Annotated in this window: 48 protein-coding genes, 1 tRNA gene and 1 pseudogene (1 of these 50 running past the window's edge); 25 read left to right on the forward strand and 25 right to left on the reverse strand. The window is 72.8% G+C overall.

The genetic code is table 11. From position 1 onward, the window contains the following. The 3 genes from ACGFRB_RS06090 to ACGFRB_RS06100 all read right to left on the reverse strand — a co-directional run. Nucleotides 1–27, reverse strand: partial view of a PP2C family protein-serine/threonine phosphatase gene (locus ACGFRB_RS06090; RefSeq protein ID WP_393239670.1) — the 5' portion only. The gene continues 1,314 nt to the left of window position 1, outside the view; only the first 27 of its 1,341 coding nucleotides appear in the window; it begins with the start codon at nucleotides 25–27; the stop codon falls past the left edge of the window. A 133-nt stretch (nucleotides 28–160) separates the two neighbouring features. After that, complete coding sequence (locus tag ACGFRB_RS06095) at nucleotides 161–913, reverse strand: carbon-nitrogen hydrolase family protein (protein ID WP_393239673.1); 753 nt, start codon at nucleotides 911–913, stop codon at nucleotides 161–163. Nucleotides 914–2,242: 1,329 nt separating this feature from the next. Next, a complete protein-coding gene (locus ACGFRB_RS06100) occupies nucleotides 2,243–2,848 on the reverse strand; it encodes a TetR/AcrR family transcriptional regulator (RefSeq protein ID WP_393239676.1) in 606 nt (201 codons plus the stop codon). A 149-nt stretch (nucleotides 2,849–2,997) separates the two neighbouring features. Between ACGFRB_RS06100 and ACGFRB_RS06105 the strand changes: the two genes are divergently transcribed. Further along, a complete protein-coding gene (locus ACGFRB_RS06105) occupies nucleotides 2,998–5,556 on the forward strand; it encodes a glycoside hydrolase family 3 protein (RefSeq protein WP_393239679.1) in 2,559 nt (852 codons plus the stop codon). 82 nt (nucleotides 5,557–5,638) lie between these two features. Here the strand turns inward: ACGFRB_RS06105 and ACGFRB_RS06110 are convergent, their stop codons facing one another. After that, nucleotides 5,639–6,562, reverse strand: a complete 924-nt coding sequence (locus ACGFRB_RS06110) for an SGNH/GDSL hydrolase family protein (protein WP_393239682.1) — start codon at nucleotides 6,560–6,562, stop codon at nucleotides 5,639–5,641. 273 nt (nucleotides 6,563–6,835) lie between these two features. Here ACGFRB_RS06110 and ACGFRB_RS06115 point away from each other — a divergent pair, with 273 nt between their 5' ends. Then, nucleotides 6,836–7,330: a DUF3145 domain-containing protein gene (locus ACGFRB_RS06115; RefSeq protein WP_363005336.1), complete on the forward strand. Its 495-nt coding sequence runs from the start codon at nucleotides 6,836–6,838 to the stop codon at nucleotides 7,328–7,330. Between the two features lie 149 nt (nucleotides 7,331–7,479). On the opposite strand, the gene ACGFRB_RS06120 is transcribed toward ACGFRB_RS06115, so the two are convergent. The 6 genes from ACGFRB_RS06120 to ACGFRB_RS06145 all read right to left on the reverse strand — a co-directional run bounded on the left by ACGFRB_RS06120 (nucleotide 7,480) and on the right by ACGFRB_RS06145 (nucleotide 13,350). Continuing rightward, a complete protein-coding gene (locus ACGFRB_RS06120; protein WP_393239686.1) occupies nucleotides 7,480–7,992 on the reverse strand; it encodes a GNAT family N-acetyltransferase in 513 nt (170 codons plus the stop codon). 273 nt (nucleotides 7,993–8,265) lie between these two features. Continuing rightward, nucleotides 8,266–9,528, reverse strand: a complete 1,263-nt coding sequence (locus ACGFRB_RS06125) for a beta-ketoacyl-[acyl-carrier-protein] synthase family protein (protein ID WP_363005332.1) — start codon at nucleotides 9,526–9,528, stop codon at nucleotides 8,266–8,268. Between the two features lie 79 nt (nucleotides 9,529–9,607). Beyond that, complete coding sequence (locus ACGFRB_RS06130; protein WP_363005331.1) at nucleotides 9,608–9,856, reverse strand: acyl carrier protein; 249 nt, start codon at nucleotides 9,854–9,856, stop codon at nucleotides 9,608–9,610. 210 nt (nucleotides 9,857–10,066) lie between these two features. Continuing rightward, a complete protein-coding gene (locus ACGFRB_RS06135; protein ID WP_363005329.1) occupies nucleotides 10,067–11,098 on the reverse strand; it encodes a ketoacyl-ACP synthase III in 1,032 nt (343 codons plus the stop codon). An 18-nt stretch (nucleotides 11,099–11,116) separates the two neighbouring features. Beyond that, nucleotides 11,117–12,067, reverse strand: a complete 951-nt coding sequence (locus ACGFRB_RS06140) for an ACP S-malonyltransferase (protein WP_363005378.1) — start codon at nucleotides 12,065–12,067, stop codon at nucleotides 11,117–11,119. Between the two features lie 101 nt (nucleotides 12,068–12,168). Continuing rightward, the gene (locus tag ACGFRB_RS06145) at nucleotides 12,169–13,350 is read right to left on the reverse strand and encodes a helix-turn-helix domain-containing protein (protein ID WP_363005327.1); all 1,182 of its coding nucleotides are present in this window, start codon (nucleotides 13,348–13,350) and stop codon (nucleotides 12,169–12,171) included. Between the two features lie 81 nt (nucleotides 13,351–13,431). Between ACGFRB_RS06145 and ACGFRB_RS06150 the strand changes: the two genes are divergently transcribed. Beyond that, entirely contained in the window at nucleotides 13,432–14,154 is a 723-nt protein-coding gene (locus ACGFRB_RS06150) for a pirin family protein (RefSeq protein ID WP_393239691.1), read from the forward strand. A 102-nt stretch (nucleotides 14,155–14,256) separates the two neighbouring features. Here ACGFRB_RS06150 and ACGFRB_RS06155 read toward each other — a convergent pair whose 3' ends face one another. Continuing rightward, entirely contained in the window at nucleotides 14,257–15,450 is a 1,194-nt protein-coding gene (locus ACGFRB_RS06155; RefSeq protein ID WP_393239694.1) for an Ig-like domain-containing protein, read from the reverse strand. Nucleotides 15,451–15,875: 425 nt separating this feature from the next. Between ACGFRB_RS06155 and ACGFRB_RS06160 the strand changes: the two genes are divergently transcribed. The 5 genes from ACGFRB_RS06160 (at nucleotide 15,876) to ACGFRB_RS06180 (ending at nucleotide 21,932) form a co-directional block, all read left to right on the forward strand. Then, complete coding sequence (locus ACGFRB_RS06160) at nucleotides 15,876–17,003, forward strand: lipid II:glycine glycyltransferase FemX (protein ID WP_393239697.1); 1,128 nt, start codon at nucleotides 15,876–15,878, stop codon at nucleotides 17,001–17,003. Next, nucleotides 17,000–18,742 carry a murein biosynthesis integral membrane protein MurJ gene (gene murJ, locus ACGFRB_RS06165; RefSeq protein WP_393239700.1) on the forward strand — a complete coding sequence of 581 codons (1,743 nt, stop codon included), beginning with the start codon at nucleotides 17,000–17,002 and terminating at the stop codon, nucleotides 18,740–18,742. The genes ACGFRB_RS06160 and murJ overlap by 4 nt, the downstream gene beginning before the upstream one ends. 150 nt (nucleotides 18,743–18,892) lie before the next feature. Further along, nucleotides 18,893–19,579: a response regulator transcription factor gene (locus ACGFRB_RS06170; RefSeq protein WP_361231633.1), complete on the forward strand. Its 687-nt coding sequence runs from the start codon at nucleotides 18,893–18,895 to the stop codon at nucleotides 19,577–19,579. Between the two features lie 74 nt (nucleotides 19,580–19,653). Next, on the forward strand, nucleotides 19,654–21,312 hold the full coding sequence (locus tag ACGFRB_RS06175; RefSeq protein WP_393239703.1) for an ATP-binding protein: 1,659 nt from the start codon (nucleotides 19,654–19,656) through the stop codon (nucleotides 21,310–21,312). After that, the gene (locus ACGFRB_RS06180; protein ID WP_393239706.1) at nucleotides 21,309–21,932 is read left to right on the forward strand and encodes a hypothetical protein; all 624 of its coding nucleotides are present in this window, start codon (nucleotides 21,309–21,311) and stop codon (nucleotides 21,930–21,932) included. Before ACGFRB_RS06175 ends, ACGFRB_RS06180 begins: the two co-directional genes overlap by 4 nt. Before the next feature lie 32 nt (nucleotides 21,933–21,964). On the opposite strand, the gene ACGFRB_RS06185 is transcribed toward ACGFRB_RS06180, so the two are convergent. Beyond that, nucleotides 21,965–23,071, reverse strand: coding sequence for an LUD domain-containing protein (locus tag ACGFRB_RS06185; protein WP_393239708.1), 1,107 nt, complete (start codon nucleotides 23,069–23,071; stop codon nucleotides 21,965–21,967). Between the two features lie 218 nt (nucleotides 23,072–23,289). Here ACGFRB_RS06185 and sigJ point away from each other — a divergent pair, with 218 nt between their 5' ends. The 3 genes from sigJ (at nucleotide 23,290) to ACGFRB_RS06200 (ending at nucleotide 25,071) form a co-directional block, all read left to right on the forward strand. Next, entirely contained in the window at nucleotides 23,290–24,261 is a 972-nt protein-coding gene (gene sigJ, locus ACGFRB_RS06190; protein ID WP_393239711.1) for an RNA polymerase sigma factor SigJ, read from the forward strand. A 267-nt stretch (nucleotides 24,262–24,528) separates the two neighbouring features. Then, on the forward strand, nucleotides 24,529–24,807 hold the full coding sequence (locus tag ACGFRB_RS06195; RefSeq protein WP_363005315.1) for a hypothetical protein: 279 nt from the start codon (nucleotides 24,529–24,531) through the stop codon (nucleotides 24,805–24,807). Between the two features lie 30 nt (nucleotides 24,808–24,837). Continuing rightward, entirely contained in the window at nucleotides 24,838–25,071 is a 234-nt protein-coding gene (locus ACGFRB_RS06200; protein ID WP_393239714.1) for a hypothetical protein, read from the forward strand. Nucleotides 25,072–25,254: 183 nt separating this feature from the next. Here the strand turns inward: ACGFRB_RS06200 and ACGFRB_RS06205 are convergent, their stop codons facing one another. Continuing rightward, a complete protein-coding gene (locus ACGFRB_RS06205; protein ID WP_363005311.1) occupies nucleotides 25,255–26,070 on the reverse strand; it encodes a serine hydrolase domain-containing protein in 816 nt (271 codons plus the stop codon). Between the two features lie 208 nt (nucleotides 26,071–26,278). Between ACGFRB_RS06205 and ACGFRB_RS06210 the strand changes: the two genes are divergently transcribed. Both ACGFRB_RS06210 and ACGFRB_RS06215 read left to right on the forward strand, forming a co-directional pair. Then, entirely contained in the window at nucleotides 26,279–26,698 is a 420-nt protein-coding gene (locus tag ACGFRB_RS06210) for a MerR family transcriptional regulator (RefSeq protein ID WP_363005370.1), read from the forward strand. Beyond that, nucleotides 26,695–27,729 (forward strand): aldo/keto reductase, encoded by a 1,035-nt coding sequence (locus tag ACGFRB_RS06215; protein WP_363005309.1) that lies wholly within the window; start codon nucleotides 26,695–26,697, stop codon nucleotides 27,727–27,729. The genes ACGFRB_RS06210 and ACGFRB_RS06215 overlap by 4 nt, the downstream gene beginning before the upstream one ends. Nucleotides 27,730–27,867: 138 nt before the next feature. Here the strand turns inward: ACGFRB_RS06215 and ACGFRB_RS06220 are convergent. The 8 genes and pseudogenes from ACGFRB_RS06220 to ACGFRB_RS06255 all read right to left on the reverse strand — a co-directional run. Further along, nucleotides 27,868–28,710: pseudogene (locus ACGFRB_RS06220) on the reverse strand (MFS transporter); the annotation flags it as partial. Nucleotides 28,711–28,774: 64 nt separating this feature from the next. Then, the gene (locus ACGFRB_RS06225; RefSeq protein ID WP_393239717.1) at nucleotides 28,775–30,145 is read right to left on the reverse strand and encodes an acyltransferase; all 1,371 of its coding nucleotides are present in this window, start codon (nucleotides 30,143–30,145) and stop codon (nucleotides 28,775–28,777) included. After that, nucleotides 30,142–31,197: an alpha/beta hydrolase gene (locus ACGFRB_RS06230; protein ID WP_393239720.1), complete on the reverse strand. Its 1,056-nt coding sequence runs from the start codon at nucleotides 31,195–31,197 to the stop codon at nucleotides 30,142–30,144. Before ACGFRB_RS06230 ends, ACGFRB_RS06225 begins: the two co-directional genes overlap by 4 nt. Before the next feature lie 206 nt (nucleotides 31,198–31,403). Further along, the gene (locus ACGFRB_RS06235; RefSeq protein ID WP_393240550.1) at nucleotides 31,404–32,048 is read right to left on the reverse strand and encodes a response regulator; all 645 of its coding nucleotides are present in this window, start codon (nucleotides 32,046–32,048) and stop codon (nucleotides 31,404–31,406) included. A 79-nt stretch (nucleotides 32,049–32,127) separates the two neighbouring features. Continuing rightward, the gene (locus ACGFRB_RS06240; protein WP_393239723.1) at nucleotides 32,128–33,573 is read right to left on the reverse strand and encodes a sensor histidine kinase; all 1,446 of its coding nucleotides are present in this window, start codon (nucleotides 33,571–33,573) and stop codon (nucleotides 32,128–32,130) included. A 496-nt stretch (nucleotides 33,574–34,069) separates the two neighbouring features. Then, nucleotides 34,070–34,984, reverse strand: a complete 915-nt coding sequence (locus ACGFRB_RS06245) for a DUF4429 domain-containing protein (protein ID WP_393239726.1) — start codon at nucleotides 34,982–34,984, stop codon at nucleotides 34,070–34,072. Between the two features lie 67 nt (nucleotides 34,985–35,051). Then, nucleotides 35,052–36,272 (reverse strand): alpha/beta hydrolase, encoded by a 1,221-nt coding sequence (locus tag ACGFRB_RS06250; protein WP_393239729.1) that lies wholly within the window; start codon nucleotides 36,270–36,272, stop codon nucleotides 35,052–35,054. A 363-nt stretch (nucleotides 36,273–36,635) separates the two neighbouring features. Then, nucleotides 36,636–37,277 (reverse strand): TetR/AcrR family transcriptional regulator, encoded by a 642-nt coding sequence (locus ACGFRB_RS06255; RefSeq protein ID WP_393239732.1) that lies wholly within the window; start codon nucleotides 37,275–37,277, stop codon nucleotides 36,636–36,638. Nucleotides 37,278–37,490: 213 nt separating this feature from the next. Here ACGFRB_RS06255 and ACGFRB_RS06260 point away from each other — a divergent pair, with 213 nt between their 5' ends. Together ACGFRB_RS06260 and ACGFRB_RS06265 are read left to right on the forward strand one after the other, a co-directional pair. Beyond that, the gene (locus tag ACGFRB_RS06260; protein WP_393239735.1) at nucleotides 37,491–39,113 is read left to right on the forward strand and encodes an MFS transporter; all 1,623 of its coding nucleotides are present in this window, start codon (nucleotides 37,491–37,493) and stop codon (nucleotides 39,111–39,113) included. 443 nt (nucleotides 39,114–39,556) lie between these two features. Further along, on the forward strand, nucleotides 39,557–39,958 hold the full coding sequence (locus ACGFRB_RS06265; RefSeq protein WP_393240553.1) for a peptidase inhibitor family I36 protein: 402 nt from the start codon (nucleotides 39,557–39,559) through the stop codon (nucleotides 39,956–39,958). 706 nt (nucleotides 39,959–40,664) lie between these two features. Here the strand turns inward: ACGFRB_RS06265 and aceE are convergent. Continuing rightward, nucleotides 40,665–43,397: a pyruvate dehydrogenase (acetyl-transferring), homodimeric type gene (gene aceE / locus ACGFRB_RS06270; RefSeq protein ID WP_361234703.1), complete on the reverse strand. Its 2,733-nt coding sequence runs from the start codon at nucleotides 43,395–43,397 to the stop codon at nucleotides 40,665–40,667. A gap of 418 nt (nucleotides 43,398–43,815) precedes the next feature. Between aceE and ACGFRB_RS06275 the strand changes: the two genes are divergently transcribed. The 6 genes from ACGFRB_RS06275 (at nucleotide 43,816) to ACGFRB_RS06300 (ending at nucleotide 48,476) form a co-directional block, all read left to right on the forward strand. Continuing rightward, nucleotides 43,816–44,238, forward strand: a complete 423-nt coding sequence (locus tag ACGFRB_RS06275; protein WP_361234706.1) for a DUF3052 domain-containing protein — start codon at nucleotides 43,816–43,818, stop codon at nucleotides 44,236–44,238. 137 nt (nucleotides 44,239–44,375) lie between these two features. Further along, nucleotides 44,376–44,834 (forward strand): peroxiredoxin, encoded by a 459-nt coding sequence (locus tag ACGFRB_RS06280; RefSeq protein ID WP_363005290.1) that lies wholly within the window; start codon nucleotides 44,376–44,378, stop codon nucleotides 44,832–44,834. Between the two features lie 118 nt (nucleotides 44,835–44,952). Next, nucleotides 44,953–45,528, forward strand: coding sequence for a TerD family protein (locus ACGFRB_RS06285; protein WP_363005288.1), 576 nt, complete (start codon nucleotides 44,953–44,955; stop codon nucleotides 45,526–45,528). Between the two features lie 354 nt (nucleotides 45,529–45,882). Further along, nucleotides 45,883–46,458 carry a TerD family protein gene (locus ACGFRB_RS06290; protein ID WP_393239740.1) on the forward strand — a complete coding sequence of 192 codons (576 nt, stop codon included), beginning with the start codon at nucleotides 45,883–45,885 and terminating at the stop codon, nucleotides 46,456–46,458. 30 nt (nucleotides 46,459–46,488) lie between these two features. After that, the gene (locus ACGFRB_RS06295) at nucleotides 46,489–47,637 is read left to right on the forward strand and encodes a DUF475 domain-containing protein (protein WP_393240556.1); all 1,149 of its coding nucleotides are present in this window, start codon (nucleotides 46,489–46,491) and stop codon (nucleotides 47,635–47,637) included. 101 nt (nucleotides 47,638–47,738) lie between these two features. Further along, on the forward strand, nucleotides 47,739–48,476 hold the full coding sequence (locus tag ACGFRB_RS06300) for a Tellurium resistance (protein ID WP_363005282.1): 738 nt from the start codon (nucleotides 47,739–47,741) through the stop codon (nucleotides 48,474–48,476). Nucleotides 48,477–48,581: 105 nt separating this feature from the next. Here ACGFRB_RS06300 and ACGFRB_RS06305 read toward each other — a convergent pair whose 3' ends face one another. Continuing rightward, nucleotides 48,582–49,520: a TerD family protein gene (locus ACGFRB_RS06305; RefSeq protein ID WP_393239743.1), complete on the reverse strand. Its 939-nt coding sequence runs from the start codon at nucleotides 49,518–49,520 to the stop codon at nucleotides 48,582–48,584. Nucleotides 49,521–49,688: 168 nt separating this feature from the next. Here ACGFRB_RS06305 and ACGFRB_RS06310 point away from each other — a divergent pair, with 168 nt between their 5' ends. The 3 genes from ACGFRB_RS06310 (at nucleotide 49,689) to ACGFRB_RS06320 (ending at nucleotide 54,563) form a co-directional block, all read left to right on the forward strand. Next, nucleotides 49,689–50,900 carry an HpcH/HpaI aldolase/citrate lyase family protein gene (locus ACGFRB_RS06310; RefSeq protein ID WP_393239746.1) on the forward strand — a complete coding sequence of 404 codons (1,212 nt, stop codon included), beginning with the start codon at nucleotides 49,689–49,691 and terminating at the stop codon, nucleotides 50,898–50,900. Nucleotides 50,901–51,108: 208 nt separating this feature from the next. Next, a complete protein-coding gene (locus tag ACGFRB_RS06315; protein ID WP_393239749.1) occupies nucleotides 51,109–53,682 on the forward strand; it encodes a phosphoribosyltransferase in 2,574 nt (857 codons plus the stop codon). After that, on the forward strand, nucleotides 53,679–54,563 hold the full coding sequence (locus ACGFRB_RS06320) for an HAD family hydrolase (RefSeq protein WP_393239752.1): 885 nt from the start codon (nucleotides 53,679–53,681) through the stop codon (nucleotides 54,561–54,563). Before ACGFRB_RS06315 ends, ACGFRB_RS06320 begins: the two co-directional genes overlap by 4 nt. 105 nt (nucleotides 54,564–54,668) lie before the next feature. Here the strand turns inward: ACGFRB_RS06320 and ACGFRB_RS06325 are convergent, their stop codons facing one another. Beyond that, entirely contained in the window at nucleotides 54,669–54,884 is a 216-nt protein-coding gene (locus tag ACGFRB_RS06325) for a zinc ribbon domain-containing protein (protein ID WP_363005272.1), read from the reverse strand. Between the two features lie 28 nt (nucleotides 54,885–54,912). Next, nucleotides 54,913–56,232 (reverse strand): hypothetical protein, encoded by a 1,320-nt coding sequence (locus tag ACGFRB_RS06330; RefSeq protein ID WP_393239755.1) that lies wholly within the window; start codon nucleotides 56,230–56,232, stop codon nucleotides 54,913–54,915. A 233-nt stretch (nucleotides 56,233–56,465) separates the two neighbouring features. Here ACGFRB_RS06330 and ACGFRB_RS06335 point away from each other — a divergent pair. Continuing rightward, nucleotides 56,466–56,540 (forward strand) — tRNA-Val (locus ACGFRB_RS06335). Nucleotides 56,541–56,619: the final 79 nt, after the last annotated feature.

The raw sequence follows: 56,619 nt of genomic DNA on the forward strand, positions 1-56,619 counted from the left end.
CGCGTAGTCGATCGGCTTGTCGGTCATCCGTCCCTGCTCCGCCCGCCGCTGCCGGCCCCCGGTCACCGTCCCCGGCACCAGGGTGCGCCGGGGACGGCCGGTTCACATCCCGGCGGGGTGCGGGGGAGTTACGGGGCCGAGTTACGGGGCCGGGCTCCGCTCAGCGGTCCTCGGTGGCCTCCGGGCCTTCCGGGGTGCCTTCCGGGATGTCGACGAGTACGTAGCCCGCCGCGTCGGGCCCGGCGTCCGCGAGCCGCTCCCCGTCGGGGCCCCAGGCGCCGGCGAGGCCGGCACCGATACCGGCCTCGCTGGTGCCGAGGGCGTTGCCGAGCACGGCGTACAGGCCGAAGTCGCGGGACCGCGCCGGGTAGACGTTCTCGAAGGAGTCGTTGCCGATTTCGAGGACGGAGCTCGACAGATACACCCGGCAGCCGTCGGCGGCGGCGCGCTCGGCCAGGGCGGGGAAGCGGTTGTCGTAGCAGGTGGCGGTGGCGTACCGGACGCCGTCGAGCGTGAACCGGCCGTCGGCCGTGCCCGGGGCGAACACCTCGGCCTCGATGCCGTACAGATGCTGCTTGTCGTAGCGGGTGAGGAGGCCGCCGTCGGGTCCGATCACCAGGGTGGTGACCGCGACGCGGCCGTCGTCCGTCCGCACCGGCCCGCCGACGACGGCGGCGGCGGATACCGCGCGGCAGGCCTCCCGTATGGGGGCGAGACGCGGGTCGTCCTCGGTGAGGATCAGGGCGGGGGTGTCGCGGATCAGGGTCGGGACGTAGCCGGTCAGGCACAGCTCGGCGAAGACGACGACCCGGGCCCCCTCGGCCCCGGCGGAGCGGACGAGTCCGGCGACGGTACGGGCGTTGGCGGCGATGTCCCCGGCGACCGGGGCGAACTGGGTGGCTGCGACGATCATGAAGGGCATCCTCGCACTGGGGTGGGGGCGGGGGTGTTTGGGTGCGGAGGTGGGCGAGAGCAGGTTCTACGGGTGGGCGTGTCTGGTGGGTTCGGGTGGTGGCCCGCCCTCTTTTTCGAGTGTGGCCCCCTTCGCCGGGCCCTCAAGGGCGCTCCCTTCGGTCGCGTCGCTGCGCGATGGGCTGCGCCCACCCTTGACCGCCCGGCTGCGGGGACCTTTTTACACTCGGAGGGCGGGCCCGGGGAAAGGGTCCACGCGGCAGCTTCCTTTGTGCGGGCCGTCGTGGGCGAGTGGCGGGCCGGTGGCGGGGTGGGGCCCGGGTATCGCTCCGGTGGTTCCGTTGTCCGTCCGCCGGTGGGGTGGGGCCCGGCTTGCGGCCGGGGTGGGCGGGACGGTGCCCGCCGGCTCGGGGTGCGCAGCAGTGGAGTGGGGCGGCCCGGGCCGTCTCGGCGGCCGGCCGCCGTCGTGTGGCGGGGATTCATGCCCCGCTGGTCACCCCCGGTGGGTGGCGACGGGGGAAACCTCGCTCGCGCGGTGGCCGATCTTGCCTGGATCGCCTCTGGAGTCACAGGAGTTCACGCCCGCCCCCAGCGGGAGCGGAGTATCGCATTCCACCCCGGGTAGCGCGAGTAAGTGCGCTCGCGAGCGTCCGGGGGTGCCTCTGTCATCACAGGAGTTCACTCCGGTCCCATTTCCGGCGGGGATTTCGACTTACGTCGAGCGGGCGGCGAAGTGGGTAAAATCCGGGGTCTGTTGACGGGAAGCCGCAGGTCGGCTCCTGTGATCCCCGCGCACGCGGGGGTGGCCCCATGGTCGTGGTTTCCAGGAACCACGGCTCGGCGTGATCCCCGTGCATGCGGGGTAATGCCCGTGCGGGCGCTTGTCGGTTCTTCAGTCCACCGGCAGTGATCAGCGGGGCATGAATCCCAGCCCGCCGACGGCGGTCATTCGCTGAGCCGTGCCGGGCCGCCCCATTGCACTGCCGCGCACCCCGGGCCAGCGGGAACGGTCCCACCGGCCCGGGCCGCAAGCCGAGCCCCACCCCACCGGCGGACCGGCAACGGCGCCACCGGAGCGATACCCGGGCCCCACCCCGCCACCGGCCCGCCACCCGCCCACGGCGGCCAGCGGACAAGACAGCCCCGCGTGGACCTTTCCCCTGGGCCGCCCTCCGAGAGTGTTTTTCGCGCCTGGAAGCGCCGGGTCAAGGGCGGAGCGAAGCGGAGTCGCGCAAGCGACGCGACGAAGGAGCGCCCTTGACGCGGCGCTGGAAGGCGCGACTCTCGGAAGGAGGGCGGACACCACGTCACACCCCACCAGCACCTCGCGCTATGACACGCCCCGCCCACCCCCTGCGGGCCGCGCCCCCACTCTCCCCTCCCTCAGTAGCGCCACGAAGTCCCGGAACGCCATCGGCATGTCCACCGACTCCGGGTCGAGCAGCCACTGGTACTGCAACCCGTCCATCACCGCCGTGAGCAGCGGCGCCGCCCGCTCCGGCGTCAGTCCGCCCGGGAGTTCGTCGCCGAACTCGGCGCGCAGCACCGCGGCCATGGTGGCGCGCGCGTGCGCGTAGCGTTCCGTGAAGAAGGCGCGGGCCGGGTGGTCCTCCGTGACGCTCTCGCCCAACAGCGCGGAGAAGGTCTGCACGATCCCCGGCCGCATCGCGTTGTACTCGACCAGCGACTCCAGCAGATCGAGCCGCCACTGTTCCCTGCCCGGACCACCGCCCGTGTCCCAGCGGTCGCGCTCCTCCAGGACGGCGACGAGTAGCGTTTCCTTGGTCGGGAAGTAGTGCAGGAGACCCTGCTGCGTGAGGCCGACCCGTTCGGCGACGGCGCTCAGCGAGGCACCCCGGTAGCCGCGTTCGGCGATCACTTCGAGGGCGGCGCGGACGATCTCCGCCCGCCGTTCCTCGTTCCTGGCCCGGGTCATCGTCCCGCCCCCCGTCTCGCGTCTCACGCCGTATCAGAGACAGGACCGTACGTCATACGTAAGGTAACGAACAGGCAACGTCACCTACCGCCCTACAGGGCATGGGCTGATGGGCCGCACCAGCACACTTCGACGAGGAGGGGCACGGTATGCGGGAGACACGGGAGACGACGCGGAAGGCACAGGGGACTCCAGGGGTGCCGGAGGTGACGGAAACGGCGGCCGACCCCGACACCGCCCGCGAGCGCGCCGTCAACGCCGCCCTCGCCGCCCTCGATCTCGACGTCAAGACGCGGCTGCTCGCCGGCCGTGACATGTGGTCGCTGCCCGCGCTGCCCGAGATCGGCCTCGCCCCGCTCGTGATGTCCGACGGCCCCGTCGGCGTACGCGGAGTCCGCTGGACCGCCGACGATCCGTCCGTCGCCCTGCCGTCCCCCACCGCCCTCGCCGCCACCTGGGACCCCGCCCTCGCCCGCCGGGCCGGCCGGCTGCTCGCCCAGGAGGCCCGCCGCAAGGGCGTCCACGTCCTGCTCGCCCCCACCGTCAATCTGCACCGCTCCCCGCTGGGCGGCCGTCACTTCGAGGCGTACAGCGAGGACCCGTACCTCACCGGCGCCCTCGCCACCGGCTACGTCCAGGGCGTCCAGGACGGCGGCGTCGGCACCACCGTCAAGCACTTCGTCGCCAACGACGCCGAGACCGACCGCTTCACCGTCGACAACCGGGTCGCCGCCCGCCCGCTGCGCGAGCTCTACCTCGCCCCCTTCGAAGCCGTCGTCGAAAACGCCCACCCCTGGGGCATCATGACGGCCTACAACCAGGTCAACGGCACGACGATGACCGAACACCGCTACCTCGTCCAGGACGTCCTGCGCGGCGAATGGGGCTTCGACGGCGTCAACGTCTCCGACTGGATGGCCGCCCGCGCCACCAAGGCCGCCCTCGAAGGCGGACTCGACCTCGCCATGCCCGGCCCGCAGACCGTGTACGGCCCGGCGCTCGCCGCCGCCGTCCGGGCCGGCGAGGTCGCGGAGAGCGCCGTCGACGCCGCCGTACGCAACGTGCTCCGGCTCGCCGCCCGCGTCGGCGCCCTCGACGGCGCCCCGCCCGTCGTCACCACCCCGCCCGCGCCGATCGACGGCGACGCCCTCGCCCGCGAGATCGCCCACCGGGGCTTCGTCCTCCTCCGCAACGAGTCCCACGTCCTGCCCCTCGGCACCGGCCCCCTCCCCAGCACCGACAGCACCGACGGCACCGACGGCACCGACGGCAACACCACCCCCACCGTCGCGCTCTCCGGCGCCGCCGCCCGCGACGCCCGCGTCCTCGGCGGCGGCTCCGCGCAGGTCTTCCCCGACCACGTCGTCTCCCCGTACGACGGGCTCGCCGCCGCCCTCCCCGCCGGCGCGCTCTCCTTCTCCCTCGGCGCCGACCCCACCGAGGAACTCGCTCCCGCCCGCCAGGGCTTCACCCTGCGCGCGGTGTGCCGCGACGCCTCCGGCACCGTCCTCGGTACGGGCTCACTGCCCACCGGCCAGGTCCAGTGGATGGGCGCCGACCTCCCCGCCGGCGTCACCCACGACACCCTCGCCTCCGTCGAGATCACCGGCACCTTCACCCCGCGCGAGAGCGGCCCGCACGCCTTCGGCACCCGAGGTCTCGGCGGCTTCGTCCTCACCGTCGACGGACAGGTCCTCTTCGACGGCACCCAGGGCCCCGGCACCGAGACCGACCCCTTCGAGGCGTTCTTCGGCGCGCCCATCGAACGCGGCACCGCCGAACTGACCGCCGGACGGACCGTCGAGGTGTCGCTGCGGCACACCCCCGCCCCGGAGTTCGCGCCCCCGCTGCCCGCCGTCGTCTTCTCCCTCGTCCATCTCCCGCCGCGCCGCGACCCCGACGAACTGATCGCCGAGGCCGCCGAGGCCGCGCGCGGCGCGGGTGCAGCCGTCGTGGTCGTCGCCACCACCGAGCGCGTCGAGTCCGAGGGCTTCGACCGCACCGGCCTCGCCCTGCCCGGCCGCCAGGACGACCTCGTCCGCGCCGTCGCCGCCGCCAACCCGCGCACCGTGGTCGTCGTCAACGCCGGCTCCCCGGTCGAGATGCCCTGGCGCGACGAGGTCGCCGCGATCCTGCTGACCTGGTTCCCCGGCCAGGAGGGCGGCGCGGCCCTCGCCGACGTCCTCACCGGCGCCGCCGAACCCGGCGGCCGGCTCCCCACCACCTGGCCGGCCACCCTCGCCGACGCCCCCGTCACCGAGGTCACCCCCACCGACGGCACGCTCGACTACACCGAGGGCGTGTTCATCGGCTACCGCGCCTGGGACCGGGCCGGCGCCGTCCCCGCGTACCCCTTCGGACACGGCCTCGGCTACACCACCTGGTCGTACGACTCCCTCGTCGCCACCCCGGACTCCGCCCACGTGCGGCTCACCAACACCGGCACCCGGCCCGGCCGCGAGGTCGTCCAGATCTACCTCGTACCCGTCCACGACCCGGCCGAGCGCCCGGCGCGCTGGCTCGCCGGCTTCGCGAGCGTGACGGCGGACGTGGGCGAGAGCGTCGAGGTCACCGTCGAACTGCCGCGCCGCGCCTTCGAGATCTGGGACGAGAAGGAAGGCGGCTGGACCCGCGTCGACGGTACCTACCGGGTGGTGGCCGCGCACTCGCTCGACGACCCGCGCCTCGGCGCGACCCTGGACCTCTGACCGGCCCGCCGGCCTCGGCCCCCACCCCGCTCCGCGGCCCGAGCCCGGCGGTCCTGGTGCGACCCCGGGCAGTCACGGCCGGCTACGGCGCGGTGATCCGCCGGTACGCGAGTTCCGCGAGCCGCGCCTGGCCGTCCCGGCTGGGGTGGAAGAAGTCCCACGGGCTCAGCTGGGCCTGCTCGAAGGGGAACGCGAAGACGGCCCCGTCGTCGTACCGGCAGCGTTCGTCCTTCGCGCACACCTCCTTCAGTACGCGGTTGTACGCCACCACGCGCTCCCGCACCGCCGTCCGGCGCTCCTCGGCCGCCGCGCCCAGGTCCTGCGGGTCCTTCAGCATCGAGCCGCATATGCCAAGCTGCCACACCTGACGAGCCATCGGGCTGACCCGTCCGGTCGACCACAGCCGCTTCAGATCCGGCACGCTCGCCACGTACACCTGGGACTTCGGCGCCTTGGCCCGCAGCCGGCCGAGGGCGGTCGTGAAGGAGGTACGGAAGTCGTCGACCGGGGTCATCTGCTCCACCCGGTCCCGGCAGGCGTCGTTCGCGCCCATCATGACGGTCACCAGCTCCGGCCGTTCGGCCGCCGCCGTGTCCATCTGCTCCGGAAGCTCGGCCATCAGCGCCCCGGTGCGGGCCAGGTTCCAGCTGTGGCCGGCCACCCGCTCGGGGCCGAGGAGCCGCAGGGCGAGCGAGTTCACGTCCGCCTCGCCGCCGGTAGCCCACGACACGTCGGGGCAGTCCGCCAGGACCGAGCAGGCGTCGAAGGCACGGGTGACGGAGTCGCCGACGGCGGCGACCGAGCCGGGGGAGGTGTTCCATACGGGCTTCGCCGGCGCGGCCGGACGGCCCGCTCCGGCCCCCGCCCCGCCCCCTGAGCGCGCCCCGCCTCCGCTTCCGTCACCGTCACCGGAGCCGGCCGCCGAGCAGCCGGCCGCGGTCCCCGCGCAGAGCAGGGCCGCCGCCGTGGCGGCGACAGCCGTGCGGAAACGATGTCGCCCGCGCATCCGCGAACCTCCTTCGCGGTCCATCCGCGTCCTGGCGAGTGAAAGCTTCGTGTCCACCCGTCCCCGCCCGACCGTACGCCCTCCCCTGGCGGGCCGGGCACGGTAGCTTGGGCCCGTCGAACCAGGGGAACCCGCCACCGATTCGGTTCCGGTAAATTACATCACGTCACATGCTGTCCCCTTTTTGGGGGTTTGCGGATACCCATTCTCGTGATGATGTGTACTGAGGCCGCTGGCAAAGGCCGCCCCCTTGTCCCCACACTGGAGGTCCCGGTGACGACACGTGGAGTCCTGTACGTTCATTCCGCACCGCGCGCGCTCTGCCCGCACGTCGAATGGGCGGTCGCGGGCGTCCTCGGTGCGAGGGTCCAGCTGGACTGGGTCCGCCAGCCCGCGTCACCAGGGATGTGGCGAGCCGAATTCTCCTGGCAGGGCCAGACCGGCACCGCCTCCAAGCTCGCCTCCGCGCTGCGCGGCTGGCAGATGCTCCGCTTCGAGGTCACCGCGGAGCCCTGCGCCGCCGCCGAGGGCGAGCGCTACAGCGCCACCCCCGAACTCGGCATCTTCCACGCCGTCACCGGCATCCACGGGGACATCCTGATTCCCGAGGACCGACTGCGCGCCGCCCTCGCCCGCGCGGCCGGGGGCGAGACGGTCCTGGAGACCGAGATCGCCCGGCTGCTCGGCAAGCCCTGGGACGACGAGCTGGAACCCTTCCGCTACGCGGGCGAGGGCGCCCCGGTCCGCTGGCTGCACCAGGTCGTCTAGCGGGTGTCCTGTCGCGCCCGCCGGGGAACGCCCCCGGGGAGCCCCGGCCGGAGCGACAGGACACCCGTCACGGCAAGGGCAAGGGCACTGGCAAGAGCACTGGCATGGGGGTACGGGGCTTACGGGCCCCGGGTACGGGGAACTGGGGCTCAGCGCACCAGCTCGTCGGCCAGAAGGTCCATCAGAAGCCCGTCGTGCCAGGTCCCGTTCGCCTCGCGCTCGTACTGCCGCATGACGCCGACCGGCCGGAAGCCGACCTTCGCGTAGCAGCGGATCGCCGCCATGTTGCCGGCCGCCGGGTCGATGGTCAGCCGGTGGTGGCCGTGGTCGTCGACGAGATGGGCGGCCAGGGTCCGTACGGTGTCCGTGCCCACGCCCTTGCCGTGCACCGCCGGATCGAGGAACACGTCCATGCCGGCGTGCCGGTACTCGGTCGACTCATCGGCGTGCCACTGGATCTGCCCGACGATCCGTTCCTCGTACTCGACGGTCAGACAGTGCACCGCGGGGTCGTCGAGGGTGGCCGAGACATCCGCCGCGAGATCGTCCCCGCCCTGCCACCACTGCCACACCTCGGGTGTCGCCCGGATGGCGGCGAGGGCGGGCACGTCCTCGCGGACGCTGGGACGAAGGGTCACGAGGGCACCATGTAAAACGGTCATGGCCCGGACCCTACGCGGCCGAAGTGCCCGCGCGGGGGGCCGTTCGGCCCTCTCGGCCTGTACCCGCCCGACCGGCCCAGTCTTGGCATATGCCGGAACGCACACCCGCCCCGACACGCATATGCCAAAGGCCCCGCCGGGACATCCCGGCAGGGCCTTGAGGCATATGCGTCCGACGTCCGGTCAGACCATGACGTCCGGTCAGACCGTGATGAGCGATCGGACCGTGATGAACGATCGGACCGTGATGAACGATCGGACCGCGGCGAGCGGTCAGACCGAACGGAAGGCCAGAACCACGTTGTGGCCGCCGAAGCCGAACGAGTTGTTGACCGCGGCGATCGTGCCCTCGGGCAGCGCGCGCGGCTCGTCGCGCACGATGTCGGCGTCGACCTCCGGGTCCAGGTCGTCGACGTTGATCGTCGCCGGGGCCGTCCGGTGGTGCAGCGCGAGAACGGTCGCGACCGTCTCGACGCCACCCGCGCCGCCCAGCAGGTGGCCGGTCATCGACTTGGTGGCGGAGATCGCGACATGGTCCAGGTCGTCGCCCAGGACCAGACGCAGCGCCTTGATCTCGGCGACGTCGCCCAGCGGCGTCGACGTGGCGTGCGCGTTGAGGTGGACGATCTCGGACGGCTTCAGGTCCGTGGAGTCCAGCAGGTTGCGCATGGCGGCGGCGATGCCCCGGCCGGTCGGCTCGGGCTGCGCGATGTGGTGGCTGTCGGCCGACAGACCCTGGCCCACGGCCTCGCAGTAGATCTTCGCGCCGCGCGCCTTCGCGTGCTCCTCGGACTCCAGCACGATCACACCGGCGCCCTCGCCGAGGACGAAGCCGTCCCGGGCCTTGTCGTACGGGCGCGACGCCTTCTCGGGCTCGTCGTTGTTCTTGGACATCGCCATCATGTTGGCGAAGGCCACCACCGGCAGCGGGTGGATCGCGGCCTCGGTGCCGCCGGCCACGACCACGTCGGCCCGGCCGGTACGGATCATCTCGATGGCGTAGCCGATCGCCTCGGCGCCCGACGCGCACGCCGAGACCGGGGTGTGCACGCCCGCCCGGGCGTTCACCTCCAGACCCACGTTGGCGGAGGGGCCGTTCGGCATCAGCATCGGCACGGTGTGCGGGGAGACCCGGCGCGCACCGGAGTTCTTCAGTACGTCGTACTGGTCGAGCAGGGTGATGACACCGCCGATACCGGAGGCGATGACGGAACCGAGCCGCTCGGGGTCGACCTTCGCGTCCTCGCCGGCCGGGCCGGTGTAGCCGGCGTCGGCCCAGGCCTCACGGGCCGCGATCAGCGCGAACTGCGCCGAGCGGTCCAGCTTGCGGGCCAGCGGGCGGGGCAGGACCTCGGAGGGCTCCACCGCGGCGGGCGCGGCGATACGGACGGGCAGCTCCGCGAAGCGCTCGTCCGTCAGGGCGGCGGCGCCGGAACGTCCGGCGATCAGCCCCTCCCAGGTGGAGGCGGAATCGCCACCCAGCGGAGTGGTTGCGCCGATACCGGTAACGACCACGGTGCGATTGGTCGAGCTCACAGGAATCGTTCTCCATGTGTGTGATGGTCGGAAAACGGCGCCACCGCTGGGTGGCGGACCGGGGTCAGCAGAGGCCGGATCAGGCCTGGTGCTTCAGGATGTAGTCGGTGGCGTCGCCGACCGTCTTGAGGTTCTTGACGTCCTCGTCGGGGATCTTGACGTCGAAGCGCTCCTCGGCGGCCACGACGACCTCGACCATGGACAGCGAGTCGACGTCCAGGTCGTCGGTGAAGGACTTGTCCAGCTTGACGTCCTCGACCGGGATGCCCGCGATCTCGTTGACGATCTCCGCGAGACCCTCGACGATCTGCTCCTGGGTGTGGGCCATGGGTGGCGCTCCTTGTTGTTGTACGACGGTGCGGTTGCCGCACGCCGTAGGACGTAGGGGACGGACAGGACGACCGGAAGGCCTGGGACACGAGGTCCCGGGGGCCGACCGGCGCCCGGGGTCTGGCCGGTGGATCCCGGCCGGGGGCCGTGATGCCGGTGGCGGGCCCCAGGGGGGCCTTGGCAGACCCTGGAAGGGGCTTCGCAGACCCTAGGGGAGAGTAACGACCGTCGCGGCGAAGACCAGCCCCGCCCCGAAGCCGATGAGGAGCGCCGTATCGCCGCTCTTCGCCTTGCCGGTCGCCAGGAGCCGCTCCATCGCGAGCGGGATCGAGGCGGCCGAGGTGTTGCCGGTGGACGCGATGTCACGGGCGACCGTGACGTGCTCCGGCAGCTTCAGCGTCTTCACCATCGAGTCGATGATCCGCATATTGGCCTGGTGCGGGATGAAGACGTCCAGGTCGTCGGCGCTGATGCCGGCGGCGTCCAGCGCCTGCTGGGCGACCTTCGCCATCTCGAAGACGGCCCAGCGGAACACCGCCTGGCCCTCCTGCGTGATGGCCGGGAACTTGACCTCGCCGCGGCTGTCGAGCGGCAGCCGCGACACATCGCCGACGTGGAACTCGTTCCACGGCACGGTCTGCTTGATCGTCTCGGACTTGTCGCCCTCCGAACCCCACACGGTGGGGCCGATGTGCGGCTCGTCCGAGGGGCCGACGATCACGGCACCGGCGCCGTCGCCGAACAGGAAGGCCGTCGCGCGGTCCTCCAGGTCGGTCAGGTCGCTCAGCCGCTCGACGCCGATCACCAGCACGTACTCGGCGGAACCCTCGACGATCATGCCCTTGGCGAGGGTCAGGCCGTAGCCGAAGCCCGCGCAGCCGGCGGAGATGTCGAAGGCGGCGGGCTTGCCGGCGCCGACCTTGTCGGCGATCTCGGTGGCCACGGCCGGGGTCTGCTTGAAGTGCGACACCGTGGAGACGACGACCGCGCCGATCTGCCCGGGGTCGATGCCCGCGTCGGCGATCGCCTTGCCGGCGGCCTCCACCGACATCGCGGTGACGGTCTCCTCCGGGGACGCCCAGTGACGGGTCTCGATGCCGGAGCGCGAGCGGATCCACTCGTCGGACGAGTCGATCGTCTCCAGGATCACCTCGTTGGGCACCACGCGGGTCGGGCGGTAGCCGCCGACACCGAGGATGCGGGCGTACGGGGCGCCCTTACTGGGTTTGATCTTCGCCATGCTTCTCGACACTCCTTGTCAGGCCGTGGCCGACGTCTCGGCGATGAGCGCGCGGGCCGCGTCGAGGTCGTCCGGGGTCTTCAGAGCCACGGTGGGGACACCGCGCAGGGCACGCTTCGCGAGACCGGTCAGGGTGCCGCCGGGGCACACCTCGACCAGGCCGGTGACGCCCAGCTCCTTGAAGGTTTCCATGCACAAATCCCAGCGGACCGGGTTGGCGACCTGGCCGACCAGGCGCGCGATGACATCCGCGCCCGTGGTCACGACCGAGCCGTCCTTGTTGGAGACGAACCGGGTGACCGGGTCGGCCGGGGACAGCTCCTTCGCCGCCTCCTCCAGCTTCGCCACCGCCGGGGCCATGTGGTGGGTGTGGAACGCGCCCGCCACCTTCAGCGGCACCACGCGGACCACGCCCTCGGGCTTGTCCTCGGCCAGCGCGGCGAGCTGCTCCATGGTGCCGGCGGCCACGATCTGGCCGGCGCCGTTCACGTTCGCCGCGGTCAGACCGAGCTTCTCCAGGTGCGGGAGGGTCACCTCGGGCCGGCCGCCGAGCAGCGCCGACATACCCGTCTCGGTGACCGCGGCGGCCTCGGCCATCGCGAGCCCGCGGGCACGGACCAGCCGCAGCGCGGCGGTGTCGTCGAGGACACCCGCGAAAGCGGCGGCGGTGAACTCGCCGACGCTGTGACCGGCGACCGCGCCGGGCGCGACGGCACCGGTGACGGCGTCACCGGGAGCCGCGTCACCGAGGGCGGCGGCGGACAGCAGACCGGCGGCGACCAGCAGTGGCTGTGCCACCGCGGTGTCGCGGATCTCCTCCGCGTCGGCCTTCGTGCCGTAGTGGGCGAGGTCGAGACCGATGGCCTCGGACCAGGCCGCGACGCGGTCGGCGGCACCGGGGAGCTCGAGCCAGGGATTCAGGAAGCCGGGCGTCTGGGCGCCTTGGCCGGGAGCGACGAGTACGAACACCTTCACACTCTCTCTTGGAGACGGTCCTCGACGCCGGTGGGGACAAGGACGAAGAACCGTCGGGGGAATTGTCGAAGTCCCACAAAAGTCCAGGGTCTCACCTAGGCGTGCGTCTCCGCGTCGGCCAACCGCCCCAGGATCAGCGCGATCCGCAGAGTGAACGCCGAACGGACATCAGAGGGTGACCAGCCGGTGACGTCGGTCACACGTCGGAGCCGGTAGCGCACGGTGTTCGGGTGTACGAACAGCATCCGCGCCGCGCCTTCCAGGCTGCTCGCCTGCTCCAGATAGACACTCAGCGTCTCCAGGAGCGCCGAGCCCGCCTCCTCCAGCGGTCTGTAGATCTCCTCCACCAGCTGCTCGCGCGCGGCGGGGTCGGAGGCGATCGCGCGCTCCGGAAGCAGATCGTCCGCGAGCACCGGGCGCGGGGCGTCCTGCCAGGCCGTGCAGGCCTTGAGTCCGGCGGCGGCGGCCTGCGCGGACCGGGTCGCGGCCAGCAGGTCCGGGACGACCGGACCGGCCACCACCGGACCCTGCGCGTACGGGCCGATCAGGGCCTTCGCCACCGCGAGCGGGTTGTCGTTGCCGCCCGCGATCACCACGAGCCGGTTGCCGAGGACGCCGGTGAGTACCTGGAGCTTGGCGTGCCGGGCGGCCCGCCGGATCGCCTCCACGGTCAGTTCGCTGTCGCCGTCCGGGGCGGTGCCGAGCACCACGCACACGTTGTCCGGCGAACTCCAGCCGAGCGCGGCGGCCCGCGAGATCGCGCCCTCGTCGGCCTCGCCCGACAGCACCGCGTTCACCACGAGCGATTCGAGCCGGGCGTCCCAGGCGCCGCGGGCCTCGGCGGCCTGCGCGTACACCTGGGCGGTCGCGAACGCGATCTCCCGGGCGTAGACGAGGAGCGCCTCGCGCAGCACCGGCGCCTCGCCGGGCGCCGCCACCTCGTCGATCGCCGACTCCATGACCTCGATGGTGGTGCGCACCATCTCCACGGTCTGACGCAGGGTGATCGCCCGGGTCAGCTCGCGCGGCGCCGTGCCGAACACGTCGGTCGGGATCGCCTGCGGGGTCTCCGGGTGCCGGAACCACTCGGTGAACGCGGCGATACCGGCCTGGGCGACCAGACCGATCCACGACCGGTTCTCCGGTGGCATCGCCCGGTACCACCGCAGCGTCTCGTCCATCCGGGCGATGGCGCTGGCGGCGAGTCGCCCGGAGGACTGTTCGAGGCGCTTCAGGGTCGCGGCATGCGGGTGAGCGGCGTTCACGGGATCAGACACGGGGACAAGACTGCCTTATCGGAAGGGCCGCATGCGGTGGCGGGGCGGCTGGGGAGAAAGCCGATGACTACCGTAGGCCCTGTGATACTCCTCCAGCGCGCGGACGAGCGGTACCCCGGCGGCGACCCCGGCGCGGGCATCGACACCCGGCACGCCTTCTCCTTCGGCCGGTTCTACGACCCCGCCAATCTCCGCTTCGGTGCGCTGCTCGCCTGCAACGAGGAACGCCTCGCGCCGGGCGCCGGTTTCGACGAGCACCCGCACAGTCACACCGAGATCGTCACCTGGGTCGTCGAGGGGCAGCTCACCCACCGTGACTCGACCGGACACGCCACGGTCCTTGGGCCCGGAGACCTTCAGTATCTGAGCGCCGCCTCGGGCGTCCGGCACACCGAGCGCAACGACGGCGCGGCCCCGCTCGCCTTCGTACAGATGTGGCTCGCCCCGGCGGAGGCCGGCGGCGAGCCGTCGTACGAGGTGGTGCGGGGCGCGGCGGGTGGTGATCCTGGGGGCGGCGGTCCGGTGGACGGCGGTCCGGTGGATGGCGCCGCCTTCTCGTACGCCGTTCCGGCCGCCGCCGCGACCCTCCATGTCCACCGGCCCGTCGCCGGTGACCGGGTCGCACTGCCGGACGCGGACACTCTCTACGTTCATGTGGTGCGCGGCGCGGTCCGCCTCGCGGACCACGACCTGGCGCCGGGCGACGCGGTCCGGGCCACGGCGGAGAAGGGCCTCACGCTCCTGGCGACGGCCGACGCCGAGATCCTGGTGTGGGCGATGCGGGACACCGTCGCGCAGTGGTGACCGCCGGGCCGCCGCCGGCGGGCCGGGACGGCGGTCGAGCCGGTGTCCGGGGCAGCGTCCGGGCAGCGGCCGTCACGGGAGCCGAGTGCCCCCGTGTCCCGCTCAGCGCAGGGCGCTCTTGGCGCGCCACTGCTCCCACGACACGTTCCACGCCCCGTAGCCGTTGCCCTCGGCGACCACGCCCTTGGTGTCCGCGCCCTTGATCTCGAAGGGGTCGCCGGGGCGGAGCGCCTCGAAGAGGCTCGCGGCCTGCTCGGTGCTCATGCCGATGCAGCCGGAACTCTGGTTCGAGCGGCCGAAGTGCTGCGCGTTCCACGGGGCCGCGTGGGCGTACATCCCCGACCAGGTCAGCCGCATCGAGGAGTTGACCATCTTGTCGTAGGCGGAGCCGAGCCCGACGGTCTCGGAGTTCATCCTGATGGTGCCCTCCTTCGCCATCAGGACGGCGGTGCCCCGCCAGGACCGCTTGTCGCCGCCCGGAGTGCCGCCGGAGACCGGGATCGTACGGACGGTGCGGCCGTCCTGTTCGACCGTCAGCTGGTCGCTGTCGAGGTCGACCTTGACGACGCGGGCCGTCGAGTCGACGGTGAAGCCGGTATGGTAGTCGCGGACGAACCAGCCGCCGCGGGCGCCCGAGTCGGTGCCGTTCAAGGTCGCGTCCAGGGTGACCTTCGTACCCGGCTTCCAGTACGCGCTGGGGCGCCAGTCCACCCGGTCCTTGCCGGACCAGTCGGTGATCCAACCCCAGGAACCCTCGGTGTTGTTGGACGTGGTGACCTTCAACTGCTTTTCCACGGCCGCCTTGTCGGCGACGGGACGGTCGAAGACGATCGACAGCGGCTGGGCGATGCCGACCGTGGTGTTCTTGCCGGGGGCCAGCGTCAGCTTGTTGACCAGCTCCGCCTTCGGCGTGGTGAAGGACTTGCGGGACGTCGTCTCCTTGCCGCCGGTGCCGCGGGCGGTGACCTCGACGGTGTACGAGGTGCCGGGCGCGGCCTTCCGGTCGGACGCCCACGAGGCGGAGTCCGCGCTCGAACGGCCCGCGAGCACACCGCCGTCGGCGTCGACGACCTTCACCGCGGCGAGGGTGCCGCCGCTCGCCGTGACCTTCACCGGACGGCCGGCGGCCGGCGGCGCCACGGTCACCTTCGCCGGATCGCCGTGCGCGCCGGCGGCAGCGGAACCGCCACCCGTCGTCTCGGTCGCCGTCGCGGCCGAACAGGCGGTGAGCGCCGCCGCCGTGAGAGCGAGCAGGGGAATGTGGACGCGTATGCGACGCGTGCGGATCCGCGGCACGGGACCGACCTTCCGAGAGGGACGAAGAGTGGGATGTCCTGGACTGTAGGCGGCTGTGGAGGCCCGTCGCGCCCCTGTGACGGTAATGCGGGGCAACGGTCATCGTCCGGTCACATTCCCCGCGCGGACCGGTCACGACCGGCTGTGAATCTGCCGTCATGCCCCACCAGCGAACGGCCACCGAAGGCCGCCGAACGGGGCGGAAGAAGGAGGCCCCCGTCGTGTCCGCGCTGCTTGTTCCGCCCGCGTCCCCCGGTCCCTCCGCGTCCGACCAGGAGCCCGCGTCAATGCCGGCGTCAGGCGCCTGGCCGGACGCGGCATCCGGCCCCGCATCCCGCTCCGCGTCCGGCTCGGGACATGGCTCGGCGCCCGGTGCGGCGTCCGGCTTCGGGCCCGCCTTCACCGCCGGGCGGTGGACCGGGCCCGTGACCCCCGAGACGTACCGCGCCTTCCTCGACAGCCGCTCCACCGGACCCGACGGCCCGAGCTTCCTCCAACTGCCCGCCTGGGCCGCCGTGAAGGACGGCTGGCGCCATCAACTCGTCGGCTGGGGAGCCCAGTCCGGCCGCGTCGACGGTGTCGCGCTCGTGCTCCTGCGGCCGCTGCCCGGTACCCGCAAGTTCTTCGCGTACCTGCCCGAAGGCCCCGTCGCCGACTGGGCCGACCCCCGGATCGACGACTGGCTCGACCCGCTGCTCGCCCATCTGCGGGCCTCCGGTGTGTTCGCCGTACGGATCGGCCCCGAGCCCGCGTTCCGGCGCTGGGACGCCGCCACCCTCAAGGCCCACGCCGGGCCCGGCCGCCGCCTGGCCGACGTCCTCGCCACCGAGGTCGACCCGCTCGGCACGGCCGTCGCCGAACGGCTGCGGTCCCGCGGCTGGCAGCGCTGCGGCGGGGACGGCGACGGCACCGGCGACGGCGCCGACGCCCAGCCCCGGCTCGTCTACCAGATACCGCTCACCGGCCGCACCCCCGAGGACCTGTGGTCCGGACTCAACCAGGAGTGGCGGCGCAATATCCGCCGCGCCCGCAAGAGCGGCGTCGAGGTCGTCATCGGCTCCGCCGCCGACCTGCCCGCCTTCCACCGGCTGCTGCGCGTCACCGAGGAACGCGACGGCTTCCGGCTCGGCCGCTCCCTCGCGTACTACGAGCGCCAGTACGCGGTCCTCAACGCCGAGTGCCCCGGCCGGATGAAGCTCTATCTCGCCCGCCACGAGGGCGAGATCCTGGCCGCCCACACCATGATCACGGTCGGCCGGCGGGTCTGGTACCAGACCGGCGCCTCCGCCGACCACCGCCGCGAGGTCCGCCCCTCCAACGCCCTGCAATGGCGCATGCTCCTCGACGCCCACGCCCTCGGCGCGGACGTCTACGACCTGCGCGGGGTACCCTCCACCCTCGACCCCGACGACCGCGCCCACGGGCTGCTGCGCTGGAAGCTCGGCACGGGCGGACAGGTCGTCGAGACCCTGGGGGAGTGGGAGATTCCGTTGTCCGGTACGACCAATTACACGCTGTACCGCGCCTTCCAGGCGTACATGGCCCGCCGATGACGGGGGTCGCCACCGACCGCGCGGGAGCGGACGGACCCGGCGGCTCCGCCGCCCCCGCGAACACCGGCCCCGGCGCCCCGGCGCCGGGGCGCGGCCCGTCCCTGCTGCGCAGCGGCGCCGTGATGGCCGCCGGTTCGCTCGTCTCGCGCGCCACCGGATTCGTCCGCTCGGCGATCGTCGCCGCCGCCATCGGCACGGGCTTCGTCGCCGACGGATACGCCGTCGGCAACTCCGTGCCCACGATCGTCTACATGCTGCTCCTCGGCGGCGCCCTCAACGCCGTCTTCGTCCCCGAACTGGTCAAGGCCGCCAAGGAACACGAGGACGGCGGCGTCGCCTACACGGACCGGCTGCTCACCGTCTGCCTGCTCGCCCTCACCGCGCTGACGGCCGCCGCCGTGCTCGCAGCGCCCGCGATCGTCGACGCGTACACCGACTACACGGGCGCGCAGCGGGACATGACGATCGCCTTCACCCGCTCCTGCCTGCCGCAGATCCTCTTCCTCGGGATGTTCACCCTGCTCGGCCAAGTCCTCAACGCGCGCGGCCGGTTCGGCGCCATGATGTGGACCCCGGTGCTCAACAACGTCGTCGTGGTCGCCGTGTTCGGCCTCTTCCTCGCCCTGTACGGCGCTGCGGGCGCGGGCACGGGCCCCGGCGGCACCCTCTCCCCGGGGCGCACCGCGCTGCTCGGCTGGGGCACCACCGCAGGCATCGTCCTTCAGGCCGTCGCCCTCGTTCCGTCCCTGCGCGCCGCCGGATTTCGCTGGCGGCCCCGCTTCGACTGGCGCGGCAGCGGACTCGCCGCACCCCTGCGCGCGGCCGGCTGGCTCGTCCTGCTCGTCCTCACCAACCAGGGCGCCTACTGGGTGACGACCAAGGTCGCCACGGCGGCCGGCCAGCTCGCCGAGGGCGCCGGACTCAGCGCGTACAACAACGCCTACCAACTGTGGATGGTCCCGCACGGCATCGTCACCGTCGCCCTCGTCACCGCCCTGATGCCCCGGATGAGCGGCGCGGCGGCCGACGGCGACCTCGCCGCCGTACGCCGTGACGTCGCGGGCGCGCAGCGCACCAGCGCCGCCGCCATCGTCCCGGCCGCCTGCGCCCTGTTCGCGCTCGCGGTACCGGTGATGGGCGTGGTCTACCAGTACGGCCGGACGGACGCCGACGCGGTCCGCTCGATGGCCTGGATCCTGATGGCCCTCGCGCCCGGACTGGTCGCCCTGTCCGGGCAGTACGTGTGCACCCGCGCCTTCTACGCGCTGCGCGACACCCGTACGCCGTTCTTCCTCAACCTGGTCATCGCGGGCCTCAACGCCCTTCTCGCCGTCACCGCCCACGCCGTCCTGCCCGCCCGGTGGGCGGTCGCGGGCATGGCCGCCGGCTACAGCCTCGCCCTGTGGGCCGGGTGGGGGCTGACCGCGTACGTCCTGTCCCGGAAGCTGCGCGGCACCGGCCGCGCGGCTGTGGGTACGGGAGAGGGGGCCGGGGGTACGGGAGCGGTCGCCGCGCTCGTCCGGCTGCTTGCCGCCGCGGTGCCCGCCGCCGGACTCGCCCTGGTCACCGCCGAACTGACCGCTCCGGCGGGCCGGGTCGTCTCGGGTCTCGCCGGCGCGGTGGTCATCGCGGCCGTCTTCGCGCTCCTGGCCCGGCCGCTGGGCCTCACGGAGGTGCGACGGCTGATGACGAGCATCGCGGCCCGTGTACCCGGCCGCGGGCGGAGCCGCCGAGCCTGACCCCGCCCCCCGGACGCCTCGTCCTGCCCCGGCGCCCTCACCGGGCCCCCTCCCTGGTGAGGGCGCCGGTCTGCCCGTACCGTACGACGCCGTACCGCCGTACTGCCGAACCTCCGACCACCTGGCCCGACCACCTGGGAATCACTGCCGATGCCACGCGTGCTGCTGATCGAAGACGACCCCTCCGTCCGCGAGGGCGTCGAGCTGGGGCTGCGCCGCCGCGGCCACGAGGTGCGCGCCGCGCCGACCGGCGAGGCGGGCCTTGCCGCGCTCGGCGAGTTCCGGCCCGATCTGCTGCTGCTCGATCTGATGCTGCCCGGCATGAACGGCGTCCAGGTCTGCCGCAAGGTCCGCGAGACCAGCCAGCTGCCCATCATCATGCTCACCGCCCGGGGCGACGACTTCGACGTGGTCGTCGGCCTGGAGGCGGGCGCCGACGACTACATCGTCAAGCCCGCGCGGACCCAGGTCATCGAGGCCCGGATCCGCGCCGTGCTGCGCCGCATCGAGGAACCGGGCGGCGGCCGGCCCGGCGTCGAGTTCCACGGCGAACTGGCCATCGACCGGGTCGGCCTGACCGTCGCCAAGAACGGCGACCGCGTCGCCCTCGCCCCCTCCGAACTCAAACTGCTGCTTCACCTCACGGCCGCGCCCGAGCAGGTCTTCAGCCGCCAGCAGCTCCTCGAACACGTCTGGGAGCACAGCTTCCACGGGGACGCGCGCCTCGTCGACGCCTGCGTCCGGCGGCTGCGCAACAAGATCGAGGACGTGCCCGGCGAGCCGCGCTACATCCAGACGCTGCGCGGCTTCGGCTACCGCTTCGGACCCCTCCAGTGAGGGGCCGCTCCCGCTCCCGGTCCGATGCCCGGTCCGACGTCCGGTCGGATGCCCCGTCCGATGCCCAGTCCGACGTGCGGCCCGCGCGCCGCGCACCGGACCCCGGCCCGCGGGCGAAGACCCGCGCGGCCGGCGGCCGGCGGTCCGCCCGCCGGCGCCGCCCGCCCCGCCCTCGCCCCTTCGGCCTGCGCACCCGGCTCGTCTTCGCCTTCCTCCTCGTCGCCGCCGTGGGCTGCGGCACGACCGCCGCCCTGACCTACCGTGCCGCCCGCACCGCGATCCTCGAACAGACCCAGGACACCGCCGTCGGCTCCTTCCGCCGCCAGGTCGCGACGCTTTCCACCTCGCTCCCCCTCAACGAGAAGGCCATGCGCGCGGAGCTGCTGAGGATCGCCGCCGAGGGCCGGCCGCACCCCTGGCGGGTGTACGCGGAATACGACGGCGTTCTGCGCGTCTCCTCCACCGACCGGCCCGGATCCAGCGTCCTCACCCCCGAACTACGCGCCCACGCACTGGCGTCGGACACCCCGCACGGCAGCTTCCAGCGGGTCGTCCGGGGCGGCACCCCGTATCTCACCATCGCCGTCCCCGCCGTCTTCCCGGCCGGCCACAGCTACCCGGCGGGCCGCCCCACCGGGGTCGTCCTGTACGCCGTGATGGACCTGCGCGTCGAGGACGCCAACATCGCCGCGATGGTCACCGCCGCCCGCGACGGCGCCCTGCCCGCCCTGCTCGTCGCCCTCGTGCCCGCGCTCCTCGCTTCCCGCAGCGTGCTCCGCCCGGTCCGCGAACTGCGGCGCGCCGCCCACGACATGGGGGAGGGGCGGCTCGACGCCCGGATCCATGCCAAGGGCAGCGACGAACTCGCCGACCTCGCCCGCACCTTCAACCAGGCGGCGGCCGAACTGGAGAGTTCGGTCGCGGAGTTGCGGAACGCCGAAGCCAGGGCCCGCCGCTTCGCCTCCGACGTCTCGCACGAACTGCGCACCCCGCTGGCCGGGATGCTCGCCGTCACCGAGGTCCTCGACGAGGACGCCGACACCCTCGACTCGGACACCGCCCGCGCGGTCCGCCTGGTCAGCGCGGAGACCGGAAAACTGGCCGTCCTCGTCGAGGACTTGATGGAGATCTCCCGCTTCGACGCGCGCGCCGCCGAGCTGCACACGGACGAGGTCGACGCCGCCGAACTGGTCCGCAAGACCCTCCAGAACCGCCACTGGGTGGGGCCCGGGGCGATCGGGATCGGTGGGGTAGGGCCCGGTGTGGCGGGGTTCGGTGCGCAGACGGGAGGCGGGGCCTGGGCCGGGAGCCATGCCGGGCCCGGCGTCGGAATCGGGCCCGGGGCCGGGGCCGGGGTGGCGCCGGGGGCGGTCGTCACCGAACTCACCGACGGCATCCGCGCCCGGCTCGACCCGCGCCGCTTCGACGTCGTCGTCGCCAACCTCGTCGGCAACGCCCTGCGGCACGGCGCCGCACCGGTCACGGTCCGGGTGTACGAGGAGGCCGGCGCCCTCGTCACCGAGGTCGCCGACCGGGGCCCCGGCATCCCCGGCGACGTCCTGCCGCATGTCTTCGACCGTTTCTACAAGGGCGACCCGGCCCGTACCCGCTCGGCGGGCAGCGGCCTCGGCCTCGCGATCACCCTGGAGAACGTCCGGCTGCACGGCGGCACGGTCGTCGCCGCCAACCGCCCCGACGGCGGCGCCGTCTTCACCGTCAGGATCCCCCTGTGACCCGGATTCCCCTCTCTGGCCGGCGGGTGCGCCCCGGCACCGCCCTGACCCTGGCCATGCCCCTGCTCCTCGCCCCGCTCGCCACCGGCTGCGGCATCCAGAAGAGCGACGTCGTGGAGGCGGGCGGCGCGGCGACCGTCACCGTCCAGCCGACGACCGGAGCCCGGGCGATCCTGTTCTTCGTCGGCCGTGACGGCCGGCTCCTGCCGGTGGCCCGTACCTACTCCTTTCCGAGGCCCGGAGCCACCAAAGAAGCCGGAGTCATCGGAGGTGCCGGGGGGGATGTCGCCCCCGACACCGAGTACGACTACGTCATCGGCGTCGACAAGGTGCTGTCCATCCTGCTCTCGGGCCCGGACGAGCGGGAGCGCGCCGCCGGGCTGACCAGCCGTATCGACCTGGAGGGCAAGCCGCAGGCGTACGCCAGGCCCATGCCCGGCCCCGACGGCACGTCGGTCTACACCGTCCACTTCGCCACCAGGGTCCGCGACCTCGACCCGCTGGCCGTACGCCAGGTGATCTGCACCGTCGCGTACGGCGCGTCCCCGGACGGCTCCGCCGCGGTCACCATCGCGGGCACCGACGGCACCCTGCCCACGTCCCACTGCGAACCCGACTAGCGGCCGCCCGAAGGCAGGTTCGCCCCCCGGGGTCAGAATCCGATGGCCTCGCGCACCAGCAGCACGGTGCCACGACCGGGCTGCGGCTCGGCGTTGAGGATGAGCAGCCGGTTGAGCGCGCTCGGCTGCCCGTAGGCCGCCTGCGCGCGTACGTTCTCCAGCGGGAGGGCGTGCTCCTCGACCCGGCGCAGCGCCGTCGCGAGGTCGGGCACCACCTTCTGCGCCCCGACCACCCAGACCGCCTTCGCGGCGCCGCCCGCGGACGCGGGCAGCTGGCTGCCGCTGCCGGAGGCGATGACGAGTGCGCCGGTCTCGGTGACGGCCGCGACGCTGGCGACGAAGACGTCCGGGGTGGCCGTGAGCCGGCGGATCTCGTCGGACTCGGTGGCCCGGTCCATCCTCAGCACCCGCGGCCGGACGGCCTCGCACCGGCCGCCCGTCTCGATGTCCTCGGCGATCCCGGAGAGCCGGAGCGTCTCACTGGCCCCGGTGAACACACTCGCGCCCTCGGGGATCAGCTCCGCCATCCGGACGCGCGCGGCGGCGACGTCGTCGAGGAGTTCGGCGGCGAAGCCGTTCGCCCGCAACGCGGCGACGGTCCGGTCGAGCCGCTCGGCGGACACCGGTACGGCGAAATCATCGGCCACAGCCGCCTCTTCGAGGGGCGCGCCCATCTCGGCGGCGCCGTGCGCCTGGCCGTCGGGGCCGGGCGCCGAACCCGCGAGCGGGGTGGTGTCGACGTACCGGACCTCGTAGACCCGCTCGGCGAACCTCCAGCCCTCCGGCAGGCGCCGGTAAGTGTCGTGGTAGACGGCGAAGTTCTGGCCCGAGCGGCCGTCGAGCACCCGCGCGATCTCCTGGATGTAGGTACGCCCGGTGGCGGTGTCGCCGTCGATGTCGACCGCGCCGGAGTGGCTGTTCTGGACGAAGAAGTCCCACTGGCTCTGCAGGCGTTCGCCTCCGGTCCGGATCTCCTCCCGGCCGGTGAACTCGACCGGGATGTTGGGCATGCGCAGTACGCCGTCGGGGGTGAACAGCGCGGCGAGGCGGGCGCGGTCGCGCATCATCGCCGCGTCGGTGAACTCGGCGCGCAGCGCGTCGATCTCGACGCGGTCGGCGATCCGCTGGAAGTCGTTCATGGCCGGACTCCTGTCCTGGGGAGGGGGACTCGTGTTCCTCTTCACCCGTCCGACAACACAGCCCCGTGGAATGTGAGGTGGGCCGCCGGCCTCACAATCCGCCGCCCCGATCGGTCGGAGAGGGGGAGAGCCGCGGACCACGGCGGCGCGGGAAGCGTGACGGCGCGCGAGCGGGACACAAGGAGCGAGAGCACATGGACGAGGGAGCCGGAGAGCGCATGACCACCCCATCGGGACAGGGACAGAGACAGGGGCAGGGACGGCGCGAGGCGGTCGAGGAGCAGGACCCCGGCCTCGCCGCGATCATGAGCGAACGGCGGCAACTGATCAATCTCGCCTACCGGTTGCTCGGCTCCCTGGCCGACGCCGAGGACGTCGTCCAGGAGACCTACACCCGCTGGTACGCGATGTCCCGGCAGGAGCAGGACGCCATCGTGTCCCCGGGGGCCTGGCTGACGAAGGTGGCCGGCCGGATCTGTCTGAACCTGCTCGGCTCGGCGCGCGTGCGGCGGGAGACCTACGTCGGGGAGTGGATCCCGGAACCGCTGCCCGACCCCGCCGAGTGGAACACCGGCGCGGCGGGCGGCGCGGGCGGGGATCCGGCGGACCGGATCACCCTCGACGAGTCGGTGACCATGGCCTTCCTGGTGTTGTTCGAGTCGATGACCCCCGCCGAGCGCGTCGCGTTCGTGCTGCACGACGTCTTCCGCTATCCGTTCGCCGAGGTGGCCGAGATCGTCGGCCGCAGCCCCGCGGCCTGCCGCCAGCTGGCCTCCTCGGCCCGCCGCCGCGTCACCGCCGCGCGCGCCGGGGCGAGCCCGGACGCGGCCCGGCAGGCGCGGGTGGTCCAGCGGTTCAAGGCGGCCTGGGAGACCCAGGACATCGAGGCCCTGATCGGCCTGCTCGACCCGGCCGCCCTCGCGGTCTCCGACGGCGGCGGCCGTGCCATCGCCCGCCTGCTGCCGCTTCAGGGTGCCGAGCCGATCGCCCACCTCTATCTGATGGTCGCCCGCCTCGCGCCGCCGCGCGCGATCCTCGAGCGCACGGTCAACGGGCTGCCGGGCCTGGCGGTCGAGTCCGGGGGCCGGATCGAGACGGTGTTCTCGTTCCGGGTCGACGAGCACGACCGGATCACGCACATCTGGGCCGTACGCAACCCGGACAAGCTCCTGCCGTGGCAGGTGCCGTGACCGCCACCTTCGGACAGGGGCCTGATGGTATCCGAACTCGCCTGCCCAGACCGATGGTTGCGCTTCCCATTGCACCTTTTCGCGGAGGGAGTGACGATGGGAAGGAGACGTGTGACGCCCCAGCGGCGGTGAGTCCCCCTCCCGCCGTCGCTGTGGAGATCACGCCCCGGACAAAGGTCAATCCCAGACGGGAGAAGCTCCGCGACCTTGCTCCGGCAGAAGGAACGCGAGGATTCACGGCGGCTGCTCCTGAAGAGTGGAGGAGCCATGGCCGTATACGACATCGGCTGGGTCACCATCGCCGCGAACGGGTCCTACCCGTGGTTCATTCATGGGTTCGGGGCCAACGACGCCGTGGTCTTCAGCATAGTGGTGTTCCCTGGTACGGGTCCGGGCGTTCTGTATCCGGTGGGGCATGCGACGCTCACCCAGGGCGAGTCGTTCGAGCATGTGGACGGCACGAAGGCCTACAAGGTCTACATCCAGAACAACGCCCCCTTCAACACCTGCGACGTTCATTTGCTCGCGATGGTCGAGACGCTGTGAGTGCGAGAATCCCTAAGGGTGTGAGACACGATGGCGAAGGTGAAAGCGCATGTCGTCCATGACGTCGCGACCGGCCGAATCACCGCGATAGCGCGCCCGGCGAAGGGCGTGAAAGCCGTGCCCGTGGCCGGGGAAGGGCAGGCGGTTCTCAAGACGAAGGTCAAGGAGAAGAAAATCGCCGGTCTGGTGAGCGGCGGAGGCCGGGTGGACACCGCGCACGGTGTGGTGGTCGGGTCCAAGGCCGGGTCCAAGAACAAGAAGTGACGCCCGGGCGGGCCGCTCTCCCGGCTCGCGCCGCCGGTCGGGGCCGTCGTGCCGGCCCCGACCCCGCTCTGTGCACCCCGCCCGGCGGCGCGTGTCCGGACGGCCCGCTCTTCCCGTTCGCCCGTCTCGCCGGCAAGTTCGCCGGCGAGACGGAGAACCGCCGCGGAGCCGTAACGGCGGCCCCTACGCGCGCAGTTCGGCCAGGACCGCGTCCGTGAACGGCGGCCACGCCTCGATCGCCCACGGCCCGAAGGCCCGGTCGGCGAGGGCCACACACGCCGCGCCCGCGTCGGGGTCGATCCACAGGAACGTACCCGCCTGACCGAAGTGCCCGAAGGTGCGCGGCGAGGACCCGGCGCCCGTCCAGTGCGGCGACTTTCCGCCGCGGATCTCGAAGCCGAGACCCCAGTCGTTGGGCCGCTGATGGCCGTACCCCGGCAGGATGCCCGTCAGGCCCGGGAAGGCGACGGTCATCGCGTCCAGCACGGTCCGCGCGTCCAGCAGCCGCGGCGCCTGCACCTCGGCGGCGAACCGCGCCAGGTCGTCGACGGTCGACACGCCGTCCTTGGCGGGCGAGCCGTCCAGGGTGGTGTCCGTCATGCCGAGCGGCTCCAGGACCGCCTGGCGCAGATACTCGGCGAAGGGGATCTCGGTGGCCTTGGCGACATGGTCGCCGAGCACCTCGAACCCGGCGTTGGAGTAGATCCGGCGGGTGCCCGGCGCGGCCGTCGCCCGGTTTTCGTCGAACGCGAGCCCGGAGGTGTGGGCCAGCAGATGCCGTACCGTCGCGCCCTCGGGCCCGGCGGGCTCGTCCAGGTCGATCGCCCCCTCCTCGTACGCGACCAGCACCGCGTACGCCGCCAGCGGCTTCGTCACCGAGGCGAGCGCGAAGCGCCGCCCGGTGGGGCCGTGGGATCCGGCGAGGGTGCCGTCCGCGCGGACGACCGCGGCGGCCGCGGTGGGGACGGGCCAGTTCTCGATCTGCGCCAGGCTCTGCATGCGGCCGAGCCTACTTGCTTAGAGCGGACTCTAATTCTTTAGCGTGGTGGTCATGAGCGTGGTCGAGAGCACGAGTGCGAACACCGTCGCGGGCACCGGCGTGCGCCGGGCACCGGCGACGGCGGTGGCGACAGCGACGGGGACGGCAGCGGCAGGGGCGGGTACGGCAGTGGCGACGGGGACGGGCGCGGCGGCCTTACCGGCGGCGATGCCGGCACCGGTACCGGTGCCCCTGCCGTCCCCGCCCGATCCGGCGCGGCGGTTCACCATCAGCGAGGTGGCGGCCCTCACCGGCCTCACCGCCCACACCCTGCGCTGGTACGAGCGGATCGGCCTGATGCCGCACGTGGACCGCTCGCACACCGGCCAGCGCCGCTTCACCCGGCGCGACCTGGACTGGCTCGCCTTCGTCGGCAAGCTGCGCACGACCGGAATGGCCGTCGCCGACATGGTCCGCTACGCGGAGCTGATCCGGGAGGGCGACCACACCCACGCCGAACGCAAGGCGATCCTCCAGGGCACCCGCGACGACGTCGTGGAACGGATCGCCGAGCTCCAGGACGCACTCGCCATGCTCGACCTCAAGATCGATCACTACCAGAGCATCTTCGGAGGCCCGGCTTCATGAGCACCACCGACTTCACCGGCAGGATCGACACCGTGCGCCTCGGCGGCCCGGATGGCCCCGAGGCGGGTGTCCAGGGCTTCGGCGCGATGGGCATCAGCGAGTTCTACGGCGACACCGACGAGACCTCCGCCCGCGACACCCTCGAAGCGGCACTGGAGGCGGGTGTCACCCTCATCGACACGGCGGACATCTACGGATCGGGCGCCAACGAGGAGTTCCTCGCCCCGTTCGTCGCCGCGCACCGCGACGAGATCGTCCTGGCGACCAAGTTCGCCATCGAGCGGCGCGCCGACGACCCCGCGTCCCGGGGCATCCGCAACGACCCGGCGTACATCCGCCAGGCCGCCGAGGCCAGCCTGCGCCGACTCGGCGTCGAGACCATCGACCTCTACTACATGCACCGCCGCGACCCCTCCGTCCCGCTGGCGGAGTCCGTCGGCGCGATGGCCGAACTCGTCAAGGAGGGCAAGGTCCGCCACCTCGGGCTGAGCGAGGTGACCGGAGCCGAGCTGCGCGAGGCGTACGCCGTGCACCCGATCACCGCGCTGCAGTCGGAGTGGTCGCTGTTCTCCCGGGACGTCGAGCGCAGCGCGGTCGGCGCCGCGGCCGAGCTGGGCGTGACCTTCGTGCCGTACTCGCCGCTCGGCCGGGGCTTCCTCACCGGCGCCTTCGCCGACGCGTCGAAGGACCTGACGGCGAACGACTTCCGCCGCAACCAGCCGCGCTTCAGCGGCGAGAACGCGGAGCGCAACGCCGCCCTTCTGGAGCCCGTCCGGAAGATCGCCGCCGCGCACGGCGCGACCCCGGCGCAGATCGCCCTCGCCTGGGTGCAGCAGCGTGCCGCCGTCCACGGCCTGACCGTCGTCCCGATCCCGGGCACCCGCAAGCGGACCCGCCTCCTGGAGAACGCGGCGGCCACCCGCGTCACGCTCACCGCCGACGAGCTGGCCGCCCTGGAGCCGATCGCCGGCCAGGTGGCGGGCGACCGTTACCCGGACATGAGCTTCACGTCCGTGAGCCGGGAGAAGTGAGAGAGCAGGGCCGGGGCCGGGGGTTCTGAGGGGCCGGAAGGCCCGCCGGGACCTGTCAGCCCCTGTCACGTCCCAGCGGACGTCCGGCTTCGGGCGTCCGCTTTCGGACGTCCGCCTTCGGGCTTCGGGCCCCGGCCCTCAGGCCTTGGCTTTGGCGGGGTCGGACGGGATCGGCGCCGGTCCCGGTCCCGGTCCCGGCGCCGGCGTCGGGTCGTCCGGCCGTACGGCGCCACGGCGCGCGGTGCGCAGGTGCCAGAGGAGCGCGCCGGCGGTGACGGTGGCCGCCACCGGCCCCAGTACGGCCGGTTCCGGCCCGCCCCGCGTCTGGAGCAGGCCGCCGAGGCCGCCGCCGAGGGCGACTCCGACGTAGAGCGCGGAGGAGTTGAGGCCGAGCAGAACGGGCGCGGGGGCGGGGCCGAGGGCGACGAGCCGGTGTTGCTGGGGGACGATGACGGCGCCGCCGCCGAGTCCCCAGAGCACGGCCCGGACCAGGGCGGTCGCGAGGGTGCGGGTGGCCAGTGGGGTCAGGGCGAGGGTGAGTACGCCGAGGCCGAGCGCGCCGGTGAGGACCCGGTGGGGCGCGAACCGGTCGGCCAGCCGGCCGGCGGCGATGTTCCCGGCCAGGGTGCCGAGGCCCCAGGCCAGCAGGACCAGGGTCAGCAGGCTCGTGGAGCCGCCGGTGGCGTCCCCTACCACCGGGGCGATGTACGTGTAGACGGTGTACGTGCCCAGGAAGGCGAGTGACGTCACCGCCAGTTGGGCCAGGACGCGGCCCCGCGCGAGGGGGCGCGGCCGGTCGGCCGGCGAGGCGGCGGGCAGCGACACCCGGGGGAGTCCGAGGGCGATGCCGACGGCCGCCAGCAGCCCGGTTCCGGCGACGGCCCACAGGGTGACGTGCCAGTCGGCGCGGCCGATGAGCGTGCCCAGCGGCAGCCCCAGCGCGGTCGCCGAGGTCAGGCCGCCCAGGACGAAGGCCAGGGCCCGGCCCCCGCGGTCCGCGCCCGCCCCGCTCCTCCCGAGCGGGTCCCGGCCCCGCCCCGCTCCCTCACGCCAGGCCCAGCGCGAACACCGCGAACCCCGCCGCGAGCAGGCCCGCGAGGGTGCGGCGGGCCGGGCCGGTGCGGTCCCAGGGGGACTCGAAGGTTCGCGCGTACCGCCCGATCAAAGTCAGCAGCAGGGCGAACACCGGCATCCACGCCAGCCGCGCCAGGATCCAGCCGGCCGAGTCCGGCGCGCCGACCAGCCCGCCGAGCTCGCCCCCGTACGAGGCGGGGATCGCGGCCGCCAGCATCGCCGTCTGGTGCCAGCACAGGATCGTCATCGCGGACAGGTTGATCACGACGACCGGCGCCCACAGCAGAGGCCGCCGCAGCAGCGCGCCCAGCCGTTCGCGCAGCAGGATCGCCGCGCCGCTCTGCGTGGCGGCGAGGGCGAGGACGAGCAGCGACGGCGGATGCGAGTTGGTACGGGCCGCGCCTGGCACGCCCACCATCGACGCCGGGTAGTCGCACCACAGCAGCAGCACGGCGAACAGCGCGGCCCCGCCGGCCAGCAGCCCCCACGCGTGCCGCTGGGTGAGCCGGCCCTCGCCCCAGGACACGCCGAGCTGATACGCGAAGAGCCAGCCCGGCAGGATGGTGAGCGCGCCGACCCAGGACGGCACGGCGTCCGCGTACGGCCCGTAGCGCAGGAAGTCGACGACGGCGACCGAACCGAGCAGCGGGGCCGCCGCCCACACGCCGAGGCGGCGGGCGGCGCGTACGCAGTACGGGGTGAGCGCGGTGACCACCACGTACACGCCCACGAACCACAGGGGTTGGACGACGAGCGTGGACGCCGTCCGCAGGGTGGCGACGGGGACATCGAAGCCGCAGCGCAGCGCCGGCAGCAGCACCGCCCACACGGCCGTCACGCCGAGCACCGGCCGGCCCAGGCGGGCGATCCGCCCCGACAGCCAGGCGCGGGTGGTGCCCTGGCCGGCCCGGTGGCGGCGGTAGGAGAGCGCGGAGGCGTAGCCGCCGACCAGGAAGAAGATCCCCAGCATCTGAAGGACCCAACTGACCGGCGCCAGAGCGCCGAACGCCGTCAGCGGACTCGCGTTGTGGATCGCGCCGTCGGCGGCGGACCGGGTGAACCCGCCGAGCAGCCAGTGCCCGGTGGGCACGGCGAGCAGCGCGAGGGCGCGCAGGCCGTCGATCGCCCGGTCGCGGTGGGCGGGGGTACGGGCCTCGATGAGGGCGGCGGCACGGGCGACGGCACCGGTGGTGGAGGCGGTGGCGGCGCGGGTGGTGGTGCCCGCCGTGGTGCGGGTGGTGGTGCGGGCGGGCGCAGGGGCGGTCGTGCCCGCGGTCGCGCGGGCGGTGGTACGGGCAGCCGCGTCGGGGGCCGTACGGGCGGTGTTCGCGGGCGCGTTCATCGGGCCGCCCCCTCGGCGATCGCGGCGAAGGCGCGCAGCGAGGAGGTGCCGGGGGCGAAGTAGCCGTCGTGGCCGTGGGCGTCGGCGGCGGGGACGGGGTGGGCCCCGAAGGCGGGGGAGGCCGGATCGGCGCCGTGCCCGAGCCCGGCGAACTCGACGTTCGGTACCCGGTCGATCCAGTCGTCCGGGTCCTTCGCCGCCCACACCCGCGCGTCGGTGCCGAGGCCGGCCGCGTCGTCGGCGCGCATCCCGGGGGAGGCGATCGCGACCAGGTCCGTGGCCCGGACGCCGCGCGCGGCGAGACCGCACACGACCGAGCCGTAACTGTGGCAGAACAGCGCCGGTTCGGCGGCGCCCACGGCCCGCAGCCCCTCGGCGAAGCGGACGAGCCGGGCCGCGCCCGCCTCCGCCAGCTTCCCGGTGGCCGCGTCGAGGCCGACGCCGACGGGAGTGGTGTAGCCGGCCCAGGCGACGACGGCGGTCTCGCCGCCTGGCCTGTCACCCGTCCTCTTGCCACCCGCCTTCTCGCCGCCGGCTGCCGCGCCGTTCGTCACCGCGCCGCCGGTCGCCTCGTACAGCGCGCGGGCCTTGGCGAGCAGCGGGCCGAGGTGGTCCGCGTCGGTGTCGGAGCCGGGCACGATCACCGCCACGTGCGCGGCCTTCGCCAAGTCGCCCAGGACGAGTACGGCCTGGCCGCGCCCCCGGGGGTCGTACGCGAGCACCTGCGCCCCGGCCCCGAACCGCCCCTGTGCCGTACGGGCGTTGGCGGCGTAGCGCAGGGCGGGCGGGGCGCCGTCGAGGTTGCCGAGGACGCCGGGGTGCTCGCGCAGCAGGCGCCGGCGCTCCCGCTCGCCCAACCCGTCGATGTACGAGGCGAGACGGCGCGGCGTCATGTGAGCGGGGTCCGGCAGGCCCTCGGCGACCCAGGCCGCCGTCCCGGCCGGTGAACCGGTCACCGGCCGCTGGGAGTCGCCCGATGCCCAGCCCGCCGTCCCGGCCACGATGGTGGCGGTGAGTGCGGCGGCGACCAGGGTCCTGGTGAAGCGGCGCATGGGGGCCTCCCCTTCCGTTCCTGTCTTCCTCGGTGTCGGCGAGAGGAAGGTAGGAAGCGGACGGGGAGCGGTACGTCACCCCGGGGCGCCAACCGTGAAGCCATACCAGGGGTGGGGGCGGAGGAGCGGCGGCCCGCAGGCCGGGGGTGGGGATAACCCCCGGGGGAACACCCCGCCCCGGCGCGCCCACCGGCTGCTGCCTGGTGCTACCTGGTGCCGGGCGTCACCAGGCCCGACTCGTACGCGAACATCACCGCCTGTGCGCGGTCGCGCAGATCGAGCTTGGCCAGTACCCGTCCGATGTGCGTCTTCACGGTCTGCTCGGCCAGGACCAGCCGTGCGGCGATCTCCTGGTTCGACAGGCCCCGGGCGATCAGTTCGAGGACCTCGGTCTCGCGCGGGGTCAGCCCGTTGAGCCGCAGCGCGACCCGGTCGGAGCGCGGCGCGGGCCGGGACGCGGCGAAGTCGGCGATCAGCCGCCGGGTCACGGACGGCGCGAGCAGCGCCTCGCCGGCCGCCACGATCCGTACGGCCGCGATGAGATCGGCCGGCGGCGCGTCCTTGAGGAGGAACCCGGACGCCCCGGCGCGCAGCGCCTCGTATACGTAGTCGTCCACGTCGAAGGTGGTCAGCATGAGCACCTTCGGGCGGTGCGTCACCCCGGGCGGCGGGTTCAGGACCTCGCGGGCCGCCGACAGCCCGTCGAGTTCCGGCATCCGTACGTCCATGAGCACGACGTCCGGGTGCGTGGTGCGTGCCACCTCCACCCCCCGCCGGCCGTCCGGTGCCTCACCCACCACGTCGATGTCGGGCTGCGCGGCGAGCAGGGCGGCGAACCCGGCCCGCACCATGGCCTGGTCGTCGACGATGATCACGCGAATGGTCTCGGGCACGGGGATCCTCAACTGTCGTCGGCCGGGCGGCCGTTCGTCAGCTGCGGAACGGTGCCTCGGTGGTAGTGGTGGTGGCTGATTCGGCGGTGGCGGTGGCGGTGGTGGTGGTGGTGGTCGGGGCGATGGGGGCGGCTGGATCGGTCGGGCCGGTCGTGCCGTCCGTGCCGGGCAGGTCGTCCGCACGGGTCGGCAGCCGGGCGGCGACCCGGAACCCCCCGTCCGGCAGCGGCCCGGTGTCGAGTGTGCCGTTCGTCAACCGTACGCGCTCGCGCATTCCGACGAGCCCGTGCCCGGTGCCTTCACCGCGCTCGACCGGCGAACCGTCGCGCGCGGGCGGACCGTTGACGATCAGGACGTTCAACAGGCCCTCGTCGTCGACGCGTACGGACACCCGGGTGTCCGCGCCCGGCGCGTGCCGGACCACATTGGACAGCGCCTCCTGCACGATCCGGTACGCCGACAGCTCCACCGCCTGCGGCAGCGCGCCCATCCCGGCCGCGAGCGACAACGAGGCCGGCACCCCGGCCCGTACCGTCGCCTCGACCAGCTGAGTCACTCGGTCCAGGCCCGGCTGCGGAGCCCGGTCGCCCTCCGTGCCCTCGCTGCGCAGCAATGCCAGCAGCCGTCGCATCTCGGACAGCGACTCGCGTGCCCCGGCCGCGATCGACGCGAACTCCTCGCGGGCCGGCTCCGGCAGGTCCGGGATCCGGTACGGGGCGGAGTCGGCCTGCACGGTGATCACCGACATGTGGTGGGCGACCACGTCGTGCAACTCGCGGGCGATCCGGGCACGTTCCTCCAGGAGGGTACGGCGGGCCCGTTCCGCCTCGCTGATCGTCTCCTGCTCGACCAGCCGGCGTTCCGCCTCGCCGCGCCCGCGCAGGGTCGCGGTCAGCAGCAGCAGAAGGCCGCTGAGCACGAACAGGACGATGGGGACGCCGTCCACCCGGCCGGGCGAGACGAGCGCGAACACCGCCCCGGCGGCCCCCGTCGCCAGCCACACCGCGAGCAGGGTGCCCCGCGACTCGCGCGCGCCGAGCGCCACCATCAGGCCGAGGTAGCCGATCACCACCATCGGGGTCCACGGCCAGGGCATGCCCTCGGGCGGGCCGGGGATCAGCAGGGCGAAGCCGCCGACCACGTCCGCCGCGAAGATCACCCACCAGGCCTGGAGCGGCCGGGTCACGGCGAGCAGCAGCGGCGCGGTCTGGGCGGTGCCGACGAGTCCGGCGACGGCGCCGTTCAGTCCGTACTGGTTGATGAGGACGGGGATGGTGACGGGCAGCAGTACGGAGACCAGGAGGAAGGCGACCGCGTACGGCAGCCGGCGCGCCCAGGGGGAGGCGGCGCGGGCGAGCAGCGGCTCCCTGTCGGCCGACGGGGACGCGAGCGCCATGAGGGCCTGGCGTCCGGCGGCCCGGCCGGCCCCGCGTACGGCCGAGGCACCACGGGCGGCACCTCGGCCGGCGGCACGTCCGACCATGCGGCCGATCGCGCGTCCGGCGTCGCGCGCGGACGTGGTCGCGGACGAGGCCGCTGGGTTTTCGGCGTCGTCGGCGTCGGCGAGTGTGTCGGCGGTGGCGTCGCCGTCCTTCGGCCGGGGACTGCCCGGCCGTGGACCCTTGGGCCAGGGACTCTCCGGCCGGGGACCCTTGGGCCGGGCGGCGTCCGGTGGATCCGCGGGGTCCGGCGTGCGGGCGGGACCCGGTGCTTGCGCGGTGTCCGGAGTTCGCGCGGTGTCCGGAGCTCGTGCGGGATCCGGGGGCTCCGCCCGTCGCGGGGCCGGGACTTCGGGGACTTCCGTGTCATCCTTCATGGCCCGCTCAGGGTAGGCAGCGGGCCGGAGTCCGGGCGTCGTACCCGGGGATGGGCCGTCCGGTCATACCGGGGTACGGGAGAGGGCGGGATCTCGGCGACTTGTCCCGAGTGCCCGGTCCGGCGACTCGCCCGGAACGCCCGGCCCACCCCTTTCGCCCCGGTCACAGCTCGGCGAGCAGTTCCGCCTTCTTCACGCTGAATTCCTCGTCCGTGACGAGTCCCGCCCGGTGCAGTTCGCTCAGATGCCGAATCCTTTCAGCAACACCGGCGGGATCGCTAGCCCGCGTCGCCGCCCGCACCGGGACCGGCACCCGCGCGCCCGCGCCGCCGCCCCGGATCGCCGCGAGGACGGCCGCCGCGAACGGCAGCGACTGGTGCACCGGCCCGCGCCCGCCGCCGAAGAGCAGCGCGGCCGGGTCGTGGTCCGGCAGGACCGTACCCCCGTCCATCCCGCCACCGGAACCACCGCCCGGCGCGTGGTCCTGCTCCCGGCCCCGGGGCAGCAGCCGCAGATAGCCCTCGAACAGCTCCGGCGAACGCCACACCACGCCGCACAGATCGCGCGCCTGGAAGGTCTGGTCGCCCGCCTTCCACTTCTCCGACGACGCCCCCGACCACGACCAGCGGAACGCCACCTCCGACACCCCGTCGAAGCTCGCCTTCCCGTCGTACGCCTTGAACGACTGCGGTCCCTGCGGCGCCTGGACCAGGAAGCCGTCGGCGGGCCGTTCGGCGTCCCGCGGCGCGAGGGCGGAGAGCAGCTCGCCCTGGTAGTACTCGGCGAGGGTCTCCCGGTCGGCGGGCAGCACGAGGCGGTACGGGTCGTTCCCGTCCTTCAGCTGTCCCGCGGCCGCCTCCATCAGCGGATCGGCACCGGCTCTCGGCACGGCGTGCAGCACGACGGTCCCCCGCACCCCCGGCGTGAGCGTCACGGACGCCAGTGCCTCGTGCGGGATCCGCCGCTCGCGCAGCGCCTGGAAGAGCTTCGGTGTACGAATCCCCCGTTCGAAGCGGATGACGACTGCGTCGCTCTCGAACTCCCAGGTGGCATGAATTCCGGCCAGCACATCACCCATACGCCTCATCGTATGCGGCCTATGCCCCGACGTCGCCCCTCCGTAAGGACCGTAAATCCGCCGTGATCTACGCGCGTCGGACCGGCGCCGGGCCGAAAATTCCGCGGAGACAAGCGCTGTCGGCGCCCGCGCAGGCCAGCGAACGAAACGCGCCGACCCCGAGCGCGGCGAAGTTCGCGAGGCTCCGGGTGCCCGGCTCGAAGTACCCGGCGTGCCCATTCGCGCCCGCCGCCGACAGCAGTCGCGCCCCGAACTCCGGCGCCACCGGATCGGTGCCGTGCCCGACCCCGCCCAGCTCCAGGTGCGGCACGTCCGCGATCCAGTCGTCGGCGTCGCGCATCGCCCACACCCGGGCCCCGGTCTCCAGATCGACCGCCCGGTCGGCACGCATCCCGGGACTGCCGGCCACCACGACATCGGTGACGCGCGCGGGCAGCCGGGGCGCGGCGACCCCGCACAGCACGGAGCCGTAGCTGTGGCAGAAGAGCACCACGCGCGCGTCGCCGGGCAGCGCGGAGGCGAGACCCACGAGCCGCACCGCGCCGTCCTCGGCGAGCCGCCCCATGGCCGCGTCGATGCCGACGCCGACCGGCGCCGTGTAGTCGGCCCAGGCGATGACGGCGGTACGGACCCCGGGATCGGTGCCCCGTTCGGCGGCGTACAGCGAGTCGGCCATTCCGGCGGGAGCCGAGTAACGGCGCGAGGTCTTCTGGAAGGTGAGGAGGTTGGTGTCGACCCCGGGCACGATCACCGACACCCGCCGGGCGTGTTCCAGATCGCCCAGTACCTCCGCCGTCCGCCCCGAACCGCTCGGGTCGAAGGCGAGGATCTGCCGGCCGGGCCGCAGCAGGGAGGCGAACCGGTCGGCCCGCCGCCGCGCCTCGTGGTGGCCGTCCGGGGTGAGCCGGGGGTCCTCGGCGCGGGGCCGCTCGGCGGCCAGCGCACGGGCCAGGGATATCCGGTTGGCGCGGTAGCGCAAGGGGACGGGGACGCCGTCGAGGTTGCCCACGACGAGGGGGTGGGCCTCGGCGAGCCGGACCCGCTCGGCAGGCCGCAGGGAGGCGAAGAACGCCGCGATCGTCCGGGCCGGCGCCGCCGGATCGGGAAGCGCGCGCCACCCGATCCGGTCGTGCGCCCAGTCGACGAGTTCCTGGGCGCGAGCGTCCTTGGGAGTGTGCTGGGGCCGGATCGTGGTCCATCCGGTCGTCGCGAGGAGGACGAGGACCACGGCCAGCGCGAGGAGCATCCGCCACACGGAGAGGGTGGGCGAGGAGTCGAAGGAAGGCATTGGGGGTCACCCTAGGGGGCTTCCCCGACGGCCCGTGCGGCAGGTGACCCGTAGCGCGGGGGAGGGGCGGGAGCGGTGACGGTGGGTGAGATCACGTGCGCGGGGACGGGATGTCCGGGGCTCTCGGGGGCACTTCGGCTCCGTACGGTGAGGGGGTCGTCACGCCCGTACCGGCTTCGTGCGGTGAGGGGGCCGTCACACCCGTACCGGCTTCGTGCGGTGAGGGGGCCGTCGCGGCCGCCGCGGCCGTACCGGTCGTACCGGCTGCCGGTTCGGTCGGTGGTTCGGTCGGCGGTTCGGTCGTCGGTGGCCCTGCCCTCGCCGGTGCCCCTGTCGTCGTCGGTGTCGGCGTTGGCGTCAGCGTCAGTGGCGCCATCGAGGTTCGAGTGCCGGGCCGAGGTGGTCCAGGTACCGCTCGGTGAGCGCGCAGAGGGTGTGGAGGGAGGGATCGTCGCCGCGGCCCCAGAGCCGGGTGGTCACCCGCATCACCGAACCGAACGCGGCGACGGCGATCCGGGGCCGCGGGTCCTCGTCCACGTCCAGGCCCTCGCGCTCGGCGATCAGCCGGGCGAGCCGCTCCTCCAGCTCCGTGGAGCGGCGCAGATGCGCGGCGAGGAGGGTCGGCGTCGACTCGACGAGCCGGAAGTTGCGCAAGTACAGCTCGACGGACACCATCTCCTCGATGGCTTCCCCGACCGTCCGCCAGACCTGGAGGGTCGCGTTGCGCATCGCGTCGAACGGGCCTTCCTCGGCGGGACGTTCGGACAGGGCGCGGACGAAGCTGTCCTCCACCATCCGCTGGGCGGCGAAGGCGACGTCCTCCTTGGTGGCGAAGTAGCGGAAGAAGGTCCGCTGGGAGACGTCGACGGCGTCGGCGATCTCGTCGACCGTGGTCCGCTCGTATCCCTGGGTGGCGAACAGCTCCAGTGCCACCCGCACCAGCGCGTCGCGGGTGCGCTGCTTCTTGCGCTCGCGCAGGCCGGGGGCAGGGACAGAGGTTGTCACGTACGGAGCCTTTCGTCCGTCAAGTCTTCGGGTGGAGCGGTGAGGTGGCCGGTGTCGCCGGCGGCGACGGTCGTCCGGCGGCGTCGTCGGCAAGGTCTCCACGGTACGGAGTCCGCGCGTCGTTCCAGGTCGGCGCCGCTGTGAGCTACATGACAGTTACCGGCGCATGAAATGCTTTGTCAATTGTCAGTCGCTGACACTAGCCTGCTTCGTATGACTAGTCAGATCACCATGGACAAGGTCCCGCAGGGCCAGGGGGGTGACCCGGCAGCCGTCTCGGCGCCGGGGAAGGGACTGCGCGGCCACCCCTGGCTGACCCTGTTCTCCGTCGCCGTCGGCGTGATGATGGTCGCCCTCGACGGCACCATCGTGGCCATCGCCAACCCCGCCATCCAAAAGGACCTCGGAGCCTCGCTCTCCGACGTCCAGTGGATCACCAACGGCTACCTGCTGGCCCTCGCCATCGCCCTCGTCACCGCCGGCAAGCTCGGCGACCGCTTCGGCCACCGCCAGACGTTCCTCATAGGCATCGCCGGCTTCGCCGCCGCCTCCGCCGCGATCGGCTTCTCCGGCTCGATCGGGCTCGTGATCACCTTCCGCGTCCTCCAGGGCGTCTTCGGAGCCCTGCTCATGCCGGCCGCGCTCGGCCTGCTGCGCGCCACCTTCCCCGCCGAGAAGCTGAACATGGCCATCGGCATCTGGGGCATGGTCATCGGCGCCTCCACCGCCGGCGGCCCGATCGTCGGCGGTCTGCTCGTCGAGAACGTCAGCTGGCAGTCCGTCTTCTTCGTCAACGTGCCGGTCGGCGTCGTCGCGCTCATCCTCGGCCTGCTGATCCTCAAGGACCACCGCGCCGAGAACGCCCCGCGCTCCTTCGACCTCCTCGGCATCCTGCTGCTCTCCGCCGCGATGGGCTCCCTGATCTGGGGCATCATCAAGGCCGGTGACTCGTGGGGCTGGGGCGGCGGCAAGACCTGGGGCTGCCTGGTCGCGGCCCTCGTGCTCTTCGTGGTCTTCGCGCTGTGGGAGACCAAGGTCAAGGAACCGCTGATCCCGCTGCAGATGTTCCGCTCCGTGCCGCTGTCGGCCGGCGTGGTGCTCATGGTGCTCATGGCCTTCGCCTTCATGGGCGGCCTGTTCTTCGTGACCTTCTACCTGCAGGGCGTCAAGGGCCTCGGCCCGGTCGACGCGGGTCTGCGCCTGCTGCCGCTGACCGGCATGATGATCGTCTCCTCGCCGCTGGCGGGCGCTCTGATCACCAAGTTCGGTCCGCGGGTGCCGCTGGTCGGCGGCATGGTGTGCACGGCCGCCGCGATGTTCGGCATGCTGACGCTCACCCCGACGACCGACACGCTCCCGATGTCCCTCTGGTTCGCCCTCCTCGGCCTGGGCCTCGCCCCGGTCATGGTCGGCGCCACCGAGGTCATCGTCGGCAACGCCCCGCTGGAGCTGTCCGGTGTGGCCGGCGGTCTGCAGCAGGCCGCGATGCAGGTCGGCGGCGCGCTCGGCACGGCGGTGCTCGGCGCGGTCATGTCGTCCAAGGTGGCCGACGCCTTCCCGGTGAACTGGAAGGCCGCGGGCATCCCGGTGCCGGCGGACCCGCGCCTGGAGCAGGCCGCCGAGTTCGGCATCGTGCCGCCGGAGCTGGCCAAGGCGCCGGGCATGACGCCCGACCTGTTCGCCACCATCGGCAAGGTCATCCACGAGACCTTCATGGACGGCATGGGGCTCGCCTTCACCGTCGCAGGCGGCGTGGCCGTCGTCGCGGCGCTGGTCGCCGTGCTCACCAAGCGCGGTGAGAACGCGGAGGCGGGCGCGGGCGCGGCCCACATCTAGCACCGGCCAGGCCGGGCGCTTCGAGGCTCTTCTGAGGGGTCGTCATCCATTCGTGTGAATGGGGGCGGCCCCTCTTCCCTTGGTGGATCCCGTGAGGCATTCTCTGATTACAGAGAGTGACGATACGGGGGTTCACCTGCATGTATGCGATGACGAAGAAGGCCGCGGAGGCGGCGGCGGGCACGGCGGAGCTGTGGCCGCAGAGGCTGGAGAGGTCGGAGCGGAAGCGGCCGAACGGGCCGAACGAGACGCACTCGTCGAACAGGTCGAACAAGTCGAATGGGGGGCACGGGGTGTACGAGGTGTACGAGCCGGACAAGGTGCACGGTGCGCACAGGGCGCACAGGGGGTACGAGGCCGACAAGTCGAGCACCATCCGCAGGCCGGGCAGGGCCAGGGCGCTGCCGGTCGTCGGGGCGCTGACGGCAGGCCTGCTGCTCGCGATGCCGGCGGCCGGAGCCGCGGCCGTTCCCTCGGCCTCGGCGGCGACACAGGCCTCGGCCTCGGCACCGGCGCGGGCTCTGGCGGGGGCTGCTCCGGCGGTGACACGGGCGGGCGGCCAGCTCGGCGTCTGTGGACCGGGTCAGCTCTGCCTGTGGCCGAAGGCCGAGTTCAAGGGCCGCGCCCAGACCTACGAGCTGTCGGCGGTCGACATCGACAGCTGTACGGCCCTGCCGGCGGGGATGAGCGCCCAGTCGCTGGCCAACCGGACGGGCCGGCCGGTCACCGCGTATCAGTCCGCCGAGTGCGCGGAGACGGGCGAGTTCGAGACCTACCCGGGGAAGGGCACGTGGACGCCCCAGACGCCCTATCAGGTGAGGGCCTTCAAGATCTGGGAGAACTAGCGGAGGGAGCACCCAGGCCATCGGCACCGGTAGGCGCCCCGGTGCCGGGGCCGAGACGGGGGAGCCGGGCCCTGGGGCGCCCGGGGTAGCGCCCTGACCCGGACCGGACAGCTGGGGCTGGGTCGGCCGGGGCTGGGTGGTCGGGACGGGGCTGGCCATGGTCGGGCAGTCGGCTGGCCGGGGGATCTGGGGCCAGGCGGTCGAGATCGGAGCGGGCCGTGGTCGGGCGGCGGGACTGGGCCGGCCAGGGATGGGCGGCCGAGACCGGGGCTCGCCATGAACGGGGCTCGCCGTGAACGGGCAGGTTGGGACTGTGCCGGCCGGGACTTGGACGGTCAGGGGCGGGCCTGGCCGTGCTCGGGAGGTCGGGCTGGGCGGCCGAGATCGGAGCCGGCCGTCCCCGAGCAGCGGTAGTGCTCGGGCGGTGCCGGTCGGGACCAAGTCCCCGGCCCGTGCCGGCCGACGGCCCGGCGTAGGGCGGCCGGCGCCTGCCCACGGCCCACCGACCGCCGGAGCCGCGCCGCCGGCCGCCCAGTCCCGCCCTGCGCGCGGTCCGGGCACAGGGCGGGGCTGAGCGGGCGCACACACATGGCCAAAGGGAGGAGGGGGAGGGGGAAGAAGGGCGGGGAGGGGGGAGGGGGAGGCCCCTCCCCCTTGCGTCGCGCTACGCGACCCGCGCCCGCCCCCTGCCCCCCCCTCACTCCTCCTACGCGTCGCCCCCCGCCGCGCCCGGGTCCGCCGCCGCGACGTCCAGGAGCTGGTAGCGGTCGATGGCCTGCTTCAGGGCCGAGCGGTCGACCTTGCCCTCGCGGGCGAGTTCGGTGAGGACCGCGAGCACGATCGACTGGGCGTCGATGTGGAAGAAGCGGCGGGCCGCGCCTCGCGTGTCCGCGAAGCCGAAGCCGTCGGCGCCCAGCGAGCTGTAGGTGCCGGGTACCCAGCGGGAGATCTGGTCGGGTACCGAGCGCATCCAGTCGGAGACGGCGACGAAGGGGCCCTGGGCGCCCTGGAGCTTGCGCGTCACGTACGGGACGCGCTGTTCCTCCTCCGGGTGCAGCAGGTTGTGTTCCTCGACGGCGACGGCCTCGCGGCGCAGCTCGTTCCAGGAGGTCGCGGACCAGACGTCGGCGCGGACGTTCCATTCCTCGGCGAGGATCCGCTGGGCCTCCAGGGCCCACGGGACGCCGACGCCGGACGCCATGATCTGCGCGGGGATCGCTCCGGCCTCGCCGCGCCGGTAGAGGTGGATGCCCTTGAGGATGCCGTCGACGTCGACGTCGGCCGGTTCCGCGGGGTGCTGGATCGGCTCGTTGTAGACGGTCAGGTAGTAGAAGACGTCCTCGGCGTCGGGCCCGTACATCCGGCGCAGTCCGTCCTGGACGATGTGCGCGATCTCGAAGCCGAAGGCGGGGTCGTAGGCGACGCAGGCCGGGTTCGTGGAGGCGAGGAGGTGGGAGTGGCCGTCGGCGTGTTGGAGGCCTTCGCCGGTCAGGGTGGTGCGGCCGGCGGTGGCGCCGAGCACGAAGCCGCGTGCCAGCTGGTCGGCCATCTGCCAGAACTGGTCGCCGGTGCGCTGGAAGCCGAACATCGAGTAGAAGACGTAGACCGGGATGAGCGGTTCGCCGTGGGTGGCGTACGCCGAGCCGGCGGCGATCAGCGAGGCGGTGCAGCCCGCCTCGGAGATGCCGTCGTGCAGCATCTGGCCGGTCGGGGATTCCTTGTACGACAGGAGGAGTTCGCGGTCGACGGCCTCGTACTGCTGGCCGAGCGGGTTGTAGATCTTGGCGCTCGGGAAGAAGGAGTCCATGCCGAAGGTGCGGTACTCGTCGGGCGCGATCAGCACGAAGCGCTTGCCGAGTTCCTTGTCCCGCATGAGGTCCTTGAGCAGCCGGACGAAGGCCATGGTGGTGGCGATGGACTGCTGGCCGGAGCCCTTCTTGACGGCCGCGTACGTCTTGTCGTCGGGCAGCGTCAGCGGCTTGGCGCGGACCACTCGCGTGGGCACGTATCCGCCGAGCGCCTGGCGGCGGTCGTGCATGTACTGGATCTCTTCGGAGTCCCGGCCCGGGTGGTAGTACGGCGGCAGGCCCTCTTCGAGCTGCCGGTCGGTGACCGGGATGTGCAGCCGGTCGCGGAAGCCCTTGAGGTCGTCGACCGTGAGCTTCTTCATCTGGTGGGTGGCGTTGCGGCCCTCGAAGTTGGGGCCCAGGGTCCAGCCCTTGACCGTCTTGGCGAGGATGACCGTGGGCTGGCCCTTGTGGGCCTTGGCCGCCGAGAACGCCGCGAAGATCTTGCGGTGGTCGTGGCCGCCGCGTCCCAGGTGCAGGATCTGGTCGTCGGTCATGTTCTCGACCATGGAGCGCAGCCGCTGGTCGTCGCCGAAGAAGTGGTCGCGGATGTACGAGCCGGTCTCCGTCGCGTACGTCTGGTACTGGCCGTCCGGGGTGGTGTTCATCCGGTTGACCAGGGTGCCGTCGCGGTCCTGGGCGAGCAGCGGGTCCCAGGAGCGGTCCCAGATGAGTTTGATGACGTTCCAGCCGGCGCCGCGGAAGACCGACTCCAGCTCCTGGATGACCTTGCCGTTGCCGCGGACCGGGCCGTCGAGGCGCTGGAGGTTGCAGTTGACGACGAAGGTCAGGTTGTCGAGGTTCTCGCGGGCGGCCAGGGTCAGCTGGCCGAGGGACTCCGGCTCGTCCATCTCGCCGTCGCCGAGGAACGCCCAGACGTGCGAGCGGGAGGTGTCGGCGATGCCGCGCGCCTCCATGTACCGGTTCATCCGGGCCTGGTAGATCGCGCCGAGCGGGCCGAGGCCCATCGACACGGTCGGGAACTCCCAGAAGTCCGGCATCAGCCGCGGGTGCGGGTACGACGACAGGCCGTTCGGGAACCTCGACTTCTCCTGGCGGAAGCCGTCGAGCTGGGTCTCGGTCAGCCGGTCGAGGAGGAAGGCGCGGGCGTAGATGCCGGGGGAGGCGTGGCCCTGGAAGAAGATCTGGTCGCCGCCGTCGCCCTCGTCCTTGCCGCGGAAGAAGTGGTTGAAGCCGACGTCGTAGAGCGAGGCGGAGGAGGCGAAGGTGGCGATGTGGCCGCCGACGCCGATGCCGGGCCGCTGGGCGCGCGAGACCATGACGGCCGCGTTCCAGCGGGTGGCGTTGAGGACCTTGCGCTCGATTTCCTCGTTGCCGGGGAAGTAGGGCTCGTCCTTGGTCGCGATGGTGTTGACGTAGTCCGTGCTGCGCATCTCCGGCACGGCGACGCGCTTCTCGCGGGCCCGCTCGATCAGCCGCAGCATGAGGTAACGGGCCCGCTCCCGGCCCCGCTCGTCGACCGCGGCGTCCAGGGAGTCGAGCCACTCCTGGGTCTCTTCCGGGTCGAAGTCAGGTACCTGACTGGGAAGACCGCCAATGATGATCGGGTTGCGATCGGATGCGGAAGCCACGCTATTCCTTCGCTGGTCGGTGGGGCCCACCGGGGGAGGGATCCCCTGCTGGGGCCGGGATGTTCATCGTGTACCCCGCCGACGGCAAACGTCATCTTTACCGAGCGGTAACCCTCTCGGGGCGCCTTGTCCGGTCAAATCGCAACCTTACGCCGGACCCGAGCATGCGTTTCGTCCGGGCGTTCGGCACACTGAAGCCGCGTAGTCCCTCATTCCAGGGCGAAGCGTGCATGATTCGTTACGGAGCGCGACGGGTTCTTGCCGGAAGTTGCGGCGAGACGGCCCCAAACGTCACCGTTTCGGCGGTCTCATGGGCCGGGTACTTGCGCGATCCGCCCCGGCACGTGTGGACTACGGCCAGCGCCACGTGTACGCGCGTGGCCGAAGCATTTTCCGATACATGATCAGGAGGCAAGCCGTGAGCGCGACCGCGGACCACGCGGAGGAGCGGACCAACCCGGCCACAAGGCTGGGGTTCGAGCCCGGACAGGTGGTCCAGGAGATCGGCTACGACGAAGACGTCGACCAGGATCTCCGCGAAGGCATCGAGTCCCTGATCGGCCAGGATCTCGTGGACGAGGACTACGACGACGTCGCCGACGTCGTACTGCTGTGGTTCCGTGACGAGGACGGTGACCTCACCGACGGCCTGGTGGACTCCATCGGTCTTCTGGAGGACGGTGGCCAGATCTGGCTGCTGACGCCGAAGACGGGCCGCGACGGCTACATCGAGCCGAGCGACATCAACGATGCCGCGCAGACCGCAGGTCTCTCCCAGACCAAGAGCATCAGCGTCGCCAAGGATTGGGTCGGCACCCGGCTCGCCACCCCGAAGCGCTGATACCCATAACGCTGCACGGAGCCCCCACCGGGACCACCCGGTGGGGGCTCTGCGCGTGCCGCAGCGGCGGCCCTTAGGGTGGGTTTCACCGGTTCGGCCCAGGCAGACGGGCCGACGGCGGAAGGGATGCGTACGCCATGGCCATCGAGATCGGCGCCGAGGCTCCGGACTTCGAGCTGAAGGACAACCACGGCCGCACCGTGCGGCTCTCCGACTTCCGGGGCGAGCGCAATGTGGTGATCTTCTTCTATCCCTTCGCCTTCACCAGCGTGTGCACCGGCGAGCTGCGCGAGCTGCGCGACCACCTGGACACCTTCGTCAACGACGACACCCAGCTGCTCGCCGTCTCCTGCGACTCCATGCACTCCCTGCGCGTCTTCGGCGAGCAGGAGGGTCTGGAATTCCCGCTGCTCTCCGACTTCTGGCCGCACGGCACCGCCTCCCGCGCCTACGGCGTCCTCGACGAGGACAAGGGCTGCGCGGTGCGCGGCACCTTCGTCGTCGACAAGGCCGGCGTGCTCCGCTGGTCCGTCGTCAACGCCCTTCCGGACGCCCGCGACCTCGACGATTACGTGAAGGCGCTCGCGACTCTCTGACGACGCTCGGGCGAAGTGTCTGCTTCCGCGGGGAACCCGTCACTAGGATCCAGACGTTGATCCCAATGCCAACGCACGACCCGGGGGCCGACGCCCCCGGAAACCAATGGAGGGACTCGTGGGAGTCAGCCTCAGCAAGGGCGGCAACGTCTCGCTGACCAAGGAGGCCCCTGGCCTGACCGCCGTCACGGTCGGTCTGGGCTGGGACGTCCGCACCACCACCGGTACGGACTTCGACCTCGACGCCAGTGCCATCCTGGTGAGCGAGGCGGGCAAGGTCCGTAACGACTCGGACTTCGTCTTCTTCAACAACCTGAAGAGCGCCGACGGCTCCGTCGAGCACACCGGTGACAACCTCACCGGTGAGGGCGAGGGCGACGACGAGCAGGTCAAGGTCAACCTGGCGGCCGTCCCGGCCGACGTGGCCAAGATCGTCTTCCCGGTGTCGATCTACGACGCCGACAACCGCCAGCAGTCCTTCGGCCAGGTCCGCAACGCGTTCATCCGCGTCGTGAACCAGGCCGGCGAGACCGAGATCGCCCGGTACGACCTCTCCGAGGACGCCTCGACCGAGACCGCCATGGTCTTCGGTGAGCTGTACCGGCACGGCGCGGAGTGGAAGTTCCGCGCCGTCGGCCAGGGCTACGCCTCGGGCCTGCGCGGCATCGCGCAGGACTTCGGCGTCAACGTCTGATCCGACGCCGACGTTGACGTCGACGCCGACGGACACCGGGCGGACTCCGGCGCCGCGCCCCGAGCGCGGCGCCGGAGGCGCCCTGCCGTACGAGCGGCACCCGTCGCACTGCCCGTCGTATCACCCGTAACACCGGCCGCACCCATAGCGCCCGTAACACCGGCCACGCCTCGCACCGGCCTTGCCCGTCACACCCGTCCCACCCGTCGCATCCGCCGCGCGAGCGGCGCCGCGACACCGGCGAAACCAGTGACACACACCCGCCACGCACGCGACACCGGCGGAACCGGTCGCCCCCGTCGCGTACGCGGCGCCGGCGGCACAAGCGGACCACCTAGGGGAGGAACCATCGTCATGGGCGTCACACTCGCCAAGGGAGGCAATGTCTCCCTCTCCAAGGCCGCTCCCAACCTCACCCAGGTGCTCGTGGGCCTCGGCTGGGACGCGCGCTCCACCACCGGAGCCCCCTTCGACCTCGACGCCAGCGCACTGCTGTGCCGCGCCGGCCGGGTCCTCGCGGACGAGTACTTCGTCTTCTACAACAACCTGACGAGCCCCGAGGGCTCTGTCGAGCACACCGGCGACAACCTCACCGGTGAGGGCGAGGGCGACGACGAGTCGCTGATCGTCGACCTCAGCCGGGTCCCGGCCCAGTGCGACAAGATCGTCTTCCCGGTCTCGATCCACGAGGCCGACAACCGCGGCCAGACCTTCGGTCAGGTCTCCAACGCCTTCATCCGCGTGGTCAATCAGGCGGACGGCCAGGAGCTCGCCCGCTACGACCTGTCCGAGGACGCCTCCAGCGAGACCGCGATGATCTTCGGCGAGCTCTACCGCTACCGCGACGAATGGAAGTTCCGGGCAGTGGGTCAGGGGTATGCCTCCGGACTGCGCGGGATCGCTCTAGACTTCGGGGTCAACGTTTCGTAAAGCGGCGTATTCACCACGATGGGGAAGACAGTGATTCTGAAAACCTTCGGCTGGTCGTTCGCGATCACAGCGCTCGGCCTGGCCGCCGCCGTGCTGTACGGGGGGTGGGAGGCGTTCGGAGTCGTCGCGATCCTCTGCATCCTCGAGATCTCGCTCTCCTTCGACAACGCGGTGGTCAACGCCGGAATCCTGAAGAAGATGAATGCCTTCTGGCAGAAGATCTTCCTCACGGTCGGCGTGCTCATCGCCGTCTTCGGCATGCGGCTCGTCTTCCCCGTCGTGATCGTCGCGATCAGCGCCAAGATCGGCCCGATCGAGGCCGTGAACCTGGCGCTCAACGACGCCGACAAGTACCAGCAGCTGGTCACCGACGCCCACCCGGCGATCGCCGCCTTCGGTGGCATGTTCCTGCTGATGATCTTCCTCGACTTCATCTTCGAGGAGCGCGACATCCAGTGGCTGCGCTGGATCGAGCGCCCGCTGGCCAAGCTCGGCAAGGTCGACATGCTGTCGGTCTGCATCGCGCTGATCGCCCTGCTCGTCACCTCGATGACCTTCGCGGCCCACGCCCACCAGCACGGCGGCATCCACGTCGACAAGGCGCAGACGGTGCTCGTCTCCGGCATCGCCGGCCTCATCACGTACCTCGTCGTCGGCGGTCTGTCCGGCTACTTCGAGAACAAGCTGGAGGAGGACGAGGAGCGCGAGCACGAGGCCGAGGAAGCGGCCGCGCGCACCGGCAAGAACGTCTCCGCCGTCGCCCTCGCCGGCAAGGCCGCGTTCTTCATGTTCCTCTACCTCGAAGTCCTCGACGCCTCCTTCTCCTTCGACGGTGTGATCGGCGCCTTCGCCATCACCAACGACATCGTCCTGATGGCCCTCGGCCTCGGCGTCGGCGCCATGTACGTCCGTTCGCTGACCGTCTACCTGGTCCGCCAGGGCACCCTCGACGACTACGTCTACCTGGAGCACGGCGCCCACTACGCCATCGGCGCCCTCGCCGTCCTGCTCCTGATCACCATCCAGTACGAGATCAACGAGGTCATCACCGGCCTCGTCGGTGTCATCCTCATCGCCTGCTCCTTCTGGTCCTCCGTCCGCCGCAACAAGGCCCTCGCGGCGGCCGAGGGGAACGCGGGGACCCCGGACGGCAAGACCGGGGTTCCGTCCGGGGTGTGACACCCCTGACAATGAGGAACGCTTCACCACGGGGCGGCCGGAGCACCCGGCCGCCCCGTGGCGTGTCCGACGAGATGTGACGACAGTGGGGGGTGCGGCCCATGGGCTTCTTCGACAATCTCTTCCCGGGCCGAGGGGATCCGTTCGGTGCGGGCAACGGCGTGTCCAACTCGATAGACCTGACCCGCCGCCGCCCCACGGTCTCCCTCACCAAGCAGGGCGCCGCGACCGGCAATCTCCGGGTCAACCTCTCGTGGCGGATGCGCACCCCAGGCCTCGAATACCGGTCCCGCCCGGCGGGGGACCTGCTGCGCCACCCCATGCGGCTCTTCCGGCCCGCGGAGGTCCCCTCCCACACCCAGGGCCTGGCCAAAGTAGACCTCGACCTCGGCTGCCTCTACGAGCTGACCGACGGCAGCAAGGGCGTCGTCCAGCCGCTCGGCGATCTCCTCGGCGAGATCAACGAACCGCCGTATGTGAAGCTCAGCGGCGACGACCGGCTCGGCTCGGGCTCCGGCGAGACGATCCACGTCAACCTCGACCACCGGGACGAGATCAAGCGCCTGCTGTTCTTCGTCTACATCTACGACCAGACGCCGGCCTTCGACCGGACCCAGGCCACGGTCACGCTCTTCCCGAGCAACGGCCCGCAGATCGAGATCGCACTCGACGAGCACGCTCCCCAGGCCCGCTCCTGCGCCGTCTTCATGGTCGAGAACGTCAAGGGCGAGCTGGTCGTCCGCCGCGAGGTGCGGTTCGTGTACGGCTTCCAGTCCGAGCTGGACCGGCTGTACGGCTGGGGCATGCAGTGGGGCCAAGGCTTCAAGAGCCGTACCTGAGGGGCGGGGCCCGGCCGCTGCCGTGCCCCGCGCCCCCGGCGTCGGGTACGCCGGTCGGCGCCCGTCGGCGGCCTGTCAGCGCCCCTCAGCGGCCGGTCGGCGCCCTCAGCGCCCGATGAACTGCGGGCCCATCGGCGGCATCCGGAACTCCGGGGCCGCGTGCGGATAGCCGTACGCGGGATCGCCGGCGGGCGGTGCGGCGGCCGGCTGCGGATAGCCGTACGCGGGCATGGGCGCGGGTACGGGAGCGGGTGCCGGGGTTCCGGCGGGCTGCGGGTAGCCGTAGGCCGGGCCCGGGGGCTGCGCCGGGAGCGGGGGAGTGGCCGGCGGCGGGGGTACGGAGGCGGGCTGGACCACCGTGGCGTCCGGGTCGTGCGGTGCCGGGGTGGCGGCCGGTGCCGGTGTCGGCGCCGACTGCTCCGGGGATTCCATGAGCGCGGCGTCCGCCGCGTCCGCCGTGTCGGCCGTGTCCGCAGGGCCCTCGGCCCCGTCGTCGACGGACACCCCGAAGTCGGTGGCGAGCCCGACCAGACCCGTCGGATAGCCCTGCCCCACGGCACGGAACTTCCAGCCGTCCCCGCGCCGGTACAGCTCGCCGCAGATGATCGCCGTCTCCTGGCCGGTTTCCGCCGATACGTCGAACAGCGCGAGCGGCTCGCCGCCCGCGGCGCCCGGGGCCGCGTCGAAGACCAGTATCCGCAGATCGGTGACGTGTCCGAAGGTGCCGCCGTCCGAGGACGCCGCGATCACCACCTGGTCGACGGAGGGGGCCAGGGCGCCCAGGTCGGCCTCGACGGTGTCCGTCAGCCCCTCCGGCCCCCGTTTCTTGGCGAGCCGTCGCACCAGGCCGGACGGGTGCCGGGGCTGGTTGTAGAAGACGAAGTCCTCGTCGGAGCGCACCCGGCCGTCCGCCCCGAGCAGCAGGGCCGAGGCGTCCACGTCGGGGACCCCGGGGCCCGGGGTCCAGCGGAGCACGGCCCGTACGGCCGCGGTGTCGAGAGGGACGTTGGAGCCCTTCAGCATCGCGTGCGTCATGCCCGTCATCTTCCCTGTCCGCCCACCCGCCGGACAACGCGGGGGGCCGTATGCGGAGGTCCGGATACGGACGAGTTACCAGATCTTCACGCAGGCGGGGAACTACGGACACCCCTCCCTACGTACTATTACCGGCCACCTTTTCTCAGGGCCGCCCATTCAGTCGGGGGAAGATCGATGCGTCACTTCGGGCATGTCCCGGCCGCGGTACGAGCGGGTCTCTTCCACCGGGAACCCGTCGCGTTCACGGCCGAGGCACCCGCGCACACCCTCGCGACGGCCCTCGGGGCCACCCTCTACAGCCCCGCCACCCGGCCCCGGCTCGCCGAGGACATACGCAAGCAGGCGGCGCGCGGGGTCGTCTCCATGGTGCTGTGCCTGGAGGACTCGATCAGCGACGACGAGGTGGAGGCGGGCGAGGCCAACCTGGTCCGGCAGTTCGCCGAGCTCGCGGCGTCCGAAGCCGGCGAGGGCGGCGCGAACGGCGATTCCGCGGATTCCGGCGAGAGCGCCGGCCTGCCCCTGCTCTTCGTCCGGGTCCGCGAGCCCGGGCAGATCACCGACCTCACCGACCGCCTTGGTGAAACGGTTCGTCTGCTGTCCGGATTCGTTCTCCCGAAGTTCACCGGCCCCCGTGGCCGCCCCTTCCTCGACGCGCTCCGCGCCGCCGAGCGGGCCCATGGCCACCGGCTCTTCGGCATGCCCGTCCTGGAGTCCCCCGATCTGCTTCACCGCGAGACCCGGACCGAGACCCTGGCCGGGATCGCCGCCCTCACCGCCGAACACCGCGAGCGGATCCTCGCCCTCCGCCTCGGCGTGACCGACTTCTGCTCCGCCTACGGGCTGCGCCGTTCGCCGCACATGACCGCCTACGACGTCCGGATCGTGGCCGACGTCATCGGCGACGTCGTCAACGTCCTCGGCCGCGCCGACGCCACCGGCTTCACCATCACCGGCCCCGTCTGGGAGTACTTCCGGTCCGGCGAGCGCATGTTCAAGCCCCAGCTGCGCCGCAGCCCCTTCCTGGAGGGCCGCGCCGAGGAGCTGCGCACCACGCTCATCGAGCACGACCTCGACGGGCTGCTGCGCGAGATCGAACTGGACCGCGCCAACGGCCTGCTCGGCAAGACCTGCATCCACCCCAGCCATGTGGCGCCGGTGCACGCGCTGTCCGTGGTCACCCACGAGGAGTTCAGCGACGCCGAGGACATCCTGTGCCCGGACCGCGACGGCGGCGGGGTGCTCCGCTCCACCTACACGAACAAGATGAACGAGGTGAAGCCGCACCGCGCGTGGGCCGAGCGGACCCTGCGGCGCGCCGAGGTCTTCGGCGTGGCCCGCGAGGACATCGGCTTCGTGGAGCTGCTCGCCGCGGGCCTGGCCGTCTGACGACACCCCCGGGCCCACCCCGCCCGGCGGCCGGGCTGTGGCCCCAAGGCGGCCGTACGGCGGTCCCAGGGCGGCCGTACCAAGGTCGTACGGCGCCTGCGTGCGGCCGCGGACCGACGAAGACGTACACGTACGGCGTCCGCGTGCACGAAGGCGCACACGAAGACGCAGACGAAGACGTACACGAAGACGAGAGGAAGACATCGACGTGGTGTGGACCGGTACCTGGGTCGCGGAGCGACTGGGGGTCGAACTCGGCGGGGACGAGCGGTTGCCCGACCTGCTGGGCCTCGCCCTGCGCCGCAACCCCAAGCGGGCACACCTGCTCGTCTCCAACGTGCTCGGCAAGCACGTACCCCAGAGCCCCGCTGTCGTCCACGGCACCGGGGTACGGCTCGGCCGGCGCGTGCGCGAGCTGCTCGGCCCCGAAGAGGCCGGCCACGCTGTCGTCGTCGGCTACGCGGAGACCGCCACCGCCCTCGGCCACAGCGTCGCCGACGGGCTGGGACACGTTCCCTACCTGCACTCCACCCGCCGTCCCGTCGCGGGCACGACGCCCGCGGGCGGCTTCGAGGAGTCCCACTCCCACGCCACCTCCCATCTGCTCCTGCCCGAGGACCCGGAGCTGCTGGGCGGCGACGGCCCGCTGGTCCTCGTCGACGACGAGTTCTCCACCGGCAACACCGTCCTCAACACCGTCCGCGCCCTGCACGAGCGCAACCCCCGCAAGCGGTACGTGATCGTCGCCCTCGTCGACATGCGCGGCCCCGCCGACCGCGCCCGCTTCGAGGACTTCGCCGCCGATCTCGGCGCCCGCGTCGACCTGGTGGCCGGTGCCCACGGCACCGTACGGCTGCCCGACGGGGTCCTGGAGAAGGGCCAGGCCCTGGTCGCCGCCCACGAGAACTCCCCGGCCCCGCTGCCCTCGGCGCCCCGCCACACCCCCGTACGGGTCGACCTCGGCTGGCCGCTGGGCGTACCCGACGGCGGCCGGCACGGGTTCCACGCCCGGCACGCCGCCGCCCTGGACGAAGCGCTGCCGGACATGGCCGCACGGCTGGCCGCGGCCCTCGGCGCCGAGGGTGCCGACGGTGCCGGCGGTGACGTGCGGCGCGTCCTCGTGCTCGGCTTCGAGGAGCTGATGTACGCGCCGCTGCGGCTCGCCGCCGAGCTGGAGCGGACCCTGGAGCCGTCCGGCACCGAGGTCCGCTACTCGACCACCACCCGCTCGCCCGTGCTCGCCGTCGACGACCCCGGGTACGCCATCAGGACCCGCCTCGCCTTCCCCGCGCACGACGACCCGGCCGACGGGCCCGGCGAGCGGTACGCGTACAACGTCGCGGGCGGCGGCTTCGACGCGGTCGCCGTCGTCGTCGACTCCGTCGCCGACACCCCCGCCCTGCACGCCCCCGACGGGCTGCTGGCCCGGCTGTGCGGACAGGTGCCGCGCGTCGTCCTCGCGGTCGTCCCCTCGTACGTCCCCGTCACCGCCTCCGTCCCCGTCACCGCCTCCGTCCCCGCCGCTGCCGGTACTGCCGCCCGGACCCCCGAGCTCCCTCCGGCGCGGTCCGCCGGCGCCCTCCACGGAAGGAACCCCATGCCGTCCGAGACCCCGTCGCCCGGCCGGCTCGCCGAGCCCCTGCGCGGGCCCGCCTTCTCCTCCTACGCCCCTGACGAGGTCGGCTGGCTGCTCCAGGACCTGTCCGGCGTGGAGCTGGAGGCCCCGACGGAGGAGCGCGAGGAGGCGATCCAGAGCGGTGGGGCGCACTACGCCGAGTCGCTGCCCGTCGAGTACCAGCCCAGCGCGCGCTACCAGGAACTGTTCCACGCCGCCCTGGAGGACTCCGCGGCCCGGATCGCCCGCGCCGTCGGCACCGTGACGGACACCGTGCTCGCCGAGCGTGGCGGGCGTCCGGGCGGCGGCCTGCCCGTACTGGTATCGCTGGCCCGCGCCGGCACGCCCGTCGGCGTCCTGATGCGCCGCTGGGCGCAGCACCGGCACGGTCTGGAACTGCCGCACTATGCCGTCTCCATCGTGCGCGGCCGAGGTATCGACGCCAACGCGCTGCGCTGGCTCGCCGCCCATCACGACCCGGCCGACGTGGTGTTCGTCGACGGCTGGACCGGCAAGGGCGCCATCAGCCGCGAACTCGCCCAGGCCCTCGCGGAGTTCCCCGGTTTCGACCCGGACATCGCGGTCCTCGCCGACCCGGGCTCGTGCGCGTCCACATACGGCACCCGCGAGGACTTCCTGATCCCCTCCGCCTGTCTCAACTCCACGGTCTCCGGCCTGATATCGCGCACCGTGCTGCGTTCCGACCTGGTCGGCCCGCACGACTTCCACGGCGCCAAGTTCTACCGCGAACTCGCCGGCGCCGACGTGTCCCGGCTCTTCCTCGACCGGGTCGCCGCCCACTTCGACGAGGTCGCCGAGGCCGTCGACGCCGATACGAGCAAGCTCCTCGCCGCCGACCGCACGCCCACGTGGGCCGGTTGGGCGGCCGTCGAGCGGATCAGCGAGGAGTACGGCATCCACGACGTCAACCTCGTCAAGCCCGGTGTCGGCGAGACCACCCGGGTCCTGCTGCGCCGCGTCCCCTGGAAGATCCTCGCCAAGCGGGGTGCGGGCGCCGACCTCGCGCACGTCCGGCTGCTCGCCGAGCAGCGCGGCGTACCGGTCGAGGAGGTCGACGAACTGCCGTACACCTGCGTCGGGTTGATCCACCCCCAGTACACGCGCGGGGCGACCGGCGCCGACGGCCGGACGGTGGTGTCCCGATGACCGCCACCACTGCCGATGAGGCCGCCACCGTGACCGCCGTCGCGAGCGGTCCGGTTCTGGTCGCCAGCGACCTCGACCGTACCCTCGTCTACTCGGCGGCGGCCCTCGGCCTGACCATGCCCGACCACCGGGCCCCGCGCCTGCTGTGCGTCGAGGTCCACGAGTCCAAGCCGCTGTCGTACGTCACCGAGGACGCCGCCGGCCAACTGCGCGCCCTCGCCGCCGAGACGGTCTTCGTCCCGACCACCACCCGGACCCGCAAGCAGTACCAGCGCATCCGCCTCCCGGGCGCCGACACGGCCACCCCGCCGGGAGCCGGGCCGTCGTACGCGATCTGCGCCAACGGCGGTCATCTGCTGGTCGACGGTGTCTCCGACCCCGACTGGCACAGCGGGGTGCTGCGCCGGATCGCCGACGCGTGCGCCCCGCTCGCCGAGGTCCGCGCCCGCCTGAACGACACCGGCGACCCGTCCTGGGTACGCAAACACCGCGTCGCCGAGGACCTGTTCGCGTATCTCGTCGTCGAGCGCGACCGGATGCCCGGGGACTGGCTCCCCGAGTTCACCGCGTGGGCCGACGCCCGCGGCTGGACCGTCTCGCTTCAGGGCCGCAAGGTGTACGCCGTGCCGAAGCCGCTCACCAAGAGCGCGGCCATGCGCGAGGTCGCCCGCCGCACCGGCGCCGGGCTCACCCTGGCCGCCGGCGACTCGTTCCTCGACGCGGATCTGCTGCTGGCCGCCGACCGCGCCTGGCGGCCCGGCCACGGCGAACTCGCCGACACCGGCTGGACCGCGCCCCACGTCGAGACGCTGGCCGAGCGGGGCGTGGCGGCGGGTGAGGAGATCCTGCGCCGCTTCAGGGCGGCGGCCCGGGCCGCCTGAGCCGTTTCCGGGAGCGGGGCCGGGGGTCGGGGGTCGGGTGTTGGGGCCGTGGCGCTCGGCGCGGCCCCCCAAGCGACCGGAAGGCCCCGAGCCCGTCGCCGAGCGCTATCCGCAGCAGCCGCCGCCGCAGCAACCGCCCCCGCCGCCACCGGCGTTGGGGGCGGGCGAGGAAGCGGTGCCGCCCACGGCGACGGCGGACAGCAGCTTCACGGTGTCGTCGTGCCCGGCCGGGCAGGCGGCGGGCGCGGCGGACTCCGCCATGGGGCGGCTGAGTTCGAACGTGTCGCCGCAGGTGCGGCAGCGGTACTCGTAACGAGGCATGGACACAGCGTACGGCCCGCGCCGCGCCTCACACCCTGCCGCGCTCCTCGCGGATCCGCTCGACGACCCGGCCCACGTCCGTGCGGATCGCCTCCAGCTCGGTGAGGAAGGCCCAGTAGTCGGGGTGCCGGCCGGTGTCGAGGATGCCGGTCGCCCGCTCGATCCGGGCGACCGCCGCGTCCAGCGGCCCGGCGTCGCGCGGGTCCGGGGTGGCGCGGCCCGCCATGGCGAGGCGCTGCGCGTCCCGGACGGCGAACCGGGTCCGCTCGATCTCCTCCTGCGGGTCCTTCGCGACGGCCTCCAGACGCCGCAGCCGCTCCCCGGCGGCCGAGACGCCCTCGTCGGCGGTGTTCAGCAGGGCGCGGGCGGTCGCGAGCAGCGAGGAGGCGTCGGGCCAGCGCTGCTCGGCGCGGGCGGTGGCGGCCTCGGCGAGCCGCTGCCCGGCCTGGCGGGCGGCGGTCGCGGCCTGCGCGGGTACGTCCTGGAGATCGCGCCAGCAGTCGGCGGCGAACCGGCGGCGCAGCTCCGACAGGACCGGCGCGACCCCGGCGGCCCGGGTGGACAGCGCTTCGGCGCGGGTCCGGAGGGACACGAGCCGCTTGTCGATCTCGGCGGCCCGCTCGGGCACCTGCTCGGCCTCGGCCCGTACTGCCTCCGCCTCGCGCAGGATCTGGTCGGCGCGGTGCAGGGTCTCGGTGGCGCCGTGCCGGCCGGCGCCCTCGTTCAGCTTGGTGAGCTCCGGCCCGAGGGCGGCGAGCCGCGCGGCCGGATCGTCGGCCCGGAACCCGGCCTCCCGGGTGGCGTCGAGCGCGGCGCTCGCGTCGCGGAGCGCGGCTCTGGCCCGCTCGACGGCCGGCGCGAGCCGCGCCAGCTGGCTCTCGGCGCGCGCGAGCAGCGGCCCCAGCCCCTGCTCGAACCGGTCCAGCTCCCCCTTGACCCGTACGAGCTCGTCCCGGGCCCGCTCCAGCTCGCTCCGGGCCCGCCCGGCGGTCGCCGCGTCCAGCTCGACCCGGTCCAGGTCGTGGGCGTCGACGGCGGTGATGTAGCCGCCGCTCACCTCGTCGATCCGCCGCCCCAGCGCCGCGAAGCCCTCCACGGCGCGGCGCGCGTCGGCCGAGTCGTCCATGGCGGTGATCGTCTCGATGGAGATCCGCAGCCCCCGCTGCGCGGTGTCCAGCTCGTAGAACGCGGCCGCGGCGGCGTCCTTCGCGGCCTGGGCCGCGGCCCGCCGGCTCTCGTCCCGGCCTCCGCCGAACCACCGGCGGCCCCCGCCGGCGCCACCGCCGGCAAAGGCGTGCGGCAGCAGCGCGACCGCGAGCAGCGGCATCGTGAGAGAGAGCCGCAACATGCCGGAGCCCCCGGACCTGGCCTTGCCCCTGTGCCCGCTCGCCGCCACGTTCGCTCTCCCGCGCTCGCTCCGCCATCCGCCCGGCCGCCCGGCTGTCCGACGCCCCGGATCCGGCTTCATTCTCCCACCTGCCAGGGACGCCACCACGGCCTCCTCGGTTCACCCCCGACCCCGGACCTCCACCGGTTTGCGGCACTCACCCGGACGCCATGTAGGCTGTTGGTTCACTCCACGGGTGCGTAGCTCAGGGGTAGAGCGCTGCTCTTACAAAGCAGATGTCGGCGGTTCGAAACCGTCCGCGCCCACCAGGGAAGTAGCCCGAAGGCCCCTCGCCGATCATGGCGGGGGGCCTTCGGCATCCCTCCCCTGATCGCTCTGGTCCTGGAC

Source organism: Streptomyces sp. NPDC048718 (genome assembly GCF_043198875.1).
GTDB lineage: Bacteria > Actinomycetota > Actinomycetes > Streptomycetales > Streptomycetaceae > Streptomyces.

What these genes read in the sequence shown, in the direction of transcription:
- ACGFRB_RS06095 (WP_393239673.1), bottom strand. Translation starts at nt 913, where the DNA reads ATGATCGTCGCAGCCACCCAGTTCGCCCCGGTCGCCGGGGACATCGCC.
- ACGFRB_RS06100 (WP_393239676.1), bottom strand. Translation starts at nt 2,848, where the DNA reads ATGACCCGGGCCAGGAACGAGGAACGGCGGGCGGAGATCGTCCGCGCC.
- ACGFRB_RS06105 (WP_393239679.1), top strand. Translation starts at nt 2,998, where the DNA reads ATGCGGGAGACACGGGAGACGACGCGGAAGGCACAGGGGACTCCAGGG.
- ACGFRB_RS06110 (WP_393239682.1), bottom strand. Translation starts at nt 6,562, where the DNA reads ATGCGCGGGCGACATCGTTTCCGCACGGCTGTCGCCGCCACGGCGGCG.
- ACGFRB_RS06120 (WP_393239686.1), bottom strand. Translation starts at nt 7,992, where the DNA reads ATGACCGTTTTACATGGTGCCCTCGTGACCCTTCGTCCCAGCGTCCGC.
- ACGFRB_RS06130 (WP_363005331.1), bottom strand. Translation starts at nt 9,856, where the DNA reads ATGGCCCACACCCAGGAGCAGATCGTCGAGGGTCTCGCGGAGATCGTC.
- ACGFRB_RS06135 (WP_363005329.1), bottom strand. Translation starts at nt 11,098, where the DNA reads ATGGCGAAGATCAAACCCAGTAAGGGCGCCCCGTACGCCCGCATCCTC.
- murJ (WP_393239700.1), top strand. Translation starts at nt 17,000, where the DNA reads ATGACGGGGGTCGCCACCGACCGCGCGGGAGCGGACGGACCCGGCGGC.
- ACGFRB_RS06170 (WP_361231633.1), top strand. Translation starts at nt 18,893, where the DNA reads ATGCCACGCGTGCTGCTGATCGAAGACGACCCCTCCGTCCGCGAGGGC.
- ACGFRB_RS06185 (WP_393239708.1), bottom strand. Translation starts at nt 23,071, where the DNA reads ATGAACGACTTCCAGCGGATCGCCGACCGCGTCGAGATCGACGCGCTG.
- sigJ (WP_393239711.1), top strand. Translation starts at nt 23,290, where the DNA reads ATGACCACCCCATCGGGACAGGGACAGAGACAGGGGCAGGGACGGCGC.
- ACGFRB_RS06195 (WP_363005315.1), top strand. Translation starts at nt 24,529, where the DNA reads ATGGCCGTATACGACATCGGCTGGGTCACCATCGCCGCGAACGGGTCC.
- ACGFRB_RS06200 (WP_393239714.1), top strand. Translation starts at nt 24,838, where the DNA reads ATGGCGAAGGTGAAAGCGCATGTCGTCCATGACGTCGCGACCGGCCGA.
- ACGFRB_RS06205 (WP_363005311.1), bottom strand. Translation starts at nt 26,070, where the DNA reads ATGCAGAGCCTGGCGCAGATCGAGAACTGGCCCGTCCCCACCGCGGCC.
- ACGFRB_RS06210 (WP_363005370.1), top strand. Translation starts at nt 26,279, where the DNA reads ATGCCGGCACCGGTACCGGTGCCCCTGCCGTCCCCGCCCGATCCGGCG.
- ACGFRB_RS06215 (WP_363005309.1), top strand. Translation starts at nt 26,695, where the DNA reads ATGAGCACCACCGACTTCACCGGCAGGATCGACACCGTGCGCCTCGGC.
- ACGFRB_RS06225 (WP_393239717.1), bottom strand. Translation starts at nt 30,145, where the DNA reads ATGAACGCGCCCGCGAACACCGCCCGTACGGCCCCCGACGCGGCTGCC.
- ACGFRB_RS06230 (WP_393239720.1), bottom strand. Translation starts at nt 31,197, where the DNA reads ATGCGCCGCTTCACCAGGACCCTGGTCGCCGCCGCACTCACCGCCACC.
- ACGFRB_RS06235 (WP_393240550.1), bottom strand. Translation starts at nt 32,048, where the DNA reads ATGGTGCGGGCCGGGTTCGCCGCCCTGCTCGCCGCGCAGCCCGACATC.
- ACGFRB_RS06240 (WP_393239723.1), bottom strand. Translation starts at nt 33,573, where the DNA reads ATGGTCGGACGTGCCGCCGGCCGAGGTGCCGCCCGTGGTGCCTCGGCC.
- ACGFRB_RS06245 (WP_393239726.1), bottom strand. Translation starts at nt 34,984, where the DNA reads ATGGGTGATGTGCTGGCCGGAATTCATGCCACCTGGGAGTTCGAGAGC.
- ACGFRB_RS06250 (WP_393239729.1), bottom strand. Translation starts at nt 36,272, where the DNA reads ATGCCTTCCTTCGACTCCTCGCCCACCCTCTCCGTGTGGCGGATGCTC.
- ACGFRB_RS06260 (WP_393239735.1), top strand. Translation starts at nt 37,491, where the DNA reads ATGACTAGTCAGATCACCATGGACAAGGTCCCGCAGGGCCAGGGGGGT.
- ACGFRB_RS06265 (WP_393240553.1), top strand. Translation starts at nt 39,557, where the DNA reads ATGCCGGCGGCCGGAGCCGCGGCCGTTCCCTCGGCCTCGGCGGCGACA.
- ACGFRB_RS06280 (WP_363005290.1), top strand. Translation starts at nt 44,376, where the DNA reads ATGGCCATCGAGATCGGCGCCGAGGCTCCGGACTTCGAGCTGAAGGAC.
- ACGFRB_RS06290 (WP_393239740.1), top strand. Translation starts at nt 45,883, where the DNA reads ATGGGCGTCACACTCGCCAAGGGAGGCAATGTCTCCCTCTCCAAGGCC.
- ACGFRB_RS06300 (WP_363005282.1), top strand. Translation starts at nt 47,739, where the DNA reads ATGGGCTTCTTCGACAATCTCTTCCCGGGCCGAGGGGATCCGTTCGGT.
- ACGFRB_RS06305 (WP_393239743.1), bottom strand. Translation starts at nt 49,520, where the DNA reads ATGACGGGCATGACGCACGCGATGCTGAAGGGCTCCAACGTCCCTCTC.
- ACGFRB_RS06310 (WP_393239746.1), top strand. Translation starts at nt 49,689, where the DNA reads ATGCGTCACTTCGGGCATGTCCCGGCCGCGGTACGAGCGGGTCTCTTC.
- ACGFRB_RS06320 (WP_393239752.1), top strand. Translation starts at nt 53,679, where the DNA reads ATGACCGCCACCACTGCCGATGAGGCCGCCACCGTGACCGCCGTCGCG.
- ACGFRB_RS06325 (WP_363005272.1), bottom strand. Translation starts at nt 54,884, where the DNA reads ATGCCTCGTTACGAGTACCGCTGCCGCACCTGCGGCGACACGTTCGAA.
- ACGFRB_RS06330 (WP_393239755.1), bottom strand. Translation starts at nt 56,232, where the DNA reads ATGTTGCGGCTCTCTCTCACGATGCCGCTGCTCGCGGTCGCGCTGCTG.